This is a genomic window from Flavobacterium sp. Leaf359 (genome assembly GCF_001423985.1).
GTDB classification, from domain to species: Bacteria; Bacteroidota; Bacteroidia; order Flavobacteriales; family Flavobacteriaceae; genus Flavobacterium; species Flavobacterium lindanitolerans.
On record NZ_LMPW01000013.1, the window covers coordinates 167,930 to 225,600 of the forward strand.

The 57,671-nt window shown below is 37.3% G+C and carries 52 protein-coding genes (1 of these 52 cut by a window edge); 26 read left to right on the top strand and 26 right to left on the bottom strand.

The genetic code is table 11. The features are described from left to right. From ASG38_RS13260 to ASG38_RS13270, 3 genes are all read right to left on the bottom strand, one after another. Positions 1–1,358, bottom strand: a 1,358-nt coding sequence (locus ASG38_RS13260; protein WP_200937043.1) for a T9SS type A sorting domain-containing protein, incomplete at its 3' end; no start/stop codon positions are given. A gap of 313 nt (positions 1,359–1,671) precedes the next feature. Next, positions 1,672–2,424, bottom strand: a complete 753-nt coding sequence (locus ASG38_RS13265; protein ID WP_056072518.1) for a uroporphyrinogen-III synthase — start codon at positions 2,422–2,424, stop codon at positions 1,672–1,674. Positions 2,425–2,444: 20 nt separating this feature from the next. Beyond that, positions 2,445–3,110 carry a DUF4271 domain-containing protein gene (locus ASG38_RS13270; RefSeq protein ID WP_056071889.1) on the bottom strand — a complete coding sequence of 222 codons (666 nt, stop codon included), beginning with the start codon at positions 3,108–3,110 and terminating at the stop codon, positions 2,445–2,447. Between the two features lie 217 nt (positions 3,111–3,327). Here ASG38_RS13270 and ASG38_RS13275 point away from each other — a divergent pair, with 217 nt between their 5' ends. Genes ASG38_RS13275 through ASG38_RS13285 form a run of 3 tightly spaced genes read left to right on the top strand, consistent with a single transcriptional unit; the run spans position 3,328 to position 5,865 of the window. Continuing rightward, positions 3,328–4,053, top strand: coding sequence for a polyprenol monophosphomannose synthase (locus ASG38_RS13275; RefSeq protein WP_056071892.1), 726 nt, complete (start codon positions 3,328–3,330; stop codon positions 4,051–4,053). Between the two features lie 45 nt (positions 4,054–4,098). After that, positions 4,099–5,439: a dihydroorotase gene (locus ASG38_RS13280; protein WP_056071895.1), complete on the top strand. Its 1,341-nt coding sequence runs from the start codon at positions 4,099–4,101 to the stop codon at positions 5,437–5,439. Between the two features lie 9 nt (positions 5,440–5,448). Next, a complete protein-coding gene (locus tag ASG38_RS13285; RefSeq protein ID WP_056071898.1) occupies positions 5,449–5,865 on the top strand; it encodes a DUF4296 domain-containing protein in 417 nt (138 codons plus the stop codon). On the opposite strand, the gene ASG38_RS13290 is transcribed toward ASG38_RS13285, so the two are convergent. Beyond that, positions 5,855–6,847 carry an NAD-dependent epimerase/dehydratase family protein gene (locus ASG38_RS13290; RefSeq protein WP_056071901.1) on the bottom strand — a complete coding sequence of 331 codons (993 nt, stop codon included), beginning with the start codon at positions 6,845–6,847 and terminating at the stop codon, positions 5,855–5,857. The two genes, ASG38_RS13285 and ASG38_RS13290, sit on opposite strands and share 11 nt — an antisense overlap. A 150-nt stretch (positions 6,848–6,997) precedes the next feature. Here ASG38_RS13290 and tyrS point away from each other — a divergent pair, with 150 nt between their 5' ends. The 3 genes from tyrS to ASG38_RS13305 all read left to right on the top strand — a co-directional run bounded on the left by tyrS (position 6,998) and on the right by ASG38_RS13305 (position 11,092). Beyond that, positions 6,998–8,293, top strand: a complete 1,296-nt coding sequence (gene tyrS, locus ASG38_RS13295) for a tyrosine--tRNA ligase (RefSeq protein ID WP_056071904.1) — start codon at positions 6,998–7,000, stop codon at positions 8,291–8,293. A gap of 185 nt (positions 8,294–8,478) precedes the next feature. Then, on the top strand, positions 8,479–9,645 hold the full coding sequence (locus ASG38_RS13300) for a porin (protein ID WP_056071907.1): 1,167 nt from the start codon (positions 8,479–8,481) through the stop codon (positions 9,643–9,645). Positions 9,646–9,661: 16 nt separating this feature from the next. Beyond that, the gene (locus ASG38_RS13305) at positions 9,662–11,092 is read left to right on the top strand and encodes an anion permease (RefSeq protein WP_056071911.1); all 1,431 of its coding nucleotides are present in this window, start codon (positions 9,662–9,664) and stop codon (positions 11,090–11,092) included. Between the two features lie 4 nt (positions 11,093–11,096). Here the strand turns inward: ASG38_RS13305 and ASG38_RS13310 are convergent, their stop codons facing one another. The 11 genes from ASG38_RS13310 to ASG38_RS13360 all read right to left on the bottom strand — a co-directional run bounded on the left by ASG38_RS13310 (position 11,097) and on the right by ASG38_RS13360 (position 24,307). Then, positions 11,097–12,077, bottom strand: a complete 981-nt coding sequence (locus tag ASG38_RS13310; protein WP_056071914.1) for an acyltransferase — start codon at positions 12,075–12,077, stop codon at positions 11,097–11,099. Positions 12,078–12,173: 96 nt separating this feature from the next. Continuing rightward, positions 12,174–13,466 carry a 3-coathanger stack domain-containing protein gene (locus ASG38_RS13315; protein ID WP_157486179.1) on the bottom strand — a complete coding sequence of 431 codons (1,293 nt, stop codon included), beginning with the start codon at positions 13,464–13,466 and terminating at the stop codon, positions 12,174–12,176. A gap of 2 nt (positions 13,467–13,468) precedes the next feature. Further along, on the bottom strand, positions 13,469–14,398 hold the full coding sequence (locus ASG38_RS13320; RefSeq protein WP_056071919.1) for a hypothetical protein: 930 nt from the start codon (positions 14,396–14,398) through the stop codon (positions 13,469–13,471). Positions 14,399–14,656: 258 nt separating this feature from the next. Beyond that, entirely contained in the window at positions 14,657–15,967 is a 1,311-nt protein-coding gene (locus ASG38_RS13325) for a 3-coathanger stack domain-containing protein (RefSeq protein WP_056071922.1), read from the bottom strand. A 1-nt stretch (position 15,968) separates the two neighbouring features. Further along, entirely contained in the window at positions 15,969–16,922 is a 954-nt protein-coding gene (locus ASG38_RS13330; protein ID WP_056071925.1) for a hypothetical protein, read from the bottom strand. Positions 16,923–16,941: 19 nt separating this feature from the next. After that, complete coding sequence (locus ASG38_RS13335) at positions 16,942–17,745, bottom strand: hypothetical protein (RefSeq protein ID WP_056071927.1); 804 nt, start codon at positions 17,743–17,745, stop codon at positions 16,942–16,944. A 141-nt stretch (positions 17,746–17,886) separates the two neighbouring features. Further along, positions 17,887–18,675: a T9SS type A sorting domain-containing protein gene (locus ASG38_RS17495; protein ID WP_235498594.1), complete on the bottom strand. Its 789-nt coding sequence runs from the start codon at positions 18,673–18,675 to the stop codon at positions 17,887–17,889. Between the two features lie 88 nt (positions 18,676–18,763). Beyond that, positions 18,764–19,627 carry a T9SS type A sorting domain-containing protein gene (locus ASG38_RS18050; protein ID WP_056071928.1) on the bottom strand — a complete coding sequence of 288 codons (864 nt, stop codon included), beginning with the start codon at positions 19,625–19,627 and terminating at the stop codon, positions 18,764–18,766. 112 nt (positions 19,628–19,739) lie between these two features. Beyond that, entirely contained in the window at positions 19,740–20,081 is a 342-nt protein-coding gene (locus ASG38_RS13350; RefSeq protein ID WP_056071931.1) for a T9SS type A sorting domain-containing protein, read from the bottom strand. Positions 20,082–20,184: 103 nt separating this feature from the next. Continuing rightward, entirely contained in the window at positions 20,185–21,360 is a 1,176-nt protein-coding gene (locus ASG38_RS13355; protein WP_056071936.1) for a hypothetical protein, read from the bottom strand. 214 nt (positions 21,361–21,574) lie between these two features. Beyond that, positions 21,575–24,307, bottom strand: coding sequence for a TonB-dependent receptor (locus ASG38_RS13360; protein ID WP_056071939.1), 2,733 nt, complete (start codon positions 24,305–24,307; stop codon positions 21,575–21,577). A gap of 183 nt (positions 24,308–24,490) precedes the next feature. On the opposite strand from ASG38_RS13360, the gene ASG38_RS13365 reads away from it, so the two are divergent. Then, the gene (locus ASG38_RS13365) at positions 24,491–25,174 is read left to right on the top strand and encodes a response regulator transcription factor (RefSeq protein WP_056071942.1); all 684 of its coding nucleotides are present in this window, start codon (positions 24,491–24,493) and stop codon (positions 25,172–25,174) included. Continuing rightward, positions 25,174–26,217 (top strand): cell wall metabolism sensor histidine kinase WalK, encoded by a 1,044-nt coding sequence (locus tag ASG38_RS13370; protein ID WP_056071946.1) that lies wholly within the window; start codon positions 25,174–25,176, stop codon positions 26,215–26,217. The genes ASG38_RS13365 and ASG38_RS13370 overlap by 1 nt, the downstream gene beginning before the upstream one ends. Here the strand turns inward: ASG38_RS13370 and ASG38_RS13375 are convergent. Next, positions 26,191–27,249, bottom strand: a complete 1,059-nt coding sequence (locus ASG38_RS13375) for a glycosyltransferase (protein ID WP_056071949.1) — start codon at positions 27,247–27,249, stop codon at positions 26,191–26,193. The two genes, ASG38_RS13370 and ASG38_RS13375, sit on opposite strands and share 27 nt — an antisense overlap. A gap of 228 nt (positions 27,250–27,477) precedes the next feature. Between ASG38_RS13375 and trmB the strand changes: the two genes are divergently transcribed. The 3 genes from trmB to ASG38_RS13390 are packed head-to-tail and all read left to right on the top strand — an operon-like array spanning position 27,478 to position 29,122. Further along, the gene (trmB, locus tag ASG38_RS13380) at positions 27,478–28,152 is read left to right on the top strand and encodes a tRNA (guanosine(46)-N7)-methyltransferase TrmB (RefSeq protein WP_056071952.1); all 675 of its coding nucleotides are present in this window, start codon (positions 27,478–27,480) and stop codon (positions 28,150–28,152) included. A 1-nt stretch (position 28,153) separates the two neighbouring features. Further along, positions 28,154–28,780 (top strand): LysE family transporter, encoded by a 627-nt coding sequence (locus ASG38_RS13385; RefSeq protein ID WP_056071955.1) that lies wholly within the window; start codon positions 28,154–28,156, stop codon positions 28,778–28,780. Between the two features lie 12 nt (positions 28,781–28,792). Then, a complete protein-coding gene (locus ASG38_RS13390; RefSeq protein WP_056071957.1) occupies positions 28,793–29,122 on the top strand; it encodes an MGMT family protein in 330 nt (109 codons plus the stop codon). 32 nt (positions 29,123–29,154) lie between these two features. Here ASG38_RS13390 and aqpZ read toward each other — a convergent pair whose 3' ends face one another. From aqpZ to ASG38_RS13405, 3 genes are all read right to left on the bottom strand, one after another. Next, on the bottom strand, positions 29,155–29,862 hold the full coding sequence (gene aqpZ, locus ASG38_RS13395; RefSeq protein WP_056071958.1) for an aquaporin Z: 708 nt from the start codon (positions 29,860–29,862) through the stop codon (positions 29,155–29,157). Positions 29,863–29,958: 96 nt separating this feature from the next. After that, complete coding sequence (locus ASG38_RS13400; RefSeq protein WP_056071960.1) at positions 29,959–31,281, bottom strand: PAS domain-containing sensor histidine kinase; 1,323 nt, start codon at positions 31,279–31,281, stop codon at positions 29,959–29,961. Beyond that, a complete protein-coding gene (locus ASG38_RS13405; RefSeq protein WP_056071963.1) occupies positions 31,268–32,626 on the bottom strand; it encodes a sigma-54 dependent transcriptional regulator in 1,359 nt (452 codons plus the stop codon). The genes ASG38_RS13400 and ASG38_RS13405 overlap by 14 nt, the downstream gene beginning before the upstream one ends. A gap of 142 nt (positions 32,627–32,768) precedes the next feature. Between ASG38_RS13405 and ASG38_RS13410 the strand changes: the two genes are divergently transcribed. The 10 genes from ASG38_RS13410 to ASG38_RS13455 all read left to right on the top strand — a co-directional run bounded on the left by ASG38_RS13410 (position 32,769) and on the right by ASG38_RS13455 (position 44,650). Then, on the top strand, positions 32,769–34,007 hold the full coding sequence (locus ASG38_RS13410; protein WP_056071966.1) for an efflux RND transporter periplasmic adaptor subunit: 1,239 nt from the start codon (positions 32,769–32,771) through the stop codon (positions 34,005–34,007). Between the two features lie 2 nt (positions 34,008–34,009). Further along, positions 34,010–34,447 carry a hypothetical protein gene (locus tag ASG38_RS13415; RefSeq protein ID WP_056071968.1) on the top strand — a complete coding sequence of 146 codons (438 nt, stop codon included), beginning with the start codon at positions 34,010–34,012 and terminating at the stop codon, positions 34,445–34,447. Between the two features lie 54 nt (positions 34,448–34,501). After that, complete coding sequence (locus tag ASG38_RS13420) at positions 34,502–35,200, top strand: ABC transporter ATP-binding protein (protein WP_056071972.1); 699 nt, start codon at positions 34,502–34,504, stop codon at positions 35,198–35,200. Between the two features lie 54 nt (positions 35,201–35,254). Further along, positions 35,255–37,678, top strand: a complete 2,424-nt coding sequence (locus ASG38_RS13425; RefSeq protein WP_056071974.1) for an ABC transporter permease — start codon at positions 35,255–35,257, stop codon at positions 37,676–37,678. A gap of 34 nt (positions 37,679–37,712) precedes the next feature. Continuing rightward, positions 37,713–40,145, top strand: coding sequence for an ABC transporter permease (locus ASG38_RS13430; RefSeq protein ID WP_056071976.1), 2,433 nt, complete (start codon positions 37,713–37,715; stop codon positions 40,143–40,145). After that, the gene (locus ASG38_RS13435; protein ID WP_056071978.1) at positions 40,138–41,442 is read left to right on the top strand and encodes a TolC family protein; all 1,305 of its coding nucleotides are present in this window, start codon (positions 40,138–40,140) and stop codon (positions 41,440–41,442) included. The genes ASG38_RS13430 and ASG38_RS13435 overlap by 8 nt, the downstream gene beginning before the upstream one ends. 154 nt (positions 41,443–41,596) lie before the next feature. Further along, a complete protein-coding gene (locus tag ASG38_RS13440; protein ID WP_056071981.1) occupies positions 41,597–42,724 on the top strand; it encodes an Mrp/NBP35 family ATP-binding protein in 1,128 nt (375 codons plus the stop codon). 79 nt (positions 42,725–42,803) lie between these two features. After that, positions 42,804–43,043 carry a NifU family protein gene (locus tag ASG38_RS13445; protein WP_056071984.1) on the top strand — a complete coding sequence of 80 codons (240 nt, stop codon included), beginning with the start codon at positions 42,804–42,806 and terminating at the stop codon, positions 43,041–43,043. A 204-nt stretch (positions 43,044–43,247) separates the two neighbouring features. Continuing rightward, positions 43,248–44,300 (top strand): NAD(P)/FAD-dependent oxidoreductase, encoded by a 1,053-nt coding sequence (locus ASG38_RS13450; protein ID WP_056071987.1) that lies wholly within the window; start codon positions 43,248–43,250, stop codon positions 44,298–44,300. A gap of 23 nt (positions 44,301–44,323) precedes the next feature. Continuing rightward, positions 44,324–44,650: a 2Fe-2S iron-sulfur cluster-binding protein gene (locus tag ASG38_RS13455; RefSeq protein ID WP_056071990.1), complete on the top strand. Its 327-nt coding sequence runs from the start codon at positions 44,324–44,326 to the stop codon at positions 44,648–44,650. Between the two features lie 50 nt (positions 44,651–44,700). Here the strand turns inward: ASG38_RS13455 and ASG38_RS13460 are convergent, their stop codons facing one another. The 3 genes from ASG38_RS13460 to ASG38_RS13470 all read right to left on the bottom strand — a co-directional run bounded on the left by ASG38_RS13460 (position 44,701) and on the right by ASG38_RS13470 (position 48,334). Further along, positions 44,701–46,089, bottom strand: coding sequence for a T9SS type A sorting domain-containing protein (locus tag ASG38_RS13460; protein ID WP_056071993.1), 1,389 nt, complete (start codon positions 46,087–46,089; stop codon positions 44,701–44,703). Positions 46,090–46,296: 207 nt separating this feature from the next. After that, the gene (locus ASG38_RS13465) at positions 46,297–47,079 is read right to left on the bottom strand and encodes a DUF3050 domain-containing protein (RefSeq protein ID WP_056071996.1); all 783 of its coding nucleotides are present in this window, start codon (positions 47,077–47,079) and stop codon (positions 46,297–46,299) included. A gap of 76 nt (positions 47,080–47,155) precedes the next feature. Then, complete coding sequence (locus ASG38_RS13470) at positions 47,156–48,334, bottom strand: acyl-CoA dehydrogenase family protein (RefSeq protein ID WP_056072524.1); 1,179 nt, start codon at positions 48,332–48,334, stop codon at positions 47,156–47,158. 106 nt (positions 48,335–48,440) lie between these two features. On the opposite strand from ASG38_RS13470, the gene ASG38_RS13475 reads away from it, so the two are divergent. Together ASG38_RS13475 and ASG38_RS13480 are read left to right on the top strand one after the other, a co-directional pair. Further along, the gene (locus tag ASG38_RS13475; RefSeq protein WP_157486180.1) at positions 48,441–48,632 is read left to right on the top strand and encodes a hypothetical protein; all 192 of its coding nucleotides are present in this window, start codon (positions 48,441–48,443) and stop codon (positions 48,630–48,632) included. Positions 48,633–48,672: 40 nt separating this feature from the next. After that, entirely contained in the window at positions 48,673–48,873 is a 201-nt protein-coding gene (locus ASG38_RS13480) for a hypothetical protein (RefSeq protein ID WP_056072002.1), read from the top strand. A gap of 85 nt (positions 48,874–48,958) precedes the next feature. Here ASG38_RS13480 and ASG38_RS13485 read toward each other — a convergent pair whose 3' ends face one another. The 3 genes from ASG38_RS13485 to ASG38_RS13495 all read right to left on the bottom strand — a co-directional run bounded on the left by ASG38_RS13485 (position 48,959) and on the right by ASG38_RS13495 (position 50,811). Beyond that, positions 48,959–49,621: a tRNA1(Val) (adenine(37)-N6)-methyltransferase gene (locus tag ASG38_RS13485; RefSeq protein WP_082482232.1), complete on the bottom strand. Its 663-nt coding sequence runs from the start codon at positions 49,619–49,621 to the stop codon at positions 48,959–48,961. 79 nt (positions 49,622–49,700) lie between these two features. Further along, the gene (gene rimM, locus ASG38_RS13490) at positions 49,701–50,225 is read right to left on the bottom strand and encodes a ribosome maturation factor RimM (protein WP_056072008.1); all 525 of its coding nucleotides are present in this window, start codon (positions 50,223–50,225) and stop codon (positions 49,701–49,703) included. A gap of 13 nt (positions 50,226–50,238) precedes the next feature. Continuing rightward, complete coding sequence (locus tag ASG38_RS13495; protein ID WP_056072012.1) at positions 50,239–50,811, bottom strand: 30S ribosomal protein S16; 573 nt, start codon at positions 50,809–50,811, stop codon at positions 50,239–50,241. Between the two features lie 229 nt (positions 50,812–51,040). On the opposite strand from ASG38_RS13495, the gene ASG38_RS13500 reads away from it, so the two are divergent. The 3 genes from ASG38_RS13500 to trxA all read left to right on the top strand — a co-directional run bounded on the left by ASG38_RS13500 (position 51,041) and on the right by trxA (position 56,606). After that, positions 51,041–51,508 carry a DUF6252 family protein gene (locus ASG38_RS13500; RefSeq protein ID WP_056072015.1) on the top strand — a complete coding sequence of 156 codons (468 nt, stop codon included), beginning with the start codon at positions 51,041–51,043 and terminating at the stop codon, positions 51,506–51,508. Positions 51,509–51,674: 166 nt separating this feature from the next. After that, positions 51,675–56,174 carry a DNA polymerase III subunit alpha gene (gene dnaE / locus ASG38_RS13505; protein WP_056072018.1) on the top strand — a complete coding sequence of 1,500 codons (4,500 nt, stop codon included), beginning with the start codon at positions 51,675–51,677 and terminating at the stop codon, positions 56,172–56,174. A gap of 114 nt (positions 56,175–56,288) precedes the next feature. Then, a complete protein-coding gene (gene trxA, locus ASG38_RS13510) occupies positions 56,289–56,606 on the top strand; it encodes a thioredoxin (protein WP_056072021.1) in 318 nt (105 codons plus the stop codon). Between the two features lie 58 nt (positions 56,607–56,664). Here the strand turns inward: trxA and ASG38_RS13515 are convergent, their stop codons facing one another. Next, positions 56,665–57,671, bottom strand: the 3' portion of a protein-coding gene (locus ASG38_RS13515) for a tetratricopeptide repeat-containing sensor histidine kinase (protein ID WP_056072024.1). It continues 982 nt past the right edge of the window; the window shows 1,007 of its 1,989 coding nt (coding positions 983–1,989); its start codon lies beyond the right edge, outside the window; its stop codon occupies positions 56,665–56,667.

Below are 57,671 nucleotides of genomic sequence, written 5' to 3' on the forward strand. Positions count from 1 at the left end.
TTAATTATTTTTAAAGTTTTTACTCCAACACCTGAAATAACTTTAATTAAATATGTTCCTGAAGTTAAGTGTGAAACATCAATAGAGTTTTCATTGTTGTTGATGTTTTTAGTTGCCACTTTTTGCCCTAATAAATTATAAATTGATACAGCAGTAATTTCTTTATCAAATGAAAGATTTAATAAATCTGTAACTGGGTTTGGATATACTTTTACATTAATTGCAAAATCTTCAATGGAAAGTGTTGAGGAATAACATAAAATAGAATTGAATGAGTTTTTATCAACATTGGTTTCGTCTCCAAGTTGGCCATAATTATTTCTACCCGTTGACTTTATAAAATTAGCGGTATTTTTCACCAAAACATGTTCTGCTCCTGCTGATACATCAGCATTGTCTGAAGATGTTCCTACTTGTGTTGGTCTGCTTTTTATTTGTGCAGAAACACCATTTCCTAGCTCTCCATATAAGCCCTCTCCCCAACTCCAAAGTGTACCGTCTGTTTTAATTGCATAAGTAAAAGAACGTCCTGCTGCTATTTTTTGCCAATCAGTTGATACGCCTATTTGTTCAGGACTAGTTCTGTCAGTTGTGGTACCATTTCCTAACTGACTCCCGGAATTTGCTCCCCAGGCCCAAAGTGTACCGTCTGTTTTTATGGCTACAGAATGATATCCATTGGAAGAAATTTTTTGCCAATTAGTATCAGTTCCAACTTGAGTAATGCTATTAAGAGAAACTATAACATAACCTAAGCCCAACTCTCCGTTTGCGTTATAACCCCAACTCCAAAGTGTACCATCTGTTTTGATGGCTAAATTATGGTCATTTTTAGTAGCTATTTCTTGCCAATTAGCTGTGCTTAATTGTATTGGTGTTGATTTATTTACTGAAGTATTATCACCTAATTGCCCATAATGATTTCTACCACTACCCCATAAAGTACCATCTGTTTTTAATGCTATAAAATGTTCTTCTCCGGCATTAATATTTTGCCAATTAGTTGCAGTGCCCACTTGTGTTGGGGTAGTTATAATAGCTGCTGCTCCTTGTCCTAATTGCCCATATTGATTTCTTCCCCAAGACCAAAGCGTGCCATCAGCCTTAATGGCATAAGATGTTCTTAAACTTGTAGATATTTTAACCCAATTGTTTGCTGTGCCAATTTGTGTTGGAGTGTTTTTATTTGCCGTAGTGCCATCGCCTAATTGAGAATAATCATTTCTTCCCCATGCCCAAAGCGTTCCATCATTTTTAATTGCTAAAGAGTGATCGTAACCAGCACTAATACTTTGCCAGCATTGTGCAGACATTTGTAATGATAAAAATAATAATAGAATTGTAATTGTTCTTTTCATTGTTTTTCTGTTTTCATCTGAATTCATTTCAGATGTTGTTAATGGTTGTTTGTAGATTTGATTTTAAAATATTTTTTTTGATTTGCTTAGTGTGATGGTTTTTGAAATTCAAAAATCTGGCAAATGTAAAAATATCCTTTTGTGCTTTGAAGTTGATTCATTTGGCAAATCTAATTAATAAAAAAAAGTAAATTTTAAGCGATGAACATTCGTTGAGAATTGAAGGAGATTCGTTTGTGATTTTCGTTTTCCCGAAAAATAAAACCCTAAATTCTACTGAATTTAGGGTTTTATATATTTTGAAATTTTATTTTTATTTTGCTTCTTTGTTTGCTTTTGCAATGTATTTTTCTAAAGCCATAGTCATAGATGGAGCTTCAGGAGACGGAGCCATAATATCGACTCTTAGTCCATGATCCAAAGCTTCTTTTTGTGTAGTGCTTCCAAATACGGCAATTCTGGTGTTGTTTTGCTCAAAATCCGGGAAGTTCATGAATAAAGACTTGATTCCTGTCGGGCTGAAAAAAGCCAAAACATCATAATAAACATCGGCTAAGTCAGACAGGTCGCTCATTACCGTTTTGTAAAAAGTAGCCTGCGTCCAGTTCACTTTTAGATTATTCAGTGTTTGCGGAGCATCAGCGTTTAATTGGTCTGAAGCAGGCAATAGGAATTTCTCGTCTTTATATTTCTTGATTAGAGGAGATAAATCAGCGAAGTCTTTTTGTCCTACATAAATCTTGCGTTTTCTGTAGATTACATATTTTTGAAGATAAAAGGCAATCGCCTCAGACTGGCAAAAATATTTCAAATCTTCGGGAATCTTATATCTCATCTCTTCTGCTACCCTGAAAAAATGATCGATGGAATTTTTGCTGGTTAAGATGATGGCTGTAAAATTGTTCAAGTCAATTTTTTGCTGTCTCACGTCTTTTGCGCTAACGCCCTCAACGTGGATAAAAGGCCTGAAATCAATTTTGACTTTGTGCTTTTGTTGCAACTCAAAATATGGAGAGTTTTCTACTTTAGGCTCTGGCTGCGAAACCAAAATTGTTTTCACTTTCATAGTTGACGTTTTCTTGTGTACTACCTTTTTGTAAACCAATAATACATGAAATAATAAGGTGCTATTTCAAGAGCGCAAAGATACAAAATAAAATAAAACAACTTGCCGATAATCAAATTTTGATAAATTTTTAAAGAAAGAAGATAAGTAAGTATGTTTATTAACAAAATGATAGCAATAAGGAAATATATTAATAAATCTATTGGCGTATCATTATAGAACAGGATTACATTTAAAGGGAGGATGCAAAGTCCTATATAAGTCCTATAGCTGACTTTTTGTAAATTAAACTGTTCGCTAAATTCTTCAATATTAAAAGAAGTAGCTATAATCTTCTCTATGAGATATTTAGAAAGTATGAAGATGCTCAGCAGTGTGACGATTTGAATGTAAGTAACCCAGTCTGTTTTTGAAGTATATCCAAAATAACTCAAGATGATTTGGATGAAAAAAGCAAAGGAAATGACTTGTACTATAAAGAGTGAAATCGTAAACCAGTTCATCAGATTGCCACTGTCTCTGTAAATCTTGATGTATTTGTCGCTGTATGCCAATCTGGAAAAATCAGAAAAGCGACCTTCGAAAACGCCTCTTGTAGCCGCAATAAGTATAAAGCACAGCACAAACAGTACGGTTGCCCAATCTTTGCTTTCTAAAATTCTCGGCTGTAAAACGATTTCTAACATGGCGTAAAATTAATGATTTTTATTACTTTCTCTTTTTATTTTTTTTCGCTGATAGCCTATTGATGATAGCCAGGAAATTAGATGAATTTTAGTTAAAAAAAGCAAGGGTCGAAAATCAGATAAACCCAATGAAAATTAAGAAAGGCGGAGATTATTATAATTTTATTATGAATCAACTACCATAAAAAGTTTACTTTTGTGATGAAATTATGCAAATATGAACGACGGCATTGTTATAATTCCCACTTATAACGAAATTGAAAATATCGAAAGTATCATCAGGACTGTATTTTCTTTGCAGAAGCCGTTTCATGTTTTGATTATTGATGACAATTCCCCGGATCATACCGCACAAAAAGTAATGGCACTTCAGGAAGAATATCCCGGACGACTTTTTTTAGAACAACGAAGCAAAAAATCAGGCTTGGGTACTGCTTATGTACATGGTTTTAAATGGGCTCTTGAGCGGGAATACGAATACATTTTTGAAATGGATGCCGACTTTTCACACAATCCGCACGATTTGGAAAAGTTGTATGATTCCTGCCGTTTTGGTATTTATGATGTAGCCATTGGTTCCCGATATGTGACAGGAGTGAATGTTGTGAACTGGCCTTTAAGCCGTGTTTTACTTTCCTATTTTGCTTCCGTATATGTTAGAATGATTACCGGTATGGAAATTCGCGACACTACTGCCGGATTTGTATGTTACAAAAAGAATGTTTTAAAAAGCATTAACCTGGACAAGATAAAATTCATAGGTTATGCTTTTCAGATTGAAATGAAATATAGGGCTTATGCCAAAAAATTCAAAATTGTTGAAGTGCCGATTATTTTCACGGACAGGACAAAAGGACAATCAAAAATGAGCAATTCTATTATTAAGGAGGCCATTTTTGGGGTTATTGTTTTAAGAGTAAAGAAAATGTTCAACAATCTGTAAGGGAGATTTCCTCACAGTTTTAATGTGCAAAAAAATAAAGAAGAGATGAAAAGTGTTTTGATTAAGAATGCCAAAATAGTAAATGAAGGAACTATTTTTGAAGGAGACGTTTTAATTGAAAACGAATTTATTGTTGAAATTGCGGAAACCATCAGCGCAAAATCATCATCAACAAAAATCATCAATGCAGAAGGTAATTATTTAATTCCCGGAGCTATTGATGATCAGGTGCATTTTAGGGAACCGGGCCTTACGCATAAAGGAGATATCGCTTCAGAATCGCGCGCTGCCGTTGCCGGAGGTATTACATCTTTTATAGAAATGCCCAATACAAATCCTCAGGCCACAACTATAGAACTGCTTGAAGATAAATTTAAGATTGCTTCAGAAAAATCGATAGCCAACTATTCCTTTATGTTTGGTGGAACCAATGATAATTTGGAAGAAATCCTGAAAGTAAATCCCAGGACGGTTGCCGGACTTAAATTGTTTTTAGGATCTTCTACAGGAAATATGCTTGTGGATAATGACGAAGTTTTGGAAAAAATCTTTGCCAGCACTCCGTTACTGATTGCCGTACATTGCGAAGACGAAACTACAATCAAAAACAATCTTGCAAAATATAAAGAGGAATACGGTGATGATATTCCAATGAAATTCCATCATCTGATCCGAAGTGAAGAAGCCTGCTATTTATCTTCTTCAAAAGCAATTGAATTGGCAAAGAAGACGGGTGCCAGATTGCATGTTTTCCATCTTTCCACGGCGAAAGAAATGAAATTGTTTACCAATAAAATTCCTTTGGAGGAAAAGAAAATTACTGCGGAAGCCTGCATACACCATCTATGGTTTACGAACGAAGATTATGATAAGAAAGGCAGCCTTATAAAATGGAATCCTGCAGTTAAAACCCAGGCAGACAAGGATGCGCTTTGGGAAGCTTTGCTTGACGACAGGATTGACGTTATTGCTACAGACCATGCGCCACATACGTTGGAAGAAAAGAAGAATCCTTATACTTCTGCACCTTCCGGAGGACCTTTAGTACAGCATGCCGTTGTAGCCATGTTTGAGGCTTTCCATCAGGGAAAAATTTCGGTAGAGAAAATCGTGGAAAAAATGGCCCATAATCCTGCGAAAATTTTCAAGATTAATAACAGGGGCTTTATTAAAGAAGGCTATTATGCAGACTTGGCAATTGTCAATGCCGGATTGCCATGGAGCGTTAAAAAAGAAAATATTTTATACAAATGTGGTTGGTCGCCATTTGAAGGATATACCTTTAAGTCAAGAATAACACATACATTTGTAAATGGTGAACTGGTCTATAATAATTTTAAAGTAAAAGATGTGCATCCGGGAATGCGATTGGAATTTGACCGTTAATAGAAAAGTATGAAGAAATATTTTTTATTGTTCGTTTTGCTAAGTGTTGTAGCCTGCCAGGAAAAAGCAGTTGAAAAACCTGCCAATCTTATACCAAAAGATAAGATGAAGAATATCATCTATGATCTTGCAATACTTCAGGCTATGAAAGGAGTCAATCAGGCTGCTTTGGATTCGAATGGAATTGATCCGGCAACCTATGTCTATAAAAAATATAAAGTCGATAGCCTTCAGTTTGCGAAAAGTGATCAGTACTATGCGATAGAAAATGTCAAGGAGTACGAAAAAATGTATAATGAGATCAGTGAATTGGCAGGAAAAGAAAAAATGCGTATAGACAGCGAGTTAAAAAAGGAAACAGATACGACAAAAATTCTTGAAAGGAAATTTGAAGTAAAACAAAAAAAAGACAACATTAAACAGTAGCGGAAACTTTAGAGATATAATTAGGAATGTCCTCAAATTCAAAATTGAGGGCATTTTTTATTTTAGAATTGTCAAATTCGGACTGTGAATGCAATGAGGCTGCAGTTGCTTTAGACAGCTGCCTTTTTTTAAAGAAAAATGTAGAAATCAGCCAGTCAATCCTCCATGCCAATCCGGTTACCCATGGCTTGAGATATACGGATGGTTTTGGTTTACCTAATGATGTCGCAATAAGGTCGGCGAGTCGATGATAGGTAATGCTTTCCGTAACCAAAATAAAACGTTCTTTCTGGATGTTGCTTTTCATAAGCTGGTACATAGAACGCGTCACATCTTCTACGGTTACAAACCCGGTAGCACCTTCTGTATAGTATTTCAATCCTTTTTTAACCCGTTGGAATATTTCGCTGCTTCCGCTGTTCCAAAATCCCGGACCAAGTATGATACCCGGATTTACGATTACCACAGGAAGGCCTTCTTCCTGACCGCGCCACACTTCCATTTCAGCTCCGAATTTGGATATGGCATAATCACTTCGGGATATTTCAGGATTCCATTCGGTTTCTTCCGTAATAATGGTTTCATGTTCCTGAAGATCACCAAGAGCAGCAATAGAACTTACATGGCAAAGTTTTTTGACGTTATAAGACAGACACATATTGACGATATTGGCAGTGCCTTCAATGTTTGTCTTACGCATCTGTTCTTCATCGCCCGGGTCAAAAGAAATAAAAGCGGCACAATGGTACACATAATCAATATTTTCAAATGCTTTTTCAAGAGAAGAAATATCTGTGAGACAGCCCTGTACCCAATTGATTTTTGTAAAAATATCCAACCGGCCTTTCCATTCAAAAAGGGCTTTTGTCTGCTGAATGTTTTTCTCGTTTCTATAGAGTGCCCGAACCTCTTCTCCATTCTCAAGAAGAAGGAGTAAAAGATGTGAACCTACTAATCCGGTAGCGCCTGTTACTAAAACCATAGTTGCAAATATAAGGAGATTGTTGGATTTTGAGCCAGAATGATAAAGCTACAATTTCTTTTGGATTGTATGCAAATAAATTAGAAATGAGAGGCATTCGGATTTTCTAATTACTCCAATACCCTTATCTTTGCGCAAATTAATAGAAAAATGAAAAATTTAGTTGAAGAATTAAAATGGAGAGGGCTGTATCATGATAGCATGCCCGGAACAGAAGAACAATTGCTTAAAGAAGCTACGACTGCCTATATCGGATTTGATCCTACAGCAGACTCGTTGCATATTGGAAGCATGGTTCAGATCATTCTCCTTGTTCATCTAAAGAATTTCGGGCACCAGCCAATTGCTTTGGTAGGTGGTGCTACAGGAATGATTGGAGATCCGTCTGGAAAATCTGATGAAAGAAACCTGTTAAATGAAGAAACATTGGCCAAAAACGTAGCAGGAATCAAAAGCGTATTGTCACGTTTTCTGGATTTTGGTACTGAAGGCAAAAATGCTCCTTTCATGGTTAATAACTATGACTGGATGAAAGAGTTTTCATTTATTGATTTTGCCCGTGAAGTAGGAAAACGTATCACCGTAAACTACATGATGGCGAAAGATTCTGTAAAAAAGAGATTCAGCGGAGAAGGAGAAGGTATGTCGTTTACAGAATTTACCTATCAATTAATCCAGGGATACGATTTCTATCATTTATATAAAAATTACAACTGCCTTTTGCAGATGGGCGGTTCTGACCAATGGGGTAATATTACTACCGGAACAGAATTAGTGCGAAGAATGGGCGGTGAAAATGCGAAAGCCTATGCCTTGACTACTCCGTTGATTACAAAAGCCGACGGTTCGAAGTTTGGTAAATCCGAAGGCGGTAACATTTGGCTGGATGCTGACAAAACTTCGGTATACAAATTTTACCAGTTCTGGGTGAATACGACTGATGTAGATGCTGAAAAATACATCAAGATTTTTACATTCCTCGATAAAGATACTATTGAGGCTTTGATTGAAGAGCACAGACAGGCACCACATTTGCGTATCCTTCAGAAAAAATTAGCTGAAGAAATTACGGTTTTTGTGCATAGCAGAGAAGAATTGGAAAAGGCAATTCAGGCATCAAACATTTTATTTGGAAATGCAACTTCAGAAGATTTAAAGCAATTGGATGGGGCCACTTTCTTAGAAGTTTTTGATGGTGTTCCCCAGGCAGAAGTTGCAAAAGGAGACATTGAAAACGGAATTGATATTGTTTCGTTGCTGAATGAAAAGACAGGATTTCTAAAGTCGAATGGTGAAGCAAGAAGAGCCTTGTCTGAAAACTCGATTTCTGTAAATAGAGAAAAAGTAACTGAAGAATCTCAGGTTTCGTCAAAAGACCTGATTAACGGTCAATTTATCCTTTTACAACGAGGAAAGAAAAATTATTTTGTGGTAAGGGCTGTTTAAGCTTTTCGTATAAATCAATTAAAGGAGACTTTACGGTCTCCTTTTTTTATTGATAAATGTTAAATATATCAAAATATTTCCTAAATTTGAGAAAAGGATTACAACAATGCTTGTAATGCAATAGTCAATAGTTGGATTTCAAAGAGGTCCCCAAAATTATCTTGTTTCAGCTAATTCAAAAGACTATGGATATATTTAGATATTTTCAAAATGCTGTTTTGAAAATCAGTTTTCTTATTTGTCTGCTATCATCGGACAGTGTTTTCTCGCAAACTTCTCAGGCAGACGAAAACGAAAAAAAAGAAGCCACAACCTATCCTAAATTTTCAGTAAAAGGACTTTTTCAGGGACAGTATGTTGCCAGCCTGAATACAAATGTAGATATTAATGGGCTGCATCACTCCGATGGTGAGGAAGTCAGCAATACGTTTCTCGTCAAACGGGGGCGCCTTCAGGTAAAGGCAATTATCAGCGACCGTACTGATGTAACGATGTCAGTCAATTTAGCCGATTTTAAATCGGACCCGAAGAATAAGGTATTGGAAAATGCCTATATTTCCTATAAACTGACTGATAAGATAAGTTTAACGGCAGGACAGTTCAGGCCCTTTTTTGGATTGGAAAATACCTATCCGATTGATATTGTCAAATCCATAGATTTTTCAAACCAATATTATGAATTTGGGAACAATGGCTGGGAGAGTTTCCAGATTGGAGCGTCTGTCTCAGTAAGAGATTCCATTGGAAGGATGCCGGTCCAATATGGTCTTACCGTATTTAACGGAAATGGCAGAAACCAAAACAACGATAAAGACAATGGCAAACAATATGCAGGTAGGGTTCTTTTTCGATTGTCAGAAAAGAACAATGTTAATTTGGGGCTAAACGGTGGATTGGGACAGGTTTTTCATAAAGATGTCTATGCTGCCGGTTTTGATATTACTTCCAATTTCAGCCTTTCCGAGAAATTTTTGCTGGAATTACAGTTGGAAGCCAAACAAGGCACAAACCACAATTTGTTTTTTAACCTGCAACCGGAAGAAAGAATTTATAATCTGAATAGGTACCAAACCAGAGGTTTTTATTTTCTTCCCAATTTGAGATATGATATCCAATACAGGAGATTGAGTTCTATAGAATTTTCGTGTCGGTATGAGTATCTTGATTCCAGCTATCGGGTCAATTCCAACCTAAGACAAACATGGTTGCCTATGCTAAGCCTGGAATTTTTAAAATCCTACAATGCCCGAATTCAACTGGCCATGCAGATAGATGATTATAAAATGAATGTTCCTGATACTCCTAAGTATGACAACAAGTTGTTTATTCTTCAGGTCCAAAGTCGTTTTTAGCTAAAACCTATAGATTATGAAAGAAATAAAACTCTCCCGTTTGGCCATTACTGTGCTGTTTGGTGCGGCAATTTGGCTTTCTCCTGTTCCGGAAGGAGTAAAACCGGAAGCATGGCATTTGTTGGCCATTTTTCTTGCAACAATTTTTGGGATAATTCTCAAGGCAGCAAGTATGGGAACCATGTGTATGATGGCTATAGCTGCGGTGGCACTGAGTGGCGTTCTGGCTCCCGGTAATCCTTCTAAATCAATTTCTCTGGCACTTCGGAGTTTTGGAGATAAGGTAATCTGGTTAATCGGAATTTCTTTCTTTATTGCCAGAGGATTTATCAAAACAGGTCTCGGTAATAGAATTGCCTACCTTTTCGTAAGGATTTTTGGAAAAAGCTCATTGGGACTTGCCTACGGATTGGGCTTGGCGGATTTGGCTTTGGCGCCTGCAATTCCAAGTAATACGGCACGTGGAGGCGGAATTATTTATCCGATTATGAAATCCATGTCCATAAGTTTTGATTCGGTTCCGGACAAGCCGGAAACACATAGGAAACTGGGCTCCTTTCTTACGCTGAACAGTTATAACATGAACCTGATAGCTTCATCTATGTTCCTGACCGGAACAGCAAGCAATCCCATGTGCCAAAAGTTTGCAGCTGATTTGGGTATTCATATTACTTGGATGTCATGGGCAATTGCCGGAATTGTACCGGGTCTTGTTGCCTTTTTTGTGATTCCTATGGTTTTATATAAAGTATATCCCCCGGAACTAAAAAAGACAGGTGATGCACCGGCACTTGCCAAACAAAAACTGGCAGAAATGGGACCGGTTACAAAAAATGAATGGCTCATGCTTTTGGCTTTCGCCGTATTGTTGTTTTTATGGATTACAGGAGATTTATTCGGTATTGATGCTACAACTACAGCCTTCCTTGGACTGGTACTTTTATTGCTGACATCTGTGCTTACATGGGAAGATATCAAAGCAGAAAAAGGCGCCTGGGATACTATCGTGTGGTTTGCCGTTTTGGTCATGATGGCCAGTTCTCTCAACGAACTGGGCTTTATAGGCTGGTTTAGTGAATTGATAAAAACCAAGATTGGAGATTTAAGCTGGCAGATTGCTTTTCCTGTTATTATGATTGTTTATTTCCTGAGCCATTACCTTTTTGCAAGTGCTACGGCGCATGTGGCGGCGATGTATGCCGCATTACTGGGCGTTGGGGTTTCTATAGGAATTCCGGGACTGCTATTGGCATTTATGTTGGGATTCTGTGGTTCATTTTATGGTACGCTAACCCATTACGGACATGGTCCGGCACCGGTTTTCTTTGGAAGCGGATTTGTGGATATCAAAAACTGGTGGACAAAAGGTCTGATTACGGGTGTAATTATGCTTGTGATTTATATGGTTGTTGGTGGTCTGTGGATGAAAGTTATCGGTTATTATTAGACCGTTACAGCACCATCAGATTGCATCCGCGAATATCAGAATTATCAAAACGGCCCAATACTTCAAATGAATTGTTGGGTTGTTTTTTTCCCAAATCCTGTGTGGCAATAAAAGAGCACGAATTGATATTGGCGAGGTCAATAACATTTATACCGCCGGTTTTTCCATTTTCAACATAGGACAGCGCGTCTTCGGTATCGCGGATAAGTACCTGCATCCAGTTTGGGCATTCAAAGATTCCGTTGCCAAGAGAATAGGCCTGTGACAGCAGTTCTGTCATTCCATATTCTGAATGGATAGCGTTAACGCCAAATCCTTTGCAGAGCAAGTCATGAAGTTCCTCCCGAATCATTTCCTTGCGTTTTCCTTTCATGCCTCCGGTTTCCATGATAATAGTATTTTTCAGATGGAATTGTTGCTTTTCAATAAGGTCAAGCAGTGCATAGGTTACGCCAATTAAAATTATATTTTCACCAGCTTCATCAAGCTGAAGTAATTTTTGAATCAGGTCGTCATAATTATTGAGGTAGAAACCGCTTTCCGGATGGTTTGACAATTGAATCAAGTCGTTAACCATATAAATAAGCGATGAGCCTTCCCTTTCCAGATAGGAAGGCAGCAGGGCGAGCACGGCATAATTTTCAATATTTCCGTAAAATTGCGCGAATCCTTTCCGATAACTTTCTTCGTATAAAGTAATATCGGTAACAAAGTGCCTGCTGGTTGACATTCCTGTCGTTCCGGAACTCGTAAACGTTTCCTGAATTTTTTCGGTTGAAGACAAAACCTCATGGCTCTTAAAAAATTGTATTGGCAGAAACGGAATCTGCTGCAGTGATTTCACCTGTTGTTTTTCGACATTCAAAAACTGGCAGAATTCACGATATACGCTATTGTTGTCGTATTGGAACCGGAATACTTTCAGGGCTATTTTTTCAAACTGCTTATTGTTGGAAATACTGAATATGTCTGATGCTGCAATCAAAGGGAATTGTTTTTGGCAAAGGTAATTATTTTAAAAACAAACCCCGACAGGATTTTATACCTGTCCGGGGTTGATAAAATAATGTTGACCTGAAAACTATTTTTTAAACAGTTTGGAAGTAATTGTCCTTCCATCTCCGGTTTGTACTGTCACGATATACATTCCGTTTTTATAGTTAGCAAGGTCAATCTCATAAGAGTTAGCGTCAAGCTCTTTCGAAAGCATTGTTTTTCCATCAATAGAGGTAACCCGAATGTTTCGGATAGGCTGCTGGTATTCTATGGTGGCTTTTTGTGTCGCCGGATTTGGATACAAAAGCAGCTTTTCCGTAACAGGAGTATCGGTTATCAGCTTTTTCAGATCCGTCGTTTCGGCAGTAGGAGATTCTCTTCCTACAAATGTACCGGTACATCCCTGTATATAACCTCTGAATCTGGAGCCGTTTGCTGAATAGAACCCTTTTTTAAGCGTAATGGTTCTTTTGGCATGATATACTCCAACAGCACCTGAATTGATGGTGTTGTGGGCTGTAATCGTGTTTGAGGTTTCCCGGTTATCCTGATTTCCTGATGCCACATCGTCTGTTGGTGATGTTAATGTTATGTCGGGAACACAGCAGTTTTGCTGCCCGGGAGGCAATACGGTGACATCAATTGCTATCGGACATTGAATCGTCTGTCCGCCATTTGGTGTAAAGACATATTGGGTTGTTCCGGCCACGCTTGTATTGATGGTAGCGGGACTCCAGCTACCCTGAATATTATTACCTAAAGTTGTAGGCAGAGTAGGAGGAATGCTGTTATAGCACAACGTTCCTATTGACGGTAGCCTTAGGATTTCCATCGTATAAAACAGATACGCATGAGTTGTTCCGTTGGTATTGGCGTAATTTATCGTAAAGCTGTCTACTGCATTTGAACACAACCAATTAACATCTGTGTTGGGTGGAGTTCCGGCTGATACTGTAACGCCGCTTGTTGTAGCGCAGCATCCGGCCGATGCAGTCACTCCGCCGAATGTAATGTTTGAAAAGCTAAAGGAATCGTTCCAGGTTCCGTAATTGATGTCATATACCCGAAACCGGGTTATTATTACTTTCTCCGGAAAGGTAAAGGTCAAATCTTTGGAAGGAGCATTATTCCATGCGCCGGTAGTTTGAAACACTGTTGGATTGGTAGGTATGCTGTAGAACACCATGTTCAATCCTGTGCCGGTAGCCATCACGTTCAGGGTTCCTCCGGAATACGTTGCGGTAATTCCGGTCGTATTTACTGGCACATTATCCCATATAATCTGTTCTTGAGAATAAAGCTCTGAATGGAAAGAGCCAGCCAAAAAACAAAAGAGGATAAGCAGCCCTATTTTTGGTTTTCTGTATAGATTTTTCACATTTATTGCTTTAAGTTTTTCACCATTTCTTTTAACTCCTGGATTTCCTTATTCTGCTGAATCAGATACAGTGTCAGTTCCTCAATCTTTTCCTGTTGGATTTTTGTGATTTCACCCAATTCAATTCCTTCTTCCTTTACTTGTTTGGCTGAAGGAACATTTGGCAGGTGGCCGTTATCTTCAATATATTTCTCTACTTCTTCCAATGATTTTAGCTTATAACTATCAGAGAAAACATAATCAGCCCAATCAGCCTGCAGGTTGATTCTTACTTCTTCTGTAAGGATGCCGCCTTTTACTATCAGCCTGTAATGCGAAATATCCAAGCCTCCCGCAAAAATTGGGAAAGCACCAAAATCGTTACCGATACCCACTTTTCCGTTTAATTTGATAAGGTATTTTGAGAAATCACCCCAAATCAAAGGTGTTACGTTATAGGTATTGTTAATGTGGAGCTTGTTGCTGTCCGTTTCTCCATAACCTGCATAGCTTCCAATCAGGACATTGCCTTCTCCTGTAGCTTTTGCACCGGAATAGGCTCCAATGAAAGTGTTTGTATTTCCTTGATTTGATGTGCCGCTGGCATAACCCACATAAACGTTATGTCTTCCGTCATAATTATATGATCCGGCACTTGCACCAATAAAAGTATTTGAACTGCCTTCTCCATTATTGATTCCGGCCTGATGTCCAAAAAATGAATTGCTGTCTCCTGAGACATTTTTAGCGCCTGCCAAATGCCCAAAAAAGGAATTATAAGCATTTTCGGTAAAACGTCCGGCCTGGTAGCCGTAAAAAGCATTTTCTTTTTCAACGGTTCCGGCATCAAGTCCGCCGCTGGTTAGTAAGTTAGTCGAAGCGACATTTTGCGAATTTGCAGAAAAAAATCCGCCAAGCAGTAATCCTGCGCATAGGGTTTTTGTTAAGTTCATAATAATGTTGATTTAAGGTTTAACCTAAAATTAACACTATTTATATTATAAAAAAATAATTAAAATACTGTAAATGAGGTAATTTGTTATTTTAATATAAAAAATGGATTTTAAATATTTTTGAGAAGTTTCGGGAAACAAATTTTAACGTGTGGTTGTATTTGTTCAAAATAACATTAATTTTAAAAGTAATCATTTCGTTTTGCGAATTTATTAATAAAATAGCCCCAATTTTGTTGGGGCTATTAGTTTTGGTAATTACTCTTTTATAATCTTAGAAGTAAGGATATTTCCATTTTCAGTCTGAATAATAATAATGTATATTCCCTTTTTATAATCCGAAAGATTTACTTCGTAGGTTTTTTGCTTAGGAACTTCTTTGCTAAAAATCACTTGATTCTGAAGTGTGGATATAGTTACATTTTTAATGTTTTCTTCCGCACTTATGGTAGTCATGTCAGAAGTTGGATTTGGATATAATTTTAGCGACTCGGTTTTCTTCACAGAGTAATTGGCTGTTTTGTTTTTGTTTTGTACACTTAAGTCACAAATAAATTCATCTTCACAATCTTGAATATAAGCTCTGTATCTGGAACTGTACTTTGCATGGAATCCAGGTAACATCACTACGGTTTTTCCAGCATGATAAAAGCTGACTGTTTCATAATTTAAAACATTGGAAGCGGTTATAGAAATTGATGCTTGTCTATTGTCTTGCACTGGCACATACACATCATTTGAAGGTGAGGTCAGTACAATATGCTCACTGCATACTACCTGTTGTACAGAACATATCTGATCACTAGTTATGTCGATCTCTTGTTGCGAAAGAAAAAAATCGGTTTTATATAGGAGAAATCGTGGAGTAGTACCAGGACCATCAGGATCATTTGGGTAAGATTCTATTACATTATTATAAGGAGCATCACAAGAAGCACTTGCAATTGCAGCAGCAGCTTTTTTTGCTTCTAAGTCATAGCTAGGCATTCCTGATCCAGTTGGCAAGAGTGTTACTATAAATGTAGCGTTACGATTAGTTTTAAAATCTGTATAATTTTGAAAAGCAGCATTTGTTCCTAAACCGGGAGAAGAAAGGCTTACGAGTCCATCTCTGAAAGCATCGGTGAAAAAATATATTACCAGCGTATTTCCCGGCGTTCTATTTAGGTTTGATATGCCATAAATATTTGGATCGGCAATATGATCCAGTGCTTTTCCTATAAGACCCAAAGATTCATGAGCATAATCAGAATTACCCATAATGCTATTCCTTCTGTTGAATGTTGGGGCTGAAGTAGAGAAATCATTTTCAATCCAAATTCGAGGTGTTGTTATTACTGTTCCTTGCTGCGTGACTCTTGAAGCACTATATTGGATAATGCTTATTCTGTTTTCAGGACTGCATGAAAGGACTTTTTGGATAAGACTTTCTACAGATATTTTTATTTCGCTATATTCACCATTAGAGATTGAACCGCTATTGTCAATCCAGAAGATGACATCTGTTCCTTGTGCAAAGCTTTTAAGACCACATATAAAGAACAAAATAAGGATATATAGTTTTTTCATATTATTTTTCTATCAATTGTTTTACGAGTTCTTTTAGCTCTTTTATTTCTTCACTCTGTTTTTCGATTGTTTTATTTTGCTCGATCATATGAAGTGTCAGTTCCTCAATTTTTTCCTGCTGCATTTTTGCAATCTGCCCTAATTCGATTCCTTCTTCTTTTACCTGTTTTGCAGAAGGCATATTAGGCAAATGGCCATTTTCTTTGATGAATATTTCTATCTTTTGAAGAGGCATTAATTCATAATCTTTACTGAATACATAATCTGCCCAATCACTCTGAAGATTGACCCGTACTTCTTCTGTCAATATACCGCCATTTACAAAAAGATTATAATTGGAAACGTTTACAGAACCTGCTGTTGTAGGAAAGTTTCCGAAACCGTTTCCAATGCCTACTTTTCCGTTAAATTTTAATTGATCTTGGGCAAAATCACCCCAGATTAGAGGACTGGCCGTGTCTGTATTATCAATAAATAATTTGTCATTTCCAGACATTGAATAGCCGGCATTACTTCCTATTAATACATTGTTTGAGCCTTGTGAGTCTCCTCCTGCCAGCATTCCTAAAAAAGTATTATAGTTGCCATTGTTTTCTCCACCTGTAAACTGACCTACATAGACATTGTTAGAACCGCTATAGCTAGTTTGTCCAGAATGTGAACCGACAAAAGTATTATTTGCTCCTATTGTGTTATTTGCTCCTGCTTGATAGCCAATAAAAGCATTGTTTTTTCCTGTTGTGTTTTCCCGACCTGATTCATGTCCTATGAACGTATTGTTTATGCCAGTACCGGTATATCTACCTGTTTGGTATCCATAAAATGTATTAGCCGTTCCATTAGTGCCGGCATTTAAGCCTCCGCTTGTCAAAGTAGCGGTTGAAGCTACATTTTGTGAAAAAGCAGTAATAGTGCAGAATAAAATTCCTAGATTTAAAAATTTTGATAGTTTCATAATTGTAAAAGTTAAGCAGTTAATTTTTGGTATTTGAATTGTTTATTTTTTCTTCTAATTCAAGCAGTTTTTTCTGCAGCACCTTATTCTCTTTGTTTAATTCGATAAGATAGAGCGTGAGTTCCTCGATTTTTTCTTGTTGGATTTTTGCAATTTCACCCAATTCGATACCGTTTTCCTTTACCTGTTTTGCAGAAGGAACATTTTCTAAATGGCCATTTTCTTTGATAAAAGTTTCTACCTCTTCAAGAGGCTTTAAATTATAATTTTTATCAAAAACATAGTCAGCCCAATCACCTTGAAGATTGACACGTACTTCTTCTGTCAATATGCCGCCTTTTACAAACAGGTTGTAATTTGAAACGTTTACTGAGCCTGCTGTTGTGGGAAAGTTTCCAAAACCATAACCAATTCCTACTTTGCCGTTAAATTTTAGCAGATTTTGAGCAAAATCTCCCCAGATCAGAGGATTTGCAGAATCGCTATTTTGTATGTATAATTTGTTACTTGCCAGTTCATTCATTCCTGCTTTATTGCCTAGAAATATGTTGTTAGACCCTTGAGAATTGAGACCGGAATAATATCCAAGATAGGTATTATTACTGCCGTTTTCACTTTCATAACCAGATGAATCTCCAATGAAAACATTGTTATTGCCATTGTAATTTATTCCTCCCGAATTAGAGCCTATATATGTATTGTGGCTTCCATTTATTATATGGTCACCGGCTTCAACTCCATAAATAGTATTCCCGATTTGCGCTTTTACCGTATAAGAAGTTATTACTAATAGCGTAGTCAAATAAAGTTGTTTTGTTTTCATAAAATTTGATTTATATGTTTTCTCATAAATATATAAAAAACATAAGAATTTACATTATAAATATTTTTTATTTGATTGATAATAAGTGTAATAAAAAAAGCCTCAATATTATTGAGGCTTTTTTTAAAGTATGTTTTTAGATTATTTAATAACTAATTTTCTAGTAGCAGTTTTTCCTTCCTCAGTAATTTTAACGATATAAACACCATCTTTTAAGTTAGAAACATTTACGTAATCTTTAGCTATTGTGTTTGCCACTTGCTTTCCTAAAACATCATATATAGCAATAGTTTTTTCAACGTTAGCCACAGTAGTGATAAATAATTTTCCGTTGGTAACCGGATTTGGATAAACTTTAAGACCGGCAATTGTATTTTCAGAAATCCCCAAAGTATTTCCGGTTAGCTTCACATCATCAATTCTAAATCCAACATTTGAAATTGGGTTTTCGAATTTTATTCTTAGGTTGGATGTAGATGGGATTGTACCGGAAGGAGTAATCAATATCCAGGAAGAGGTTCCTGCTCCGGTTGGTCTCGAGTAGGTTAAAGTAGTCCATGCTATTCCGTCAGTGCTTACTTGTACTGTTAATTCATTGCTTCCAGCATTGGTTCCTTTATAGTGTCCAAATGACAAAGTCAAGTCAGAATAATTAAGTGTATTTATCCCTTCAATAATAAAGGTTTTGGCAGGAGTTGTTCCTCCCAGAAAAACGCATCCATTTCCAGAGGCACCTTCATAGTTTTCAGATGGTGTTGTATTTCGTATATCAGCCGTTCCTGAAAAAAGTATTGGACTACTGTTTTGAAAGGTATGGGAAGCTATAGCAGTTGTTGCAGTTGTATTTCCCATATTTTCTGTGAATATGGTTGTTTGGGAGTAGCTATTTCCAAAAGAAACTACTAGTAATAAAATGTAAAATTTCCTCATGTTTTTGTTATATTTTTTGATTAGAAAACAATAATACAAAAAAAAGCATCCCTATTGGGATGCTTTATATTATTTTGAAAGAAAGGAATTACTTGATAACTAATTTTCTAGTAGCTGTTTTTCCTTCTTCAGTGATTTTAACGATATAAACACCACCTTTTAGGTTAGAAACGTTTACAGACTCTGTAGCAGTTGTATTTACTACTTGTTTTCCTAATACATCATAGATAGCAACAGTTTTTTCAACATTAGCATCTGAAGTGATGAATAATTTTCCATTTGTTACCGGGTTTGGATAAACTTTAAGTCCAGCAATGTTGTTTTCTTTAACACCTAGACTGCACACATTAGCAGCTGTTGCAGAGTTTCTAGGGGCTATAGGGCCAACTGTAAAGTCAGAAGCATTATTATTTGTATCTGTACATCCATTGTTATTTCTAGAAGCTGATGTTGTTGAAGAAAGAGCTGCTACTGCACCGCTACCTTCAAATGCATTTGCTGTACCAAAACCAACAAAGTCAACAACTGTTGCATCAGTAGGTCCGCTTATTCCTGTAGTACCATTAACTAAGGCAATCTTACCATTTGCAGCAGCAATATTTAATATTACAAAATTTTCGGCTACTGTAGGAATTAAATCCGGGGTTGGCAATGCAACTCCATTTGTTCCACCTGAACCTTGCTGAATTAAAAAATATTTTCCAGGCTGAATAGTAATTGATGGTAATGTTTGAATATTACTTGCATTAAATGTCCCTGAAGTAGCTGCATATTGTAATGTATGTCCTGTCAATGTTACAGCAGATGTTCCTCTGTTGAATAATTCAACAAAATCATGAGTGTAAGTTGCTCCATTGTTTCCACCTGCTCCATAAACTTGGCTAATAACTACTTGTGCAGAAGCCGAAACTGATACAAAAGCAACAGATAATAAAATGTAAAGTTTTTTCATGTTAACTTGTTTTTTGTTATAAAAATGTACTGCAAAGATAGAAACAATTTGTCAGAGACAAAAATATCTGTGTAAATTTATAGTTAAATGTATTTAGAGGATTTAATTACAACTATTTGACTATTAGCTTTCTAGTGGCAGTTGCTTCGCCTTCCTTAATTTTTATAATATAAACGCCCGGTGAAAGTGAAGAAACATTCAGCTCTTTTGAAGTCACAACAGACTGCAAAACCTTTTTGCCAAGCACATCATAAATGGCAATTTCTTTGTCTAAAGTTGATTTTGATGTAATATAAATCTTACCATTACTAACCGGATTTGGATAGAAACTCAAACCTTCGATGGTAGTCTCCTGTGATTTTCCATTAGCCGCCGGCCTAGACTCTTGAGCCGAAACTCTTGCAGAGAAAAGGAACAGGAAGAAGAATATAATATAAAAGTATTTTTTAGCCATAGCGTGGATTTGGTATTGTAAATATATAAAACATATTTCAATTATTATACCAAAAAAAATGCCTTTCATTTCGAAAGGCATTTTGTCATATTAATTTAGGTTATTATAGACCAACAGTCCAACCTTGAGCCCATGATGGAGTTGCAGTTCCGTTTCCGGCACCTGTAGCAGTTGTAGATTCTGTATAGATAGCAGATACGTCTACTGTTGTACCGTCTGTGTTTTTACCTACAGACTTTGTAGTAATGTTGTCAAATCTAACGTTGGTAGCTTTTAATGTACCGTTAGCTACATATCCAATGCTTTCGTTGTGTTGAACGTCGAATCCTGTAACGAAATTGCTCAATACCAGGTTGTCAAATTGACCTTTAGTACCTACTCTTAGTTTCAAAGCCTGAGATTCGCTTCCTTGAGCACCAAGTCCAATAAGTGTAAGGTTTTTGATGTTTGGATTAGCAATTGGAGTTGCAAGGTGATTGTTAGAGTTGTTATCAGCTTCGATACCTCTGTTTCCTCTTCCAAGACCTAATTTTCCATACCAGTTTTCGTTAGTTCCGTTCCAACCTTCAGTCCAGTCGAAAGAATCGTCTTCATTTGAAGTAGAGATCAAATATTTAGTGTTTACTGTACCTCCGAAAAACTCAATGCCGTCGTCAGCACCTTCGTGTACTTGTACATACTCGATAGTTGTTCCGCTACCAACACCAAATAATGAAAGTCCATTGAATTCTTTTTCACTGTTATAAGCATATCCTGAATACTCAATTCTTAAGTATCTGATTGATCCTGAATTGTCGTTAGCCAATGTGCCACCGTATGTCAAATCTGAAACCTCTGCAGATGCTGTAGCACCTTTGTTGATTGGAGCTTTACCACAGATTACCAAACCTCCCCATTTTCCTGGAGATTTTACAGAACTTGTCATCACTACAGGATTAGTAGCAGTACCGTTTACGAAAATTTGGCCTCCTTGTGCAACAGCAATATATCTGATGTCTTCTGTTGAATTGTCAGGTCTTGCTGTAGCTTCAATAATAGCTCCAGGCTCGATTGTTAATTTAGCTCCGTTTGCAACAACTAATTTACCGCTCAATTTATAAGTAACACCTGTTTTTAGTACTACTTCTCCATCATTAATTGTTCCTTTGAAATTGTTAGCATCAAGAACGAAAGTTGAAGAAGGTCCGTTGTTGTTTCCATCATCACTTGAACATGATGTTAATACAGCTGCAGATGCAAGAAGTGCCATGCTGAAAGCTTTAAAAAGAGATTTTTTCATTTGTGTTGTTTTTTATTAATTTTCTAATGCAAAAGTGGAGATTAGGCTTTAGTTTGCGGTTAAAAGAATGTGATGATATCGTTATATTAGTTTTTATTATTTGTAAATAAAACGTTATCAACTCAAAGCAAATGTTAACTGAAAAACAGTGGCTGCAAACAAAGAAAAATGGCCGCGTCAGCAGCCATTTTTAGATTCTTAAATAATATTTTTTTTAGAACTGATAGGTCAATCCAAGGTTTAAACCAACACCTTTTTTATAGGAAAGAACCGTAATGTCTTCTGTTCTGTTTTCCTGAACTCTTTTAACTTTTGGGTCCAAGATGTTTCTGGCCGTAAAGTTGATTCCGAGACTTTTGTTCAGTTTGGTTTTTAATATAAAATCAAGAGAACCAATTGCTTTGTCAACCAGATTTCCTTTAGTTTCTACTCCCAATGCATAAAGACGGTCAGAAGAATAGGCATATGCTAATGTTGCCATAATACTGGAATCACTCTTGTCCCATTCTTTGATATAGGTAAGATCTGCGTTCATCAATAAATCAGCGGCACCTGTGAAGCTGTCTTTTGAACTTGTAAGGTTGATGTTATAGCTTGTTTCTTTTCTTACTTTTTCTGAATCAAGATCCTGGCTTGTTTTCATGTAAGAAGCATTAAAGCCGGCAGAAAGTTTGCTTCTGTTTGCCGAGTCAACTTCAAAAACATTCTTTCTGATTTCAAATTCTGCTCCAACCACATATCCGGTGTCTCCTGTGTTAAGGAAAGAAATATCGTTAGTTGAAGAAGCCAGGGTGATTTCGTTGATTGGGTCAAGAATGTATTTACCAAAAGCACCTACAGAAATGATTTCTTCATTTTTTGGAAAAAATTCCCATTTTAAATCCACATTATAGTTTTGAGAAGGATAAAGATCCGGGTTACCTACTTTAATTTCTGTTACATCTTCATAAACAAAAAGAGCTCTTTCCTTAAATTGAGGCAATGTGTAAGTCTTACTTGCTCCAAAACGCAGGTTTTGCTTGTCATTTAGCTCATATTTCAATACGATGCTTGGCAAGATTTCGTTTTTGTCAAAAGTGTTGCTTCTTCCTGAATTGTCCAATTGAGTTCTCCAGAAAACTTTCTGATACACTTTCTCAGCTCTCACTCCAATTAAGGATGTCAGTTTTTCTGAAAGCTTATATTCTAAGTTGAAATAACCGGCATGGATTTTTTGGTCACCTGTGTAGATTTGTGGCGTTAGTCCGCTGAACGCCTCAATTTGAAAAGCACCATTGTTGTAGGCTGTCTGATTAAAGAAAGCATCAAGATTGTAAGGATCTACAACAGTATTCATCTGGTCTGTTGCAATTCTGAAGTTAAACTGAATTGCATCGAAGTCTCTCTTTTTGAATCTTCCGCTATATCCTACAGTCAATTTGCCTTTTGGGTCACCATCTTCGGTTTTTCCGAATTTATAATCGGCAGAAACATTGGCTGCCAATTCATCTTCTGTCAGATTCTGGAAATATCTGTGGTTGTCTGTTGTTGTGTTTACGCCTAATACATAACCGTTAAAATCATTAATATACTTTAAAGTGTTTTGCGTTCTGTCTGGCATTTCACTCTTAATTCTGTTGAATGAAGTTCCCCAGTTTAAGTCAATTTTGTCAGTGATTTTATGGGTTCCCAATAATTGATTAATCATCAATTTGTTCTGAGTATAGGTTCCTCTGCGGATAAAACCATTGTCATCTTCTGCAAGGTCACGAATAAAACCTCTGTATTCATCATTTACTTGCGAAGAAGAGTTAACAAACAGGAAGTTATAATTGATTTTGTGGTCAGGATTTATACGGTAAGCCGCATTAAACATTCCTGTTGTATTGGTGTTATAAGAATAGGTTTTCTGGTCGAAAGATTTTAGCTTAGCTCCTTGGGCGCTGACACTTTGGTTAATTCCTTCTCTATAACTAAAACCATTAGCAAATCCTGCAGTTGCAAACAGACTTAGACGGCCTTCGTTTCCAATGTCGAATGATTTACCGGCCTTGAAGTTGGCATTTCCTCCATAGGGCGCTTCTTTTTCGGGAATCAGGCTGTTTTTAAAACTGTATGAGCCCAATGGGTTGTTTGGAAGGTCAGCATTCGAATATCCGAGCCTATTTGGTCCCTGCTGTAATATGAAATTATCCTGTTTGATGGCATTGGTGTTTACAACAGAACCTAATTCTATTTCAAAAAGACCATTACCTTTGAAATCTTTAGAAATAATATCTACGTTACCACCTGCAAAATCTCCAAAAATTCTAGGATTGTATACTTTGTCAATTGAAATATATTCTACAATATCAGTAGAAAAAAGATTCAAAGCGATGTTCTTTTTTTCCGGATCATTTGATGGAATAGGCAAACCATTCATTGATGTAGAATTGTAACGGTCACCTAAACCTCTGACAAAAATATTACCTGTACCTTCTTGTTTTGAAATTCCGGTAACTTTAGTAACTGCACCGGCCGCATCACTTACTCCTTTTCTTGAAAGTTCCTGTGCACCGATGTTTTGCTTGATTTCAACTGCTTTTTGCTGTTCCATTAAAAGAGCAGTTTCTTTTTGTCTGCTCTGTACGGATTCAATCACTACGTCTTCCAGTGTAACGCTTCCGGAACTTAATGCCTTATTTATTGTTTTTGTTTCTCCGGCCTTAATCGTTACGGTTTCTTCCTGTGACTCATAACCCAAAAAGGCAAAAACCAGCACATGAGTTCCCGGCTTTACAGTTAAAGTATATTTCCCATCCATATCTGTTTGGGCTGCTGTGGTCGTTCCTTTAACTGTGACTGTTGCAAATGGCAACGTTTCGTTATTCAAATCCTTATCAGTAATTACTCCTGAAATCGTACTTTTGCTTTGTGCAAAACCAAGAGTGCTAAGCAATAAAGTAATGAATAATAATTTAATTTTCATTTGTGTGTTGTTTAAATTTGCGCAAAGGAACGGTCGTTTTGTAAAGCTGATGTTAGCAGCCTGTTACTTTTAAGTTTCAGGAACTTTACTAAATTGTTACGATATTAAATTACGGTTAACACATATAATCCTTTTGTTTTATATTTACATTTACAACCGCTAAACGCAAATTTTTTCCTAAAGATGAAAAAGAAAGACATTAAGATTTTATTGGTTGACGATGAGCAGGATATCCTGGAAATTGTAGGGTATAATCTTTCACAGGAAGGCTATCAGATTGTAACGGCCAGCAACGGGAAAGAGGCTATACTTAAAGCCAAAAAGGAGTTGCCGCACCTGATTATTATGGATGTGATGATGCCGGAAATGGATGGAATGGAAGCCTGTGAAAATATCAGAAAGCTGCCTGAACTGAGCAACGTAATCATTACTTTCCTGACAGCAAGAAGTGAAGACTATTCACAGGTTGCCGGGTTAGATGCCGGAGCAGATGACTATATTGCAAAACCTATCAAGCCAAAATTACTGGTGAGTAAAGTAAAATCATTGTTAAGAAGGCTAAAAGAGGAAGAGCAGAATTCGGAAACCTTAAATGTAGGTGGTATCGAAATCAACAGAGAAGAATATAAGATTATCCAGGACGGAAAAGAAATCATATTGCCAAGAAAAGAATTTGAACTTTTCTATTTGTTAGCGTCAAAACCTGGAAAAGTATTCAAGAGAGAGGAAATTCTGGATAAGGTTTGGGGCAACGAAGTTATCGTTGGCGGAAGAACAATTGATGTCCATATCCGTAAGTTAAGAGAGAAAATCGGAGAAGAATTATTCAAAACCATTAAAGGAGTTGGCTATAAATTAGAAGTTTAATGTCCGTAAGTTTCAAGAGAACATACCGTTTTGCGGTAAAATCATCGCTGTATATTACTTTTTTCGCAACCGGAATGGTGGGAATACTGACCAGCGTGTTTTTTACTTTCTCTTGGAAATTCTGTCTCATTTTTGCCTTGGGCATTGCCATTTTTTCTTTCTTCGTTTTACAATACCGCGTAGAAAGATTTATTTACAGAAGAGTGAAAAAAATCTATGATGATGTTTCGCTTCTTGAATCTACTAATTTCAGGTCACAGCCAATAACTACCGATATGGCTACGCTGACCAAACAGGTGAAAAAATTTGCCACCGATAAAAAACTCGAAATCGAAACCCTGAAAGTCCGTGAAGAATACCGAAGAGAATTTATCGGGAATGTTTCACATGAATTAAAAACGCCTTTGTTTACTGTTCAGGGATATCTTTCAACGCTTTTGGATGGCGGAATGAAAGACAAAACCATTCGTAAAAAATACCTTCAGCGTGCCGAGAAAGGAGTCGAAAGGCTAATCTATATCGTGCAGGATTTGGATATGATTACCAAACTGGAAGCCGGTGAATTGAATTTAGTGAACACGCGATTTGATATTTTGGAAGTCATCCAGAATGTTTTCGATTTGCTGGAAATGAAAGCATCGGAGAAAAACATATTACTCATGTTCGATTTGAAATATGTGAAACCTATTTATGTATATGGCGACAAGGAAAAAATACAACAGGTAGTTACCAACCTTGTCGTCAATTCTATAAAATACGGTAAGGAAGACGGTACTACAGAAGTCAGTGTGGAAGACCTTGTCAACAATAAAGTCATTGTGCGTATTATGGATAATGGCGACGGTATTGAAAAACAGCACATCCCAAGACTTTTTGAGCGTTTTTACAGAATTGACAAAAGTGGTGCGAGAAGCGAAGGTGGCTCAGGTTTGGGACTTTCTATCGTAAAGCATATTATTGAGGCCCACGACGAAAAAATCTATGTCGAGAGCCAGGTAGGCAAAGGTTCAGAATTCTCATTTACCCTCGAAAAGACAAAATAACTTATTCCAGGTTATTGCAGTCCCGAAATTTTTTAATCCTTTAAACAGGTCGATTTCCAGAAGATTTTCAATCTTGAAATCCTCTTGTCTGGCAAAAGGAACCAATCCTTCCTTCTTTAGTTTTTTGGCAAGATATTCCTGTTCATATTGTCCGGGAGTTGGGATAAAAAAAGCTTTTTTGCCAAGCTGTGCGAGGTCCATAATTGTAGTGTAACCGGAACGGCACAGTACAATTTCACTTTCGTTGAAGGTGTTCTCTAACTCTTCCGTATTCATAAAGTTATAATAAGTCACATTGCCTGCTTGTTCAATTTTTTGCTCAGGCTCAATTTTTCCTTTAATAAAAACTACTTTCCCTTTGAATTGTCCCATTTCCTGGGTTAGTTGGGCTTCCAGCATGCCGCGTTGCGGTTCAGGGCCGGATAGTATAACCATCAGGTCGTATTTCTTGTCTGTAGGCTTTCTGTGGAGCCGGCTTAAAGGACCAATGTATTTTATATTCTCTTCCGGATTCTCAAGATGGCCTAATTTTCCGGAAAGATTGGGTTTGGTTTCAACATCCGGAATCCAGCACTGGTTGAATTTTTTAATGATATGCTGATGTACCTTGCTGGAAATCCATGTCGTATTTCCCGTCAATACATTAAGCTGGTGTGTAATAAAAACAGAAGGTATTTTTTTGGAATACACCCCAAGCCTGTTGTCTGAAATGATTCCGGCAATATCATATTCATCAATCCATTGGCGGATAGTCTTTTTCTCCTGGAGAATGGCCTCAATCATTTTTGGAGAATTCTTAATCATTTTCCATTTAAAAAAAGCACCGTTCTTAGCATATTCAATGTGGTAAGATGGCAGTTCGAGGCTTTGCAGATGTGGAAACTCTTTTTGGAGCATTTGCAGCGCTACTCCATCCGAAGCTATAATCGGAATATAACCGTTATTTTCAAGAGCTTCTATAATAGGAATGCATCTTGTGGCATGGCCCAGGCCCCAATTCAATGGAGCCACTAATATTTTTTTTGAAGACATGGCTTTTCGGTCCTGCTGTTAAAAGTTTAAAAATGGTCAATACTGTCTGGCTTCTGTTTTGGTAATTTTTTACCTTCTTAATTTCCTTAATCGGCAAAAAAGAACGAATTGTGATTGATAATAAAAGCCCGAATACTAGCTTCAAATCCCGAATTAAATTTCAGGCAAGATAAAAGTAATTCAGTTCATATATATTTCCTTAATTTTACCAAAATTTTAAATTAAGCCGTGGGAAGTAAAAATAAGCTAAAACGATTTAAAGAGAACGCCACTTTTGGTAATGTTTTTCAGCCAACCAGAGAAGAAGTAGTGGGTGGCGAATTTCCTTTGAAAGGAAAATGGAATACCTCTTTTTTTAAAAATGATAATCCGCTTGTTCTGGAATTAGGTTGCGGAAAGGGAGAATATTCCGTTGGATTGGCCGAAAAATATCCGAATAAAAACTTTATTGGAATCGATATCAAAGGAGCCCGTTTTTGGAGAGGTGCTAAGACTGCTGTGGAAGACGGAATGCAAAATGTGGCTTTTGTAAGGACGCAGATTGAATTAATTGACCATATTTTTGGAGAAAATGAAGTAGATGAAATCTGGATTACATTCCCGGATCCGCAAATCAAATACAAGAGAACAAAGCACAGGATGACCAATTCGCAATTCCTGCAGCTTTATAAAAAAATATTAAAGCCGGATGGAATCGTAAATCTGAAAACGGATAGTGAGTTCATGCACGGTTATACGCTTGGATTATTACATGGAGAAGGACATGAGGTTTTGTATTCGAATCATAACGTCTATAAAAACGAAGGCAGTCCGGAAGTGGTGACAAGCATCCAGACATTTTATGAGAAACAATATTTGGAAATTAATAAGGCAATTACCTATATTAGATTTAAAATAAAATAATATGGCAATTGCAATGGCGCTGTTGTGGGGGATTTTGCTATCCGCTGTTGGAATTGCTCTTCCGGGGCTGATAAACATGACGGCTGCTAAAATAAGCGTTCGTGATGGACGTACACGTGCTGTTTATTTTGCTGTGGGTGCCACAGTTGTTGTATTTTTTCAGACCTATATAGCCGTTGCATTTGCGAAATTTATAAACAGCAGACCGGATATTATTTACCTGCTTCAGGAAATAGGTCTGGTTTTGTTCGCATTGCTTACTATTTATTTTTTCTTTATTGCAAAAAAGCCAAAACTTAAAGAAGAAGATAGCAAAATAAGAACAAAAACAGGAAGGTTTTTCCTCGGAATGCTGTTGTCCGCCTTAAATTTTTTCCCAATACCGTATTATGTCTTTGTCAGTATTACTCTGGCGAATAACGGGTACTTGCAATTCACACCTACATTGATTTGGATGTTTGTACTTGGAGTTGTTGTAGGTTCCTTCTCAATTTTTTATATCTATATCGTTTTTTTTAAAAAAATAGAGCACAAGACCAATTGGATGATGGAAAATATGAATTACTTTTTAGGCTCGGTTACGGGGCTGGTTGCCATCATCAATCTGATCAAGATTTTTAGGAATTAAATTTTTTCAGAAATGAAAGAAGAAAATTTTTTCCAAAGAGTGTATGAAGTCGCAAAACAAATTCCTTACGGAAGGGTTACTTCCTATGGCGCAATTGCAAAATATCTGGCTTCTTCAGGATCAGCGAGAATGGTGGGTTGGGCAATGAATGCCTCTCATAATAATGAGGATATTCCGGCACATAGGGTGGTGAACCGTGTTGGGCTTTTATCAGGAAAACATCACTTTGATGGTACCAACCTGATGCAGCAGCTTTTGGAAAATGAAGGCATTGAAGTTGTAGATAATCAAGTTGTGGATTTCGAAAAACATTTCTGGGATCCGGCAATTGAATTAAGATAAGAAAAAGGCGGGAAATTTCCCGCCTTTGTATTTTAAGATTCGTCGTTATTCTGCAACAGGAATTTATAAGCAAATCCGGCAAGAATCGCTCCCAGAATAGGAGCCGCCCAGAACAGCCATAATTGTGAAATATATTCACCTCCGGCAAAAAGAGCCTGAGAAGTTGATCTGGCCGGGTTTACAGAAGTATTCGTAATTGGAATACTGATAAGGTGAATAAGGGTGAGTCCAAGCCCGATTGCAACTCCGGCAAATTTTCCGTTTGCAAATCTATCCGTAGCGCCAAGAATAATAATCAGAAAGAAAAAGGTTAGGAGAAGCTCTGCTATGAAAGCGGCTTCTAATGAATAGCCTTCAGGAGACAGGCTTCCAAAACCATTTGCTGCAAAAGCACCCGCTTTTGTTGCATCAATTGAAAAACCTTCTTTCCCGGAAGCAATTAAATATAAGACCGCTGCGGCTGCTATTCCTCCTGCTACTTGTGAAAGAATGTATGGCACCAGTTCTTTTCCTGAAAATCGGCCACCGGCCCAAAGACCAAATGAAACAGCCGGATTAAAATGTCCTCCAGAGATATGCCCAACAGCATAAGCCATTGTCAGTACTGTAAGTCCGAAAGCCAAAGCGACTCCGGCAAAACCAATTCCCAGATTTGGAATTCCCGCAGCATATAAAGCACTTCCGCATCCTCCAAAAACCAGCCAAAACGTTCCAAAAAACTCAGCAAATAATTTTCTCATAAGTATAAATTATTAAGTCAATTAACACAAATTTATGATAAAAAACAAAGTATTGTTAATTATTTTGAATTATTTGATTAAATTGTCGTAATAATTCTACAATAAACAAATTGTAAAGCTGGTCCGCCCATTATCATTACTATGGCTCAGGTAGCCGCCATGCGCCTCGATTATATTTTTTGATAACGTAAGACCAATACCTGCGCCTTCTTTGCGTGTTGTGAAAAAAGGGAGGAAAATTTTCTCTTCAATAGCCGGATCGACACCCGTTCCGGAATCGCATATCGTAATAAAAGTCCGGCCATTTTTTTCTTCAGAAACAATTTCAATTTCCTTTTTTTCTTTGTCTTCCAAAGCATAAATGCTGTTTGTTAGCAAGTTGATAAGAACCTGCTCGATTTGAAGCTTGTCGGCCTTAATTCGCCTGTTTGATTCAATTGTATTTTTTACGATAATATTTCCTTTCTTGAAAAGTGGCGCCATAACCTCTAAGGTGTTTTCAAGCAAAGGTTTTAGTTCTACTACTTCCTTGTCTGGTGTTGGAAGCATGGCGAGTTTACGATAGCTTTCTACAAAATTCTGAAGATGGTCACTTCTGTGAATAATGGTCGTAACGCTCTGTCTGATATCTTCTAAATCTTCCCTAGACAAAGATTCCTGTTGCATCAGTTCATTCAGGTTTTGTGTAAGAGAGCGGATAGGAGTGATGGAATTCATCAACTCATGTGAAATGACTTTCATCAGGTTAATCCAGGCTTCTTTTTCTTTTTTCTCAATCACCTTTTGTATGGAATCAAGCAATATAATATAATACTCTCTATCGAAAGTTTTTGTTTTGGAAGCTTGAAGGATGAAGGTTTGCGAAGCCTGTTTGCTTATGCTGATTTGTAATGAGGTCTTGATTTCCTGAAAACTCCTTTCTTCAATAATGGCACAAAGCGAAGGCAACTGATTTTTTAAATAGTGCCATTTTGAAACTTTTGGTACCTGAAAATGATTCGAGAAATAATCATTCATCAAAAAAATGCTCCAGTCTTCGTGTTCTTTTTCTAAAATCAATACTCCTGTTTCTATATTATTCAGGATAGAGCGATAAACCAAATCTTTAGACACCTGTTCGTTTTGTTTTACTTTCAGATTATCATAAAGTTTAAAAAGCGTTTTATAATTTTCAAAAGAAGCATGTTTTGAAAAATCGGCAGAAAAGTCATTGTTTAAAATAGCCTGTATTGTCTTGTCATAGAATAAAAATATATTTCTTATGGCAGAAAACAATTCCAATATAAGGATGAGAACCACCAAAAGCAGAAAGATTGAAGTATAAAACAGCCCTTTCTGAAATAAGAAAAAACAAATGGTGATACCTGCCAGGATAGCGCAGAATCGCAATAATAGTGCTGTATTTCTATTCGGAGCCATTCAGATTGTCGATTTTATATTTTTCCATTCTTCTGTATAATGAGGCCCTGGAAAGGCCAAGCTCTTCGGCAGATTTGCTGATATTGAAATTGTTCTTTTGCAGTACTTTTTCAATGGCAGATTTTTCAACATCAGAAAGTTGAACGTCATCGTTGCTTTCTGTTTTGGAAATAACATCCAAATCAAGGTCGGAAACCGTAATCGTATTGTTTTCGCATAGGATAACAGCGCGTTCGATGCGGTTTTCCATTTCGCGTATATTTCCATTCCAGGAATGCCTTTCCATTTGTGCCAATGCGTTGTTGTCGAAAATAATTTCACTACGATCGTATTTTTCAATTATCCTGGCAAGCAGGAAATTGGCTAATGGAACAATATCGTCTTTTTGTTCGCGAAGCGGTGGCAGTGTGATTTCCATCGTATTGATCCTGTAGTAAAGGTCTTCCCTGAAATTCTTTTGGCTGACTTCCTGTTTGAGATCCATGTTGGTAGCCGTGATTATTCGGACGTCCAATTGTCTGGGTTTTGCTTCGCCCAAACGTGTCACCGATTTGTTTTGTATGACCTGCAGTAATTTTGCCTGCAATTGCAAAGGAACATTTCCTATTTCATCCAAAAAGATGGTTCCTTTTTGGGCCAGTTCGAATCTTCCGGGCGTATCATTTTTGGCATCGGTAAAAGCGCCTTTGGCATAACCAAAAAGTTCGCTTTCGAAAATATTATCGTTTAAGGAACCCAGGTCCACGTGAACAAAAGGATGAGTATTTCGGTTGGAATTTTGGTGGATATGATTCGCCAATACATACTTCCCTGTTCCGTTTTCACCTAAAATTAAAACGTTGGCATCTGTTTTTGCTACTTTTTCCGCAAGGGAATACGCTTTCTGTATACCTGAAGAACTTCCAATAAAAAAGGTGTCTTTTTTAGGGGCTTTTGCTGTTTTTTTCTTTTCTTTCCGGTTTTCTTCAACGGCAGCCTTTACGACCTCCAACAGTTTTTCATTGTCCCATGGTTTCAGAATATAGTCGAAAGCACCGGCTTTAAGACCTTCAACGGCCGTTTCTACCTTTCCAAAAGCAGTCATCAGAATTACTGTGGTCTGTGGTGAAAAAGTTTTGATTTCCTTTAAAAGATAAATTCCTTCCCTTCCGTCTTCAAAGCCTATTCTGTAATTCATGTCCAAAAGAATGACGTCAATTTGATTTTGGGACAGCGTATCCAATATGTTTTTAGGATTATTCAGCGTATAAATGGTTTCGAAATGCTTCTTGAGGACCATCCTCGAAGCAAATAAGATGTCTTCCTGGTCATCAATCACTAAAATTGTGGCTTGTGTTTTTTTCATCGACTGTTCGTTTTTGGACAAATAGTGTTCATTATCGGACACTTGAGATTTTGTTTAAAAATGAAAAGCCTTATAATATAAGGTTTTGTAATTTTTAAAATTGTGGCACAAAATTGTTATTTAGTTCCACAAATAATTTGATATGGACACTATCGTTCCTCGTAAAAGTAGAAAAAATAAATACCTGTTAATTGGTTTGCCTCTTTTTTTATTGGCTGCCTATATTGTGTTTTCCTCTGTGACTAAAAAAAGAGGTTTGGATGTCAAAAAGGGAGAAATCACAATTAAGACCGTTGAGAATGCCAATTTTGAAGATTTTATTGTTTTTCAGGCAAAGGTAGAACCGCTTAATTCGATGCTGCTAAATGTAATTGAAGGTGGTTCTATCCAGGAAATTTTTGTAGGCAATGGCGATTTTGTACAAAAAGGACAGCCTTTGGCGCGATTGTATAACCCGAATACAGAATTGGGCTATATGACGCAGGAAACATCAATGATTGAACAAATCAATAACCTCAATAAAGTAAAACTGGATTTGAGAAATCAGGAATTGAACCTTGCAAAAGACCTGGTGGCCATAGAACATGATTATCTGGATGCCAAAAGTTTGTATGAGCTGAATGAAAAACTGTTCAAAGAGCAAATCCTTTCAAAAAATGAATGGGAAAAGACACAGGAAAATTTCAGGTTTCAAAAAGAACGAAAAAACATAATCCAGCAAAGTATCCAAAAAGAAAAACAGACGAACCAGATTCAGATTGCCCAGATTAACCAGTCGCAGGCAATTATGCAGAAAAGCCTGAGCATACTTAGAAACAATAAAAAGAACTTTTTGGTTACGGCACCATTGTCAGGGAGATTGTCGTCTTTTGAGCCGGTTTTGGGTAAAAATTATCTTGCCGGAGAAAGTATAGGGAAAATTGATGTCATGAAGGGATATAAATTGCTGGCAGATGTCGATGAGTTTTATCTTGAAAAAGTTTCGGAGGGCCAAAAAGGTGAAATTGAATACAAAGGAGAAATGGTTCAGGTAACGGTTTCGAAAGTAATTCCGGAGGTAAAAAACGGCCGGTTTCAGGTGGAACTTAATTTCATGAGTACGGAAAAACTGGATCTTAGGCAAGGCTTGAGTTTTGGAGTCAGACTGCTGCTTTCCGGAAAATCTAAAAGCACAGTGCTTTCAAAAGGTAGCTTTTATGAAGATACTTCAGGCAAATGGATTTTTGTTGTAGAAGGTGATAAGGCGGTTCGAAAAGAAATTAGCCTGGGGAGAGAAAATCCATTATATTATGAAGTATTGGGTGGATTGAAAGCCGGAGACAAAGTAGTGACTTCATCCTACAAAGACTATAAAGAAATTGAAATTTTAAACTTTAAATAATTATGCAGAAATTTTTATTACTAGTAGCATTCCTGATCCTGAATTTTTTTCAGCTTTTTGCTCAGGAAAAAGGAACTAATAATCATATCAAGGCAGAAGGAACTCATTTTACGGAACCTGTAAAAGATAAAAAATGGGCCAATGAAAATGGAAATACTTATACAAAAGCAAGATATTCAGAATATGAAGGAGAAACTTTTGTGAAGATTACTGCCTCAAAAGATGCCAATACTTTGTTGAAATATGACATCAAAGTAAAAAAAGGAACATTGGAAATGAGGGTAGTAAATAGCCAGAATGAAGTATTGTTTCAAAAATCATTTTCTAAGGACGAAAAGGGAGAAACAGAAGTGTTGTTTCAGGAAAACCAGGAGTATAAAATCAAGTTCCTTGGGCAGCAGACGGCGGGATCGTATTTCTGCCAATGGATAGAAAAATAAATCATCATCAGTTTCAATCATCAATCAAAACGAACAATCAAAAAATCAAAAATCATGATCAAAATTCAAAACCTCTCAAAAGTATTCAGAACAGAAGAAGTAGAAACCAAAGCGCTTAATGAAATTTCATTAGAAGTAAAGCAAGGCGAATTTGTAACCATTATGGGAGCTTCAGGCTGCGGAAAATCAACATTGCTAAACATTGTCGGACTTTTAGACGATGTTACTTCAGGAAGCTATCAATTATTGGGGAAAGAAATCCGCGGGCTAAAAGAAAGTGAAAAATCAAAAATAAGAAAACAGAACATCGGTTTTGTTTTCCAGAATTTTAACCTGATTGATGAGCTTTCAGTATACGATAATATCGAATTGCCTCTGATTTATAATAATGTGAGTGCTTCGGAAAGAAAGAAAAAAGTAGAAGCGATGGCGGAACGTCTTGCCATTTCACACCGATTAAAACATTTCCCGCAACAGCTTTCAGGAGGACAACAGCAAAGGGTTGCTGTGGCAAGAGCGTTGATCAATGATCCTAAAATTATATTGGCTGATGAACCAACAGGTAACCTGGACAGTAAAAACGGAAATGAAGTGATGGAACTTCTGACCGATTTGCATGCCAATGGAGCCACGATTTTAATGGTTACCCACTCGGATTATGATGCTTCGTTTTCCCAAAAAACCATTTTGATGAAAGATGGTATAATACTTTCGGAAAAACTGAACAGCAGAAATGTGAACGTTTTAGTATAAGCAGTTTAAAAATAAGCGAATAGGGTTTAATTATAAATCTCAAAAATCAATCTTATGCTTTCAAACTGGCTAAAAATATTTTTGTACCAAATCCGAAATAACAAGCTTTTTACGATCTTGAATATTTTGGGATTGAGTATAGGCGTAGCAGGATTGGTGTTCTCCATTTTGTATTGGAATGATGAGCAGTCTTATAATGCATGGAATCCTGAAAAAGAAAATGTCTTTCAGGTAGTCAATGACCAGCCCAGGTCAGGATTTCTGGCTTATAATGTGGTGCCTTTGGGAGCCCGCCTGAAAGAAGTGACACCTGAAGTAGAAGAATACTGTAATTTTTATCCGGCCTATAACAGAGCACTTGTTGAATATGCTGACAAAAAAGAACTGGTATCAAAAGTGCTAAAATCGGAAAGAAGTTTTTTCTCTTTTTTTCCTTTTGAATTTATCAGATCCAATGCCAGGACGGCTCTTAAAGAAAAAAATAATGCAGCAATTTCTGAGGAAACAGCACAGAAATTATTTGGTGATGAAGATCCTATAGGTAAATCGATAAAAGTAGGCGAAATCAATTGTGTTGTTGGTGGTGTGTATAAAATTTCGGGAAAGTCTTCGGTAGAACCGGCAATTGTAATACGTGAAGAATTTGAAGAATTCATAAAAAAGAATATAGATAATTGGAGTGCCCATACTGTTTTTTTAGTTGTCAAATTAAAAAATCTGGCTAACAAAGAAATGGTTGAAAAGCAAATTCACCAGATTTATGTTGACAAACAAGCAAGAAAAGCTGCCAAAGAAAAAGGGATTACTGCAGAAGCATACGTCAAAAACTATGGATTAGATATTCCGCATCTGGAACAGTTGAAAACGGCGAGACTGCACTCAAAAGTAAACAACGGCTATCAGGAAGGAAGTGGCAATTACCAATTTCTTATGATTATGTTGGGACTTTCGGTGTTAATCCTGATTCTTTCTATTGTAAACTATATAAACCTAGCAACGGCAAATGCAATAAAGCGTGCCAAGGAAGTAGGTGTCCGTAAAATTATCGGAGCTGCCAAAAAACAGATTGTCTGGCAGTTTTTATTTGAAACAGTAATCACCACTTCCTTTTCAATTCTTTTTGCCTTGGTGATCGTAGAATTGCTGCTTCCATATTACAATGAATTTTTGTCGAAAAATATGGTGCTGAACAGTGGACTTTTTTACCTCCAATTGATTGCAGTTTTTGTAGTAACTGTTATTGCTTCAGGAGTATTTCCAGCGCTCTATATTTCCAATTTTGATGTGCTGAAAGTGCTAAAAGGGAATTACAGCCGAAGCAAACGAGGAATCTGGCTTCGAAACGGAATGTTGATTTTCCAATTTGCAATCGCATCGTTTTTCATCATAGGCTCTTACATTGTTTATCAGCAGGTAAATTTTATGATGGACAAAGACCTTGGATTTAACGGCAATCAGGTCATTGATATTCCTTTTAATGAAGCGAAAAACCCGGCCGATTATGAAATGATCCGCAATGAATTGTTGAAAATAAAAGGAGTAGAAGGAGTTTCTGCTGGCAACTTTTCTTTTGGTAGCGGAGGCTATTTCACTACAGTTTTTGAATATAAAGGGAAAGATATTGAAGTAGAAAACATGTCGATGGAATTTGGTCTGTTTGATCTGATGGGAATCCAAATGGCAGAAGGAAGAAAACTTTCTGAAAAATTTGCGTCGGATACTATCAATTCTGTCATTGTCAATAAAACTACGGCTGCTTTAATGGGTGAAAAAGACCCGATAGGAAAAGAATTTGATTTTGAAGATGACGGTGACAAGCCAGGCATCAGAAGGTTAAAAGTTATTGGGGTTGTGGAAGACTTTAATTCGTATGGCCCACAAAGAGAAATTCCTCCAATGCTTTTTTACCACCTTAAAACGGTTTCTGAAAGTAGCTATTTGAGCAGACTTTATGTGAAGATTTCTCCTGAAAATATGGAGCAGACAATAGCTGATATAGAGAAATTCTGGACAACAAAATTAGATACAAGATATCCTTTACGATATGATTTTGTCGATAAAAGCTTTGCCCGGACCTATTCCGGTTACATCAGTCAGAGAAATCTGTTTTCATTGCTGAATCTGGTTGTGATATTGATTGCACTTTTCGGACTGTTTGCCCTGGCTTCTTACTCTATCCAAAACCGGATGAAGGAAATTGCTATCAGGAAAGTTTTGGGGGCAGAAACCAAAACGCTTCTGGCAACACTTTCAAAACAATATGTGGTGTTCTGCATCATAGGTTTTGTAATTGCTCTGGTTCCTGCATACCTGTTATTAGATAAATGGCTGGAGAATTTTGCCTATAGGATTGCTATTTCTTCCGTTCCTTTTCTGATAGGTTTCGTATTGCTAATGGTACTTACATTGGGAATAGTAATTTCAAAAGCTTATCAGGCAACAAGGATGAACGTCCTGAAATATTTAAAATACGAATAAACCCAAATGGGATTAACTAATAAAAAAAGACATTATGCTGAAAAATTGGCTAAAAATATTTTTATATCAAATTAAAGACAACAAGATTTTTACAGCTCTAAATATCTTGGGGTTGAGTATGGGAATTGCAGGGTTGATTTTTGCCATTCTCTATTGGAATGATGAACATTCTTATAACGAATGGAATCCTGATAAGGAAAGAATATTTCTTTCTATTTCTGACCTTGGCGAAGACATGCTTTGGGCTTCGAATGTAGCAGGGTTCGAACCTTATCTTAAAAATTATAAGGAGCTGGAATCTTACTGCTATTTTAATACAGATTATGAGGAGGATATGGTAAGCTACAAGGGGAAAAAAGAAACCCTGAAAATTACGGATGCCCAGAAAACTTTTTTCGAATTTTTTCCATTCGAATTTATAAAAGGGAGTCCCCAAAATGCTTTGGCAGACAATAACAGTACGGCATTATCTGAAGAGGCGGCCCAAAAATTATTCAGAAATGAAGATCCAATAGGAAAAGAAGTTACCTATTCCGAAAAAAAGTATGTTGTAAGAGCAATATATAAAGTTCCGGGCAAGTCTTCCATGGCGCCGGACGTTATTATTAGCACAATCGATAGAAGATTGGAAGGAGACAGGACACAATGGGGGAATTTTAATTATGGACTGATGCTCAAATTAAAAAATCCTCAACAGACAGGGCCGGTGAAATTAAAATTAGAACGACTGCTGTATGAAAACAGGGAATTGAAATGGGCAAGAGAACAAGGAATTACTCCGGAACAATGGAGGGAGAAAAATAGAGAGGGTCATCTCTCTAAAATTATTTTGGAACCATTAACCGCAGCAAGATTACATGCCATCACAGAAAGTTATGGAGAAGGAAGGGGAAACTATCAATTCTTGTTGATAATGATGGGACTGTCTCTTTTAATCTTGACGCTTTCCATTGCAAATTATGTAAATCTGGCAACGGCAAATGCCATAAAAAGGGCAAAAGAAGTAGGTGTCCGAAAAATAATTGGAGCCACAAGAGGCAATATTGTCAAGCAATTTATTTTTGAAACAATGCTGATGGCAGGTTTTGCTATCTTGATTTCATTAGTAATTGTAGAGCTTTCCCTGCCTTATTACAATGAATTTTTGAATAAGAACCTGATTATCCATAGCGGACAGTTCTACCTGCAAATTCTGTTAATATTTGGTCTGGTGGTATTGCTGGCAGGTATCTTCCCGGCAGTATATGTCTCAAACTTTGAAACTTTAAAAGTATTGAAAGGCAATTTTGGAAGAAGCAAAAACGGAATCTGGCTCAGGAACGGCATGCTGATTCTGCAATTTGCCATCGCTTCTTTCTTTATTGCAGGGTCGTATATCGTTTACGAACAGGTTTCCTTTATGAACTCCAAAGAATTAGGATTCAAAGGCGATCAGGTTGTTCAGGTTAACTATAGAAATCCTTATGATTTTAAAGAAAAAGGATATCTGGAAAAAATAGTGCTGCGTTATGAAACGATCCGTCAGGAATTGTTGAAAATCAAAGGAGTAAGGCAGGTTTCGATTGGGTCTTTTGACTTTGGAAACGGCGCCCAGGCTTCTTCGGGATATGAATACAACAGGAAACCTATCCAGGGCAGCAATATGGCAATTGATTTTGACTTTCTGAACATGATGAATATAAAACTGGCAAAAGGAAGATACCTTTCTCCTTCGCTTTCAACAGATACAATCCAAAATATTCTGATTAATGAAACCGCTTTACGCATGATGAATGAAAAGGATCCGATTGGTAAAGAAATCAATTGGAACGACAAAAAGCTAAAAATTGTGGGTATTGCAAAAGATTTCCACGTTAGTGGTCCTCAGGACCAAATTCCGCCAATGACGATTTTTCATTATAAAACCATTCCGTGGATGATTCAGAACGCACATCAGATTTTTGTAAAAATAGATGCTGAGCATATGGAAAGTGCGATGAAAGAAATTGAAAATTTCTGGATTAAGAAAGTAGATACAGAATACCCGTTTAAATATGATTTTGTAAACAAAAGTTACGCAAGGTCTTACCAGGCTTACGTGAACCAGAGAAATTTATTTTCATTGCTGAATATTATCGTAATATTTATTGCGTTGTCCGGTTTGTTTGCCCTGGCTTCCTATTCCATCCAACGTAGAATGAAGGAAATAGCTATCCGAAAAACGCTGGGAGCTGAAACAAAGACGCTGTTAAAAGAGCTTTCCAAACAATATGTTGTTTTCTGTATTGCCGGTTTTCTGATTGCTCTGTTCCCGGTTTATTTTCTACTAAACAAATGGCTCGAAAATTTTGCTTACCGCATAGATATTTCAATTGTTCCGTTTGTTGTAGGGTTTGTTGCGCTTTTGCTGCTAATGCTTATTGTGGTATTGTCAAGAGCCTATCAGGCCACAAGAGTTAATGTCTTGAAATATCTGAAATATGAATAAGAAATTAATTTTGAGCTTGCTCCTAATTACTTCGGGCATTTTTGTTAATGGCCAGGAAAACTCCTGGTCATTGCAAAAGTGTTTTGATACGGCTTCGCAAAATAATATCGATATAAAAATCAAGCAGCTCGAAATCAACAGGGCCAAAAAGCTGTATACGCATCCGCTTTTGGAACTTTTTCCAACAGTAAATCTCGTAGGCAATCATAGTTATAATTTTGGTTCGACTATTGACCCAAGTACCAACAACAGGGTGAGTTCTGATATCCAATACGACAACATGAGTTTAGCAGCCAATGTGAACCTTTTAAATTTTGGAAATCTGGCTACTTCCCAAAGAGATAAGATAAACATAGAATTGGCCCAGGCAGACAAAGAAGTCATAGAGTACGAATACAAGCTGCAATTACTTGAAAAATATTTTGATGCCTTGTTTTCACAGGAATTGGTCAAAATTCAAAAAGAGCAGATACAGAATACCACCTTTAACTTAGAGCGTATTAAAAAAGAAGTTGAAATTGGCAATAAGCCCGAAAGTGACCTGTATGATATTCAACTCAGTTTTTCGCAAGATGAAAAAGGTTTACTTGAGGCAGTGCAGTTATTTGAAACCCAAAAATTACAACTTTTTCAACTGATGAACTTTGTGGTAGAAAATCTGGAAGCCGTTACTTTTGAAGTCTATCTTACTGAAGAAACAGAACCGGTAGATAAATCGGTTTTTAAAAATCCAAAAATCGAATATGCTGAATTATCGTATAAAAGGTCCAAAAAAGAAATTTCAATATTAAGATCAGACAATCTTCCTTCCATTTCAGGATATTATAGCCTTTCGACATTTTATTCTTCGCCCATAAATCAACCCAATGAGAACATGCCAAGTTTTAAATCCCAATTTGATGATAATAAAAATCACGAAGTCGGACTAAGACTCACTGTTCCGGTATTCAACGGATTTAAGAGAAGCAGGCAGATTACCGCATCCAAAATTGAAGCGGAAAAAGTCAAATTGATTTCAGAACAGGAAAAAATCAGAATACAGCAGCAGGTAGAATTGGAAACAACCCGGAAAAAACAATACCTGCAGCTCGCTTCTAACCTGCAAAACACATTGAAATATGCCAAAGAATCATTCAGGACCACACAGGCAAAATTCACCAGTGGAAAAGTAGATGCCGTGATTTATACATCGGTAAAAAACCAATTGCTGTCTTCAGAATATGATTTCCTGAAGAATAATTTACTCGTACAGTATGCTTCTCTGAAGATTAACCTAATCCAAAAAAACGAATTGTAATTACTTTTCAAAGCAATAACCCGCTTAGTCCAAATTCGTCTATCAAACCATAAACTTTTTCAATCTATTAACTTTACATTACAAAGTTTTCATGCTATCTTTGCAATTTAAAATCAGTCTAATTTAAAGGCTTGAAAAAGAGAGCTATACAAAAATGAAAATAGATAGGAAAGAAGTTCTTAAAGCATTGGAAACTATTACCATTGCTGGAGAAGGTAAAAATATGGTAGAAAGCGGAGCAGTTCAGAATGTACTAACTTTTGGAGACGAAGTAGTAGTAGAACTTACGCTTGCGACACCGGCACTACACATTAAAAAACGTGCAGAAGCTGACATCATCAAAACAATACATGAAAAGGTTTCTACTGAAGCCAAAGTAAAAGTCAACATCAAGGTTGAAACACCTGAAAAGCCTGAAATCAAAGGGAAATCCATTCCGGGTATCAAAAACATTATTGCCGTGGCTTCCGGTAAAGGAGGCGTTGGAAAATCAACAGTTACTGCAAACCTGGCAGTAACATTGGCAAAAATGGGCTTTAACGTAGGGGTGCTTGATGCAGATATTTATGGTCCGTCAATGCCTATTATGTTTGACGTAGAATCCGAAAAGCCAATTTCGGTTACCGTTGATGGAAAATCTAAAATGAAACCTATCGAAAGCTATGAAGTCAAAATTCTTTCAATCGGGTTTTTCACAGCACCAAGTCAGGCTGTAATCTGGAGAGGACCCATGGCTTCAAAAGCACTGAATCAGATGATTTTTGATGCGGACTGGGGAGAATTGGATTTTATGCTAATCGATTTGCCGCCTGGAACGGGTGACATTCACCTATCAATCGTTCAGTCATTGCCAATAACAGGAGCAGTTGTAGTGAGTACGCCACAAGCTGTAGCATTGGCTGATGCTAAAAAAGGAGTAGCCATGTTCCAATCCGATTCAATCAATGTTCCTGTCCTGGGAATTATTGAAAATATGGCCTATTTTACACCTGAAGAACTACCTGAAAATAAATATTATATCTTTGGAAAAGAAGGAGCTAAGAATCTTGCGCAAGATTTGGAAGTTCCGTTTTTGGGAGAAGTTCCAATCGTACAGTCTATCCGCGAAGCGGGAGATTACGGACGTCCGGCTGCCTTGCAAACGGCTTCTCCTTTGGAAAAAGTTTTTGAAGATATTGCCAAAAACGTAGTTCAGGAAACAGTATATAGAAATGAAAACCTGCCACCTTCTGAAGCCGTAAAAATTACGACAATGGCGGGATGCTCCGCAGTAAAAAAATAAGACATTTAGCTGGTTTTTGGATACGATTCCTAATCTGTCCGGAAACTAAAATCTAGTTTGTCCCAAAAAAAACAAGATTATGACAACAGAAGAAATTAAATTAAACGTAGAGAAGGCATTGGATGAAATTCGTCCGTTTCTTGAGTCAGACGGAGGAAATATTTCACTCATTGAAATAGAAGATGACAAACATGTCAAGGTTCGTCTTGAAGGAGCCTGTGTTGGTTGCAGTGTGAACCAGATGACATTAAAGGCCGGCGTTGAAACTACTATAAAAAAATACGCTCCGCAGATTGAAACTGTGGTGAATGTAGCCTAAATATAAACTTTGTGTCAGGGAGTATTTTCAATATTCCCTGGCTTTTTATTGTAATCTCATACAGATTGCAATACTGTCCTGCGTTTCAGGACAAATGTTTCCGGTAGCTACCAGGCCACGGAGACATGATATTTATCATACAAAATGACTCTTGGTTTCCTGAATTTTGTATCAGAAACTTAGAACCCTCAGAATTTTTAAAAAATGATTGAAACAGATATACTAATAATCGGTGCCGGACCCACAGGTCTGTTTACCGTTTTTGAAGCAGGACTGCTAAAACTAAAATGCCACATTATTGATGCCCTGCCTCAACCCGGCGGACAGTTGGCAGAACTTTATCCTAAAAAACCCATCTTCGATATTCCAGGCTATCCATCTGTATTGGCAGGTGATTTAGTTACTAACCTTATGGAGCAAATCAAACAGTTTCAACCCGGATTTACATTGAATGAAAAGGCGGAAACTATTCAAAAGCAGGAAGACGGAACTTTTATAGTAACTACTGATAAAGGAACGGCACATCATTGCAAAGCCGTTGCAATTGCCGGTGGTTTGGGAAGCTTCGAGCCTAGAAAACCTTTGATTGAAGATATTGAATTCTATGAAGACAAAGGAGTTGAATATTTTGTAAAAGATCCGGAGCTATTCAGAGACAAAAGGATAGTAATTGCCGGCGGGGGAGATTCTGCTCTGGACTGGAGTATTTTCCTGGCCAATGTTGCTTCAGAAGTTACGCTTATCCATAGAAGAAATGAGTTCCGCGGAGCATTGGATTCTGTAGAAAAAGTACAGGAACTAAAACATGCAGGGAAAATCCGTTTGATAACTCCGGCTGAAGTTACCGGATTAAACGGGGCAGAACATCTGGAATCGATCGATATTGATGAAAATGGAGCACATAGAAATATCAAAACAGACTATTTTATCCCGCTTTTTGGATTATCACCTAAATTAGGAGCGATAGCCAACTGGGGTCTTGAAATTGAAAAAAATGCGATTAAAGTAGATAATTCATTGGATTATCAAACCAATATTGAAGGAATTTACGCTATTGGCGATGTCAATACTTATCCGGGCAAATTAAAGCTGATTCTTTGCGGTTTCCATGAAGCTACGCTGATGTGCCAGAGCGTTTACAATAAATTAAATCCGGGTAAAAAATATGTACTGAAGTATACGACTGTTTCTGGCGTAGACGGATTTGACGGAACAAGAAAAGAAGCTGAAAAAGCGGTCGTGAAATCGATAGATTAATCACGCGGCATTATCAATACAAAATGGATGTTACTATTAAAATAACTGATCGGGAAGGGACTTTACACGAAGTCCAGGCTCCGACAGACATGAATATGAATATTATGGAACTGGTTCGTGCTTATGAGCTGGCTCCGGAAGGAACCATTGGAGTTTGCGGAGGCATGGCTATGTGTGCTTCCTGTCAGTGTTATGTCCTTAATGATGTTGCCTTGCCTGAAATGGGCGATGATGAAGAAGCCATGCTCTCAGAAGCTTTTTTTGTCAAGTCCAACAGCCGTCTTGGCTGTCAGATTCACATCACGGAAGAATTGGACGGACTGGAAATAGAATTAGCTCCGGAATATTAAAATAAAAAAAGCCTTCTTTAGAAGGCTTTTTTTATTATGGGTGAACCACATTAGTTCTTAACAAACTGTAGTGTTTTAGTTTCATTACCTTTTGTAAATCGAATCATATAGATTCCTGTAGCGTAATTTGAAGTATCTACTTTTAAGTTTCCTTCGTTAACAGATGTGGCTAGCTTGATAACTTGTCCCAGGCTGTTATAGATTGTATAGCTGTCAGGAGTTTTAGAGCTGTCAGATACCGCAATGTTTAATACGTCATTAGCAGGGTTTGGATATAGTTTTATTCCATGTAATAATTCAAATGATGGGTTACTTAATGGTGGCTGGCAGACTGTAGATGTCTTTAATGTACTTCTTCTGGGAGAATTTTGCATTACAGTCATCATTCTTGCTTTTTGGTCTAAAGTAAAAATATTCATACAAGTATCATTGCTGTAATCCATATAATTTTCGGTCATGTCCTTGCCTGGAGCACTTGTGCATGAATCATACTCCTGAGCACAGTCGTAATGCATAGTATTTGCGGCAGGCGTATCAGGACAATAGTCTTGTCTGCTATCGGCAGTATTAACGGTACAAGAGGAATTATCTCCCCAAATGTGTCTTAAACCTAAAAAATGTCCTGTTTCATGAGTAGTAGTTCTACCTTTATCAATATCGGAGAAATAAGTTCCGCCGGCTCCCGTAAAATCTGAAGAACCAAAAGCCCTCCATTCAATAATTACACCATCAGTAAATTCAGTTTCTGTACCATCAGGATCTAATCCTCCCAAACCCGAATCAAGGGGAAATTGTGCATATCCTAAAACTCCGTTTAAGTCTCCTCCAAATTGGCAAACCCATATGTTGAAATATCTTGTAGGATCCCATATGGTTTGAGGTTTTAATATTGTTTCAACATTAGGTGTATTCCACGTGGTAGTGCCAAGATTTATACGGTCAATTCCGTTTGTAGCATTTCCATTTGGATCAACTTTTGCCAGACAAAATTCAATTTCAACATCGGCTCCTACAGGATTTGTATTGTATCCAGGTGTGTTCAGCATTCTTCTGAAATCCTGATTCAAAACTGTAATTTGGGAGTTGACTCTTGCATCAGAAATATTTCTTCCACTGCCTACAGACTGTCCGCTGTGAATCACGTGAACAACAACTGGAATTGTAATTACTGCATTTGTTCCTGCTGTACCTCTTCTGGCAAGTAAATCTGATTTGGTAGCGGCTACTTTTGGAGCAAGCCACTCTTCGAATTTTTCGGTTGTTGTTCTCTTTGGATTGTTTTCTTGCAGGAATGATTCGTATTCAGAAGAAACACATCTGATTATTCCCGTAGTAGGGTTAACACTTTGAACTTTTCTTCCAAAGACATGCGGTGTATTTTGTGCAAAGGCTGAAAAACCGATAAGGCCAAGGCACAAAAAATGTGTAATTTTTTTCATGGAAATATGAAAATTGGAAATTAATAATTATGTGATATTTTGTTTTACTTATCTTAAAGATAACAAGCGCGCTAAGTTATAAATATCTTGGAATTATAAAGTTAAATTTTCGAAATAATCTAAAATAAATCTAAATAATCGATAAAAAACAGATTGGGTTTTAAAGAATTATAAGAATTTACTGCAGATAGATTGTATAGCGAGCTATTAAGCTAATTCTGCTTTCATTGAAATTTGTTCTTCAATAGCATCCCAAAGACCAATTCTTTTTTCCAACGCCTGAACAGATACTTCTTCCACTTCCTGCCATCTCAGTTCGTCATTGTTGCATAGCTCTTCAATCATTTGCATCGCCATAGGACCATGCTCATCAGCATCAAGCTCAATGTGTCTTTCGAAATAATAAATCAGTTTCTGTAGGTCGGCATTTGGGAAGTTTTCCTGAAAATTCCTCAATATTTCTGTAAACATAGAAGGAATCAGGTCCTCTCTTCCAAAAGTAAAAGCGGCGGCAATCTCATGAGGCTTGCCTTCATCAATAACACGGAAGGTAAAGTCCAGGAAATTTTTGATTTTCGGATGCAGTTCGCTTTTTTTTATCGAAACAAAAATATTACGGGTTGTGATGACATTTTCTAAAAAACTCTGAATTTCCGAAATATTTGCACCGCAATCTTTCATCGCGTCAATATACATTTCGTAATGGCTCTGTCTTTTTCCGTCCAGAGTTAAATCGGTTTCTTCGGCCAAAACAATTTCATTAATCAGGTAACGGATTTCCGGATTCCCAACAGGCAACCATGGTGTAGTTGTGGAGGTTAATTTAGACTGTAATGCTTTTAAAAGCGACATAAAATCCCAAACGGCATATACATGGCATTCCAGAAATCTTCGTAAGTCTTCCAGATTTTGTATCTTTTTATACAATGGGTGGTTTAATAAAATGTCCTTTTGTGGCTGAATGCGGGCGTTAATAGTGTCAATATTCATGATGGAGGGATTTTTACAAATGTAAAAAAGCTTCCCGTTATAGAGAAGCTTTTTAAGATACTTTAATATTTGTTTACTATTTAAATGCAGGAATTCCGGTAATGTCCATTCCTGTAATTAATAAGTGAATATCATGAGTTCCTTCATAAGTAATAACAGATTCTAAATTCATCATGTGTCTCATAATTGAATACTCGCCTGTAATACCCATACCGCCAAGAATTTGTCTTGCTTCTCTGGCAATATTGATTGCCATGTCCACATTATTTCTTTTCGCCATAGAGATTTGTGCCGAAGTTGCTTTTCCTTCATTTCTCAAAACACCTAATCTCCAGGTTAATAATTGAGCTTTGGTAATTTCGGTAATCATTTCAGCCAGTTTCTTTTGCTGTAATTGAGTTCCTGCAATAGGTTTGTCAAACTGGATTCTTTCTTTAGCATAACGAAGCGCCGTATCATAGCAATCCATTGCAGCGCCAATAGCTCCCCATGCAATACCGTAACGTGCAGAATCCAGACATCCTAGTGGAGCTCCAAGACCAGATTTATTAGGCAGTAAATTTTCTTTAGGAACCTTTACATTGTCAAAAATCAATTCACCTGTCGCAGAAGCACGAAGTGACCATTTGTTGTGTGTTTCTGGAGTTGTAAATCCTTCCATGCCTCTTTCCACAATCAAACCATGTATTCTGCCGGATTCATCTTTCGCCCAAACTACTGCGATATCAGCAAAAGGAGCATTTGATATCCACATTTTAGCACCATTCAATAAATAATGGTCACCCTTATCTTTGAAATTAGTAACCATTCCGCCCGGGTTTGAACCGAAATCAGGTTCCGTAAGACCAAAACATCCGATAAATTCACCAGAAGCCAGTTTTGGTAAATATTTCATTCTTTGCTCCTCATTTCCGTATTTCCAAATAGGATACATAACCAACGAAGATTGTACTGAAGCAGTAGAGCGAACACCGGAATCACCTCTTTCGATTTCCTGCATGATTAAACCGTAAGAAATCTGGTCCAGACCTGCGCCTCCATATTCTTCAGGAATGTATGGGCCAAAAGCACCAATTTCTGCTAAACCGTTGATGATTTGGTTTGGAAATTCAGCTTTTTGAGCATACTCTTCAATGATTGGAGATACTTCACGTTTTACCCATTCGCGGGCTGCGTCGCGTACCATTTTGTGTTCGTCAGACAATAATTCGTCTAAAAGGTAATAATCTGGAGCTTGGAAAAGATCGGGTCTCATTATTTTTATCATTTCGATAGCCGGGCTATCTGTTTTTACTGTTTTTTGTTTTATTCCGAAAACGTTTGCAAACTTACATAAAGAATTGCAACAAAACAATCAGCAAATGTTAGAAAGTGTTGCTGTAGTTTTTAAGAAAGCTTCAGATAATTGCGTTTTTGATAAAAAATACAATATAAAATTAAAAGAATCTATCCGGGATAAATTATTTTTTGCTACATTTATCTTACAGTTTTATTTTGAACATGCAGAGAATGAATATCTTAAGATAAAAGACATAAAGCCCAAATGTCTTTAAGTGATTGGGTTGATTATCATAATTTTTAAACCTACAGATTATGTTAGAAAACATTTTGAAATTAGAAGGTGTTCACAAGTTAAGCAACGGTGAACAGAAAACCATTAAAGGTAACGGAGCAATCAGAGGAGGCGGTAATGATATTATCGCATGCGTTTGTCCGGGAACCGGAAATATAGTTGTTGGACACGCAGATAGCTGCGAGGTTTTGACAAAGCTCCTTTGCCCTCAGGATTCATAGCAAAGAAACAACAGTATACATTAGTCTATTGCTTATTTTAAGTAATAGACTTTTTTTTATTTGTAGCAGTTTTTACAAATAAAAATTACATCTTCAAGTAAAAATCCTTTGTCAGGTTGATGTATTCAGGAGTGTAGTTGTGGCGTGAAATTTCAATAGTTAATTCGTCAATTGGAAAATTTTCTACCTGATGCTTGCTAAAAGCCAACAGGCTTCTTTTGATTTCTGAGTTTGGAGTTCCTTTTACACGAGTGATTTTTACAGGGAATAAGTCAAAATCCCTTACCAAAGCAATAAATTTTTCTTCTTCCTTATAAGGTAAGATAACGGCAAAAATTCCATTCTGGGAAAGTAAAAAACCGCCAGCTTGGGCTAAATCTTCAAAAGGAAGGGCATCGGCAAAACGTGCCAAATCACGCTGTTCATTTCCTGAAGAATAATCTTCTGTGTAAAAAGGAGGATTTGAAACAATCAGGTCGTATTGGTCACCAGTTTCCTCCATGAATTCATCCAATGCGGCATGAAAGCAAAACAATCGATCATTCCAGGAAGAATTTTCGAAATTGTCTACAGCCTGTTCGTAGGCATCTTCATCAATGTCAAAAGCATCAATCTGTTCAGCATGGCTTCTTTGGGCAATCATCAGAGAAATGATTCCGGTACCTGTTCCAATATCCAAAACGTTATATGGATTATGTTCAATGGGAGCCCAGGCGCCTAGCAATACGCCGTCGGTTCCTATTTTCATGGCACAGCGATCTTGTTCTACGGAAAATTGCTTAAATTGAAAAGACATTGCAGGAATATAAAATTGTAAATCGAAAAGATTAGAGATACATTTCAATCAGTCCTTCCGGCAGGTCCATAATTACTTTTCTGTTGTCGCGGTCGATTGAAACCAGGAAATGGTCAATCATCGGAATCAGAATTTCTTTATCGCCATCGAGAACTTCAAATAGCGGTTGGGCTGTTGAATCATTAATGGATTGGATTTTTCCAACAACACCTAAGCGTTTGTCTTCTATTTCAAAGCCAATCACTTCGTGGAAATAAAATTTGTTGCCTTCCAGTTTTGGCAACATTTCTAAAGGAAGATAAATTGCATTCCCGATAAGCTCATCGGCTGCATCTTCTGTATTGATGTCTTCAAAACGGACCCGAAGCAGGTCGTTTTTATGAAGTGAACTGTTTTCAATAAAAAAAGGAACCAGGTGTTTGCCGCATTCAACAAACACTGATTCCAGATTTTCGTATAACTCAGGTTCGTCAGTATCCAGATAGACAAGGACTTCACCTTTAAAACTAAATTTTTTCGCGATTTTACCTAAATAGAAACACTCTTCTTTACGCATTATCGCATCAAAATTAAGCTTGAGTTTCTTCGTTGTTTTCTTCTGCAGCAGGAGCTTCTTCAGTTGATGCTTCAACTTCAGTAACTTCTTCTTCAACAACAGCAGCTTCCTCTTCAGCTTTAGCAGCTTCAAGTTCAGCTTGCTTTGCAGCAGCGATACGATCCTCGTTTACTTTTTTCTCAGCAGCAAGAGCTTTAGCTTTTGCGTCTGCTTTAGAAGTAGAAAGGTTGTCTTTTTTCGCATTTACTTTTCCAGCTTTTTCATCCAGCCATTTAGCTAGTTTTTCATCAGCTTGCTCTTGAGTTAAAGCTCCTTTACGAACTCCTCCGTCAAGGTGGTGCTTCAATAAAGCTCCTTTGTAAGAAAGGATAGCTCTCGCAGTGTCAGTTGGCTGAGCACCATTGTGCAACCATTTAACAGCACTATCAAGATTCAAATCGATAGTTGCAGGGTTAGTAGTTGGATTGTAAGTTCCGATTTTTTCAAGGAATTTACCATCTCTTTTTGAGCGTGCATCTGCCGCTACTACCCAGTAAAAAGGTTTTCCTTTTTTACCGTGTCTTTGTAATCTAATTTTTACAGACATAATCTAAATGATTAAATTGAGGTACACGACCTCTGTTAATTAAGGGTGCAAATATACAAAAGTTTGTAATACAAATTATTCCGTGTTTGAAATTTGTCGTTTTTTAAATTTTGAAATCCGGACGTTTTACGATTTTGATGTTATTTTTTTAATTTTCATTAGCATATATGCTATAAAAAACTATTTTTGTCGATGTAAAAATGATTATCCATAGCTATCAATAATAAATATGAAAAAGATCTTATCGCTTTTAATGCTTGTGGCTGTTTTTATTTCTTGTGAAGACGATGCTACTTTCAATAATCCATCCGTTCAGGGTAAGAAAGACAATGTTAGATGGAGGGCTTCAAGTTCCTATGCAACGATTACAGGAGGAGTGTTGACCGTTTATGGGAACACACCATTTGAAACGCTAACTCTTACTACGGCATCTATTGCGCCGGGAACTTATACTTTGGGAGTAAACAGTGCAAACAAAGCGACCTATACTTACGAAGCAGACGGTGTTACTTCTGTTTATGCTACAGGAACAGGAGTAGGAGACGGTCAAATCAAGATTGAGCAAAGTCCGGAAGGAACCGTAACAGGAACTTTTTATTTTAATGCACCTTCAACAACGGCAGATCCTATTGGAGCGCCGGTAGTGAATTACCAGGAAGGTCATTTCTACAGAGTGCCAATCCAAACCGCACCATAAAAAATAACTTACAGAATATAAATCCTGGCCTTGGCCGGGATTTTTTGTTTTAAGTTTTTAGGAAAAGATTCATAGATAAGCACTATTGTCCAAACCCTAAAATAACGTATTTTTGTAATCTGCGTTTTTGGGATTTTTCAAAAATATAAAACCTTAACAATTAGCCATGTACTTAATATTCGATACCGAAACAACCGGATTGCCAAAGCGTTGGGATGCTCCCATAACAGATACAAACAATTGGCCTCGCTGTATTCAGATAGCCTGGCAGTTGCATGATGAAATGGGAAATCTGATTGAAAGCCAGGATTACCTTGTGAAGCCGGAAGGTTTTAATATTCCCTATGATGCGGAAAGAATCCACGGAATTTCTACAGAACTGGCAGCGGAAAGAGGAATAGGACTTTCTGAGGTGCTTGAGAAGTTTAATATTGCGCTTTCAAAATCGAAATTTATTGTCGGGCAAAACGTTGGCTTTGATGTCAATATCATGGGTTGCGAATTTTACCGTTTTGGAGTAGCATCTAAAATGGCCGAAATGCCCGTATTAGATACCTGTACAGAATATACGGCAGAACTTTTAAAATTACCGGGAGGAAGAGGAGGGAAATTCAAACTGCCAACACTGACGGAATTGCATCAGTTTTTGTTCAATCAGCCTTTTGCTGAAGCACACAACGCAACTGCCGACGTTGAAGCGACTACACGTTGTTTCCTGGAATTAATCAGAAGAGAGGCTTTTACGAAAGAACAGCTTGACGTACCGGCAGATTATTTTAGAAGGTTCAATGAAAACAATCCGAAAGAGATTCAGCTCATCGGATTAAAGCACATCAACCTGAAACAGGCATCTGATGAAGTGCGTGCCCGCTTGCAAAAAGCTACTGATGAGGCCCAGAAAAAGCAGACGGCAGAAAACACTATTTCTTTAACAGATGTTGATTTCGTACATCTGCACAACCATACGCAGTTTTCTGTATTACAATCCACAATTAGTATTGGCGACCTGGTTAAGGCTGCAGCTAAGCATAAAATGCCGGCCGTCGCCATGACAGACCATGCTAACTTAATGGGAGCTTTCCATTTTGTGCGTGACGTACTGAACCATAATAAAGCCGCAAAAGCAAAAAACCAATCGCTCATTGATAATGGTGAAGAACCAACAGAGGTTTTGATGAAACCAATAGTGGGTTGCGAGTTTTTTGTCTGTGAAGATCATCTCGACCGTACCCGAAAAGATAATGGATATCAGATTGTTTTGCTGGCAAAGAATAAAAACGGCTATCATAATCTGGCTAAAATGTCTTCAATAGCCTATACCAAAGGTTTTTATTATGTGCCAAGGATAGATAAAGAAGTCATAAAACAATACAAAGAAGATATAATTGTCTTGTCGGGTAACCTTTATGGTGAAATACCGAGCAAGATTCTGAATATTGGTGAACATCAGGCAGAAGAAGCTTTGCTTTGGTGGAAACAGGAATTTGGAGAAGATTGTTACATTGAGTTGATGCGCCACAATCAGGAAGATGAAAATCGTGTAAATACTACTTTGATTTCTTTAGCGAGAAAACACGACCTGAAATTAGTGGCAACCAATAACATTTTCTACATCGACAAAGAAGATGCCAATGCACATGACATCCTTCTTTGTGTCCGTGACGGTGAAAAACAATCCACACCGGTAGGGCGCGGTCGCGGCTACCGATACGGGATGCCTAATAAAGAATATTATTTTAAGTCGGGAGAAGAAATGAAGGCGCTTTTTGCTGATCTCCCGGAAGCCATATACAATATTCAGGAAATAGTCGAAAAAATAGAAATATTCGATTTGGCACGCGAAGTACTGCTTCCAAAATTTGATATTCCTGAACAATTCATTGTTCCTGAAGATGAAATCGACGGAGGTAAAAGAGGTGAAAATCTCTATCTCAAACACCTTACTTATGAAGGAGCCAAGAGAAGATATAAAGAAATAACACCTGAAATCCAGGAACGTCTGGATTTTGAATTGCAGACGATTGAAAAGACGGGTTATCCGGGTTACTTCCTGATTGTACAGGATTTTATTGCCGAAGCGAGAAAGCTGGATGTTTCTGTAGGTCCTGGCCGAGGTTCGGCTGCAGGTTCTGTTGTGGCCTACTGTTTGGGAATTACCAATATCGACCCGATGCTTTATGATTTGCTTTTTGAGCGTTTTCTAAATCCGGATCGTGTGTCTATGCCCGATATCGATATCGATTTTGATGATGAAGGACGTGGTCGTGTAATGGATTATGTTATCAATAAATATGGCTCCAATCAGGTAGCGCAGATTATTACTTATGGAACCATGGCGGCAAAATCTTCAATCAGAGATACGGCCCGTGTTTTGGATTTACCGCTGTTTGAAGCGGATAAGATTGCCAAGCTTATCCCGATGAACCTCAATCTGGCGAAGATATTTACTTTTGATAACGAACAGCTTAAAAAAGCACTCCGTGCCGAAGAATTTGATAAAGTACAGGAACTTATAGCGCTTGCAAATGCAGGAGATTTGGGTGGGGAAGCAATTACACAGGCCAAGTTGCTGGAAGGAAACTTGCGAAATACGGGAATCCATGCCTGTGGTGTCATCATCACACCAGACGATATTACAAATTTCGTTCCGGTTTCTACGGCAAAAGATTCGGATTTGTATGTAACGCAATTTGATAACTCAGTAGTAGAAAGTGCAGGTCTGCTAAAAATGGACTTCCTGGGTCTGAAGACCCTGACACTTATAAAAGATACCGTAAAACTGGTAAAATACAGAACGGGAATTGAACTGGATCCCGATGCTTTCCCGATTGATGATGTCAAGACGTATGAGCTTTTCCAAAGAGGAGAAACAGTTGGGATTTTCCAATACGAATCGGTTGGGATGCAGAAATACATGAAAGACCTGAAGCCAACGGTTTTTGGTGATTTGATTGCAATGAACGCATTGTATCGTCCGGGACCATTGGAATATATTCCGAGTTTCGTACGAAGAAAAAATGGGGAAGAAGAAATCGTCTATGACCTTGAAGCCTGCGAAGAATACCTGAAAGATACCTACGGAATTACGGTATATCAGGAGCAGGTAATGCTCTTGTCGCAAAAGTTGGCGAATTTTTCCAAAGGTGATGCCGACGTCTTGCGTAAGGCAATGGGTAAAAAGCAGAAAGACGTTCTGGATAAGATGAAATCCAAATTCATTGACCAGGCAGTTGCTAATGGCCATCCGGCAGATAAGCTTGAAAAAATATGGAAAGACTGGGAAGCCTTTGCACAATATGCGTTTAATAAATCGCACTCCACCTGCTATGCCTGGATTGCCTACCAGACGGCTTACTTAAAAGCACATTATCCGGCAGAATATATGGCGGCGGTGCTTTCCAACAACATGAACGACATCAAACAGGTTTCGTTTTTCATGGAAGAATGTAAACGTATGGGATTGCAGGTTCTTGGGCCCGATGTTAATGAATCGTTCTATAAGTTTACGGTAAACGAAAATTATGCTGTCCGTTTTGGAATGGGAGCCATCAAGGGTGTTGGAATGGGAGCCGTACAGACTATTGTAGAAAACAGGAAAGAGGGAAAATACAAATCGATTTTTGATTTGGCAAAACGTATTGATTTGCGTGCCGCCAACAAAAAAGCATTTGAAAACCTGGCTCTTGCAGGAGGATTCGATTGCTTTACGGCACATCGTGCCCAATATTTCCATGATGAAGGCGATGGAATTACGTTTTTGGAAAAGGCCATGCGCTACGGGTCAAAATTTCAGGAAAATGAAAACTCTTCGCAAGTAAGTCTTTTTGGAGAAACAAGCGACGTGCAGATTCCGGAACCGGTTATACCTCCGTGTGAAGACTGGAGTACGATGGAAAAACTGGCAAAAGAAAAAGAAGTAGTGGGAATTTATATTTCCGGACATCCTCTTGATGATTACCGTTTTGAAATGAAATACTTCTGTAATGCCAAACTGGACGCATTGAAGAACCTGGAAGCTCATGTAAATAAGAACCTGACAGTTGGAGGCATTATAACCGATGTACAGCACAGGGTTGCCAAAAACGGAAAAGGCTGGGCCTCGTTTGTATTGGAAGGCTATGATGAATCGGCAGAATTCAGAATATTTGGAGAGGAGTACCTTAAATTCCGTCATTTCCTCATACAGAATAATTTTACCTATATGAAAATTCTGGTGCGTGAAGGCTGGGCCAATGCAGAAACGGGAAAAAAAGGCGAGCCAAGAATCCAGTTCATAGGAATCCAGTATCTACAGGATGTGTTGACTACTTTTGCGAAAAAGCTTATTATCCAGATGAACATCCGTGAGCTGCATTCTGAAATGATTACAAAGCTAAGTCATATTTTTCAGGCTAACAGGGGAGAAAATAATGTGACTTTTGAAGTAATGGAGACCGAAAAGATTACAAAAGAAGTGCCTGTTGCAGTAGAAACAAATGCGGATGAAGTCGAAGCAATTCCTGATATGGAAAATGCAGAAGAGATGGAATTGAATGTTCCGGCAGTTGTAGAAGAAACCAAAGTAATTACCTATCTTTCTATGCCAAGCAGGAAATTAAAAGTGAATATTTGTGGTGAATTATTGCGTGAATTAGAAAAATTACAAGTCAACTTCAAATTAAATTAACTTTTTTGAGATAGAAATTGACAATATCTTTATAACCAAAACTAATTTTCAATTAACAAAACATTACAGATAAAATAACTAATTTTGTAATGTAAAATTAAAGAACAAAAAAATATGGCACAAGCAATAACTGATGCAACTTTCGAAGAAATTGTATTAAAATCAGATAAACCCGTTTTAGTAGATTTTTGGGCAGCATGGTGTGGACCTTGTAGAATGGTTGGTCCAATCATCGACCAAATCAGTACTGAATATGATGGGAAAGCTGTTGTTGGAAAAGTTGACGTAGATGCAAACCAGGAGTTTGCTGCTAAGTATGGCGTGAGAAATATTCCAACAGTATTGGTTTTCCAAAATGGAGAAGTAGTGGGAAGACAAGTAGGCGTAGCGCCGAAACAAAGCTACACAGACGCAATTGACGCATTGTTATAATCGAGAGATTATATTTTAATACGCCCTTCCAGGACCCCCAAAGTTCTGGAAGGGTTTTTTATTTTAATGTCAGTATAAAAGCAGTCCCCTGGTTGGGCTGTGTCTGTATGTCAATCTTGCAGTCAATGGCCTTAGCCAGATCGCGTATCAAATGCAGGCCTAATCCCGTCTTAATTCCAACAACTTCTTTATCGTCATATAAGGCTTTAAATTGTTCCTGAGTGCCACCCGGGCCATTATCTGTTATGGAAAGGTGTTTTATCCCGTTTTCCTGCCATGCTTTCCAGATTATTTTAGCATTATTGGTTTTTTCCAAAGCTTTGATAGCATTTCCTGTCAGATTTCGGATAATTGTTTTCAGGTAATTTTCATCAGTATTTAGCACTAATCCTTGCGGGTCTTCAAACAGGATGTCAATTTTTTCCTGTCCTGAAAAATGTTTTCGAGTGTCTTCAAATAACGAACCTACACTAATGGTTTTAGGCTGAGGTTTGAAGTTTTCCATTTGGCCTTTGCTCCAAAGCAATAAGTCTTCCATGGAATTAAGCAGGTTTTCGGCAGAATTGATTGTTTTGTCTTCCATTCTTTTTTTGCTTTCAGCATCCAGCAATTCGGGACTCTCTTTTTGCAGATGGAGAAAATGAATCAGACTCGACACAGGACTTCTCAAATCGTGATTGAGGATACTGAAAAAGCGGGATTTTGTTTTATTGGCCAAATCCAATTCGTTATTCAGTTGCTGTAATTTTTCATTACTTCTTTTGCGGTTTCGGCTTTGGTAGAACAACAGTATCCCGATAATTCCCAATAGGATGAGACCCAGTATAAAATACCATTTCTGTTTTTCCTTACTCTCAATTTTGAGCTTATTGAACTGGATTTCCTTGTTTTTTAGTTCAATTGTCCGTTGGTCTTCCAGATTTTTTACCGTTTCTTTTGTGTCAGTCTGATAGATGGAATCTTTATAGGTGTTAAATTTTTTGAAATAAAGAAGTGCGTTTTTAGAATCGCCCAATTCCTCATACAACGAGGCAATCTGTTTAAAATCGGTTGAAAGTGATTTGA

Bases quoted from the DNA above. Each gene is read 5' to 3' on its own strand.
- ASG38_RS13265 (WP_056072518.1), bottom strand. From the start codon at position 2,424: ATGAAAGTGAAAACAATTTTGGTTTCGCAGCCAGAGCCTAAAGTAGAA.
- ASG38_RS13270 (WP_056071889.1), bottom strand. From the start codon at position 3,110: ATGTTAGAAATCGTTTTACAGCCGAGAATTTTAGAAAGCAAAGATTGG.
- ASG38_RS13275 (WP_056071892.1), top strand. From the start codon at position 3,328: ATGAACGACGGCATTGTTATAATTCCCACTTATAACGAAATTGAAAAT.
- ASG38_RS13280 (WP_056071895.1), top strand. From the start codon at position 4,099: ATGAAAAGTGTTTTGATTAAGAATGCCAAAATAGTAAATGAAGGAACT.
- ASG38_RS13285 (WP_056071898.1), top strand. From the start codon at position 5,449: ATGAAGAAATATTTTTTATTGTTCGTTTTGCTAAGTGTTGTAGCCTGC.
- ASG38_RS13290 (WP_056071901.1), bottom strand. From the start codon at position 6,847: ATGGTTTTAGTAACAGGCGCTACCGGATTAGTAGGTTCACATCTTTTA.
- tyrS (WP_056071904.1), top strand. From the start codon at position 6,998: ATGAAAAATTTAGTTGAAGAATTAAAATGGAGAGGGCTGTATCATGAT.
- ASG38_RS13300 (WP_056071907.1), top strand. From the start codon at position 8,479: ATGGATATATTTAGATATTTTCAAAATGCTGTTTTGAAAATCAGTTTT.
- ASG38_RS13305 (WP_056071911.1), top strand. From the start codon at position 9,662: ATGAAAGAAATAAAACTCTCCCGTTTGGCCATTACTGTGCTGTTTGGT.
- ASG38_RS13320 (WP_056071919.1), bottom strand. From the start codon at position 14,398: ATGAACTTAACAAAAACCCTATGCGCAGGATTACTGCTTGGCGGATTT.
- ASG38_RS13325 (WP_056071922.1), bottom strand. From the start codon at position 15,967: ATGAAAAAACTATATATCCTTATTTTGTTCTTTATATGTGGTCTTAAA.
- ASG38_RS13330 (WP_056071925.1), bottom strand. From the start codon at position 16,922: ATGAAACTATCAAAATTTTTAAATCTAGGAATTTTATTCTGCACTATT.
- ASG38_RS13335 (WP_056071927.1), bottom strand. From the start codon at position 17,745: ATGAAAACAAAACAACTTTATTTGACTACGCTATTAGTAATAACTTCT.
- ASG38_RS17495 (WP_235498594.1), bottom strand. From the start codon at position 18,675: ATGAGGAAATTTTACATTTTATTACTAGTAGTTTCTTTTGGAAATAGC.
- ASG38_RS18050 (WP_056071928.1), bottom strand. From the start codon at position 19,627: ATGAAAAAACTTTACATTTTATTATCTGTTGCTTTTGTATCAGTTTCG.
- ASG38_RS13350 (WP_056071931.1), bottom strand. From the start codon at position 20,081: ATGGCTAAAAAATACTTTTATATTATATTCTTCTTCCTGTTCCTTTTC.
- ASG38_RS13355 (WP_056071936.1), bottom strand. From the start codon at position 21,360: ATGAAAAAATCTCTTTTTAAAGCTTTCAGCATGGCACTTCTTGCATCT.
- ASG38_RS13360 (WP_056071939.1), bottom strand. From the start codon at position 24,307: ATGAAAATTAAATTATTATTCATTACTTTATTGCTTAGCACTCTTGGT.
- ASG38_RS13365 (WP_056071942.1), top strand. From the start codon at position 24,491: ATGAAAAAGAAAGACATTAAGATTTTATTGGTTGACGATGAGCAGGAT.
- ASG38_RS13370 (WP_056071946.1), top strand. From the start codon at position 25,174: ATGTCCGTAAGTTTCAAGAGAACATACCGTTTTGCGGTAAAATCATCG.
- ASG38_RS13375 (WP_056071949.1), bottom strand. From the start codon at position 27,249: ATGTCTTCAAAAAAAATATTAGTGGCTCCATTGAATTGGGGCCTGGGC.
- ASG38_RS13385 (WP_056071955.1), top strand. From the start codon at position 28,154: ATGGCAATTGCAATGGCGCTGTTGTGGGGGATTTTGCTATCCGCTGTT.
- ASG38_RS13390 (WP_056071957.1), top strand. From the start codon at position 28,793: ATGAAAGAAGAAAATTTTTTCCAAAGAGTGTATGAAGTCGCAAAACAA.
- aqpZ (WP_056071958.1), bottom strand. From the start codon at position 29,862: ATGAGAAAATTATTTGCTGAGTTTTTTGGAACGTTTTGGCTGGTTTTT.
- ASG38_RS13400 (WP_056071960.1), bottom strand. From the start codon at position 31,281: ATGGCTCCGAATAGAAATACAGCACTATTATTGCGATTCTGCGCTATC.
- ASG38_RS13405 (WP_056071963.1), bottom strand. From the start codon at position 32,626: ATGAAAAAAACACAAGCCACAATTTTAGTGATTGATGACCAGGAAGAC.
- ASG38_RS13410 (WP_056071966.1), top strand. From the start codon at position 32,769: ATGGACACTATCGTTCCTCGTAAAAGTAGAAAAAATAAATACCTGTTA.
- ASG38_RS13415 (WP_056071968.1), top strand. From the start codon at position 34,010: ATGCAGAAATTTTTATTACTAGTAGCATTCCTGATCCTGAATTTTTTT.
- ASG38_RS13420 (WP_056071972.1), top strand. From the start codon at position 34,502: ATGATCAAAATTCAAAACCTCTCAAAAGTATTCAGAACAGAAGAAGTA.
- ASG38_RS13425 (WP_056071974.1), top strand. From the start codon at position 35,255: ATGCTTTCAAACTGGCTAAAAATATTTTTGTACCAAATCCGAAATAAC.
- ASG38_RS13430 (WP_056071976.1), top strand. From the start codon at position 37,713: ATGCTGAAAAATTGGCTAAAAATATTTTTATATCAAATTAAAGACAAC.
- ASG38_RS13435 (WP_056071978.1), top strand. From the start codon at position 40,138: ATGAATAAGAAATTAATTTTGAGCTTGCTCCTAATTACTTCGGGCATT.
- ASG38_RS13440 (WP_056071981.1), top strand. From the start codon at position 41,597: ATGAAAATAGATAGGAAAGAAGTTCTTAAAGCATTGGAAACTATTACC.
- ASG38_RS13445 (WP_056071984.1), top strand. From the start codon at position 42,804: ATGACAACAGAAGAAATTAAATTAAACGTAGAGAAGGCATTGGATGAA.
- ASG38_RS13450 (WP_056071987.1), top strand. From the start codon at position 43,248: ATGATTGAAACAGATATACTAATAATCGGTGCCGGACCCACAGGTCTG.
- ASG38_RS13455 (WP_056071990.1), top strand. From the start codon at position 44,324: ATGGATGTTACTATTAAAATAACTGATCGGGAAGGGACTTTACACGAA.
- ASG38_RS13460 (WP_056071993.1), bottom strand. From the start codon at position 46,089: ATGAAAAAAATTACACATTTTTTGTGCCTTGGCCTTATCGGTTTTTCA.
- ASG38_RS13465 (WP_056071996.1), bottom strand. From the start codon at position 47,079: ATGAATATTGACACTATTAACGCCCGCATTCAGCCACAAAAGGACATT.
- ASG38_RS13470 (WP_056072524.1), bottom strand. From the start codon at position 48,334: ATGAGACCCGATCTTTTCCAAGCTCCAGATTATTACCTTTTAGACGAA.
- ASG38_RS13475 (WP_157486180.1), top strand. From the start codon at position 48,441: ATGTTAGAAAGTGTTGCTGTAGTTTTTAAGAAAGCTTCAGATAATTGC.
- ASG38_RS13480 (WP_056072002.1), top strand. From the start codon at position 48,673: ATGTTAGAAAACATTTTGAAATTAGAAGGTGTTCACAAGTTAAGCAAC.
- ASG38_RS13485 (WP_082482232.1), bottom strand. From the start codon at position 49,621: ATGAAAATAGGAACCGACGGCGTATTGCTAGGCGCCTGGGCTCCCATT.
- rimM (WP_056072008.1), bottom strand. From the start codon at position 50,225: ATGCGTAAAGAAGAGTGTTTCTATTTAGGTAAAATCGCGAAAAAATTT.
- ASG38_RS13495 (WP_056072012.1), bottom strand. From the start codon at position 50,811: ATGTCTGTAAAAATTAGATTACAAAGACACGGTAAAAAAGGAAAACCT.
- ASG38_RS13500 (WP_056072015.1), top strand. From the start codon at position 51,041: ATGAAAAAGATCTTATCGCTTTTAATGCTTGTGGCTGTTTTTATTTCT.
- dnaE (WP_056072018.1), top strand. From the start codon at position 51,675: ATGTACTTAATATTCGATACCGAAACAACCGGATTGCCAAAGCGTTGG.
- trxA (WP_056072021.1), top strand. From the start codon at position 56,289: ATGGCACAAGCAATAACTGATGCAACTTTCGAAGAAATTGTATTAAAA.